Origin of the sequence: Cupriavidus alkaliphilus (assembly GCF_014191175.1) — a bacterium.
GTDB classification, from domain to species: Bacteria; Pseudomonadota; Gammaproteobacteria; order Burkholderiales; family Burkholderiaceae; genus Cupriavidus; species Cupriavidus alkaliphilus.
The window spans coordinates 564161-621831 of sequence record NZ_JACHWE010000002.1; the positions used below are offsets into that span (position 1 = coordinate 564161).

General features: G+C 69.3%; 46 protein-coding genes (2 of these 46 running past the window's edge). 12 read left to right on the forward strand and 34 right to left on the reverse strand.

Annotation, left to right across the window (positions count from 1 at the left end; genetic code table 11):
* On the reverse strand, nt 1-766 hold the 5' portion of the coding sequence (locus FHX60_RS09040; RefSeq protein WP_311728373.1) for a helix-turn-helix domain-containing protein. The gene continues 62 nt to the left of window position 1, outside the view; 766 of the gene's 828 nt are visible here — the first part of the coding sequence; it begins with the start codon at nt 764-766; its stop codon lies beyond the left edge, outside the window.
* A gap of 156 nt (nt 767-922) precedes the next feature.
* Complete coding sequence (oxlT, locus tag FHX60_RS09045; RefSeq protein WP_112776660.1) at nt 923-2245, reverse strand: oxalate/formate MFS antiporter; 1323 nt, start codon at nt 2243-2245, stop codon at nt 923-925.
* Between the two features lie 1044 nt (nt 2246-3289).
* Between oxlT and FHX60_RS09050 the strand changes: the two genes are divergently transcribed.
* Nucleotides 3290-4813 (forward strand): Fic family protein, encoded by a 1524-nt coding sequence (locus FHX60_RS09050; protein WP_183283129.1) that lies wholly within the window; start codon nt 3290-3292, stop codon nt 4811-4813.
* 34 nt (nt 4814-4847) lie between these two features.
* On the opposite strand, the gene FHX60_RS09055 is transcribed toward FHX60_RS09050, so the two are convergent.
* The 4 genes from FHX60_RS09055 to FHX60_RS09070 all read right to left on the reverse strand — a co-directional run bounded on the left by FHX60_RS09055 (nt 4848) and on the right by FHX60_RS09070 (nt 18367).
* Nucleotides 4848-15554 carry an LWXIA domain-containing protein gene (locus tag FHX60_RS09055; protein ID WP_183283130.1) on the reverse strand — a complete coding sequence of 3569 codons (10707 nt, stop codon included), beginning with the start codon at nt 15552-15554 and terminating at the stop codon, nt 4848-4850.
* Between the two features lie 182 nt (nt 15555-15736).
* Nucleotides 15737-16540, reverse strand: coding sequence for a putative hydro-lyase (locus FHX60_RS09060; protein WP_092315923.1), 804 nt, complete (start codon nt 16538-16540; stop codon nt 15737-15739).
* A gap of 119 nt (nt 16541-16659) precedes the next feature.
* A complete protein-coding gene (locus FHX60_RS09065) occupies nt 16660-17610 on the reverse strand; it encodes a LysR family transcriptional regulator (protein ID WP_183283131.1) in 951 nt (316 codons plus the stop codon).
* A gap of 151 nt (nt 17611-17761) precedes the next feature.
* A complete protein-coding gene (locus FHX60_RS09070) occupies nt 17762-18367 on the reverse strand; it encodes an SRPBCC family protein (RefSeq protein ID WP_183283132.1) in 606 nt (201 codons plus the stop codon).
* A gap of 514 nt (nt 18368-18881) precedes the next feature.
* Here FHX60_RS09070 and FHX60_RS09075 point away from each other — a divergent pair.
* Both FHX60_RS09075 and FHX60_RS09080 read left to right on the forward strand, forming a co-directional pair.
* On the forward strand, nt 18882-20195 hold the full coding sequence (locus FHX60_RS09075; RefSeq protein ID WP_183283133.1) for an MFS transporter: 1314 nt from the start codon (nt 18882-18884) through the stop codon (nt 20193-20195).
* Nucleotides 20196-20520: 325 nt separating this feature from the next.
* Entirely contained in the window at nt 20521-21507 is a 987-nt protein-coding gene (locus FHX60_RS09080) for a helix-turn-helix transcriptional regulator (protein WP_183283134.1), read from the forward strand.
* Nucleotides 21508-21624: 117 nt separating this feature from the next.
* Here FHX60_RS09080 and FHX60_RS09085 read toward each other — a convergent pair whose 3' ends face one another.
* From FHX60_RS09085 to sctV, 13 genes are all read right to left on the reverse strand, one after another.
* Complete coding sequence (locus FHX60_RS09085) at nt 21625-22659, reverse strand: EscU/YscU/HrcU family type III secretion system export apparatus switch protein (protein WP_092315913.1); 1035 nt, start codon at nt 22657-22659, stop codon at nt 21625-21627.
* Between the two features lie 25 nt (nt 22660-22684).
* A complete protein-coding gene (sctT, locus tag FHX60_RS09090; protein WP_112776654.1) occupies nt 22685-23491 on the reverse strand; it encodes a type III secretion system export apparatus subunit SctT in 807 nt (268 codons plus the stop codon).
* Nucleotide 23492: 1 nt separating this feature from the next.
* Nucleotides 23493-24005, reverse strand: coding sequence for a flagellar FliJ family protein (locus FHX60_RS09095; protein WP_092315909.1), 513 nt, complete (start codon nt 24003-24005; stop codon nt 23493-23495).
* Nucleotides 24002-25384 (reverse strand): FliI/YscN family ATPase, encoded by a 1383-nt coding sequence (locus tag FHX60_RS09100; protein WP_116296354.1) that lies wholly within the window; start codon nt 25382-25384, stop codon nt 24002-24004. The genes FHX60_RS09095 and FHX60_RS09100 overlap by 4 nt, the downstream gene beginning before the upstream one ends.
* A 17-nt stretch (nt 25385-25401) precedes the next feature.
* A complete protein-coding gene (gene sctL, locus FHX60_RS09105) occupies nt 25402-26010 on the reverse strand; it encodes a type III secretion system stator protein SctL (protein ID WP_112776652.1) in 609 nt (202 codons plus the stop codon).
* On the reverse strand, nt 25992-26843 hold the full coding sequence (locus FHX60_RS09110) for a type III secretion system protein SctK (RefSeq protein ID WP_260163803.1): 852 nt from the start codon (nt 26841-26843) through the stop codon (nt 25992-25994). The genes sctL and FHX60_RS09110 overlap by 19 nt, the downstream gene beginning before the upstream one ends.
* Nucleotides 26840-27637: a type III secretion system inner membrane ring lipoprotein SctJ gene (gene sctJ / locus FHX60_RS09115; RefSeq protein WP_112776650.1), complete on the reverse strand. Its 798-nt coding sequence runs from the start codon at nt 27635-27637 to the stop codon at nt 26840-26842. The genes FHX60_RS09110 and sctJ overlap by 4 nt, the downstream gene beginning before the upstream one ends.
* Nucleotides 27634-28101, reverse strand: a complete 468-nt coding sequence (locus FHX60_RS09120) for a hypothetical protein (RefSeq protein ID WP_092315899.1) — start codon at nt 28099-28101, stop codon at nt 27634-27636. The genes sctJ and FHX60_RS09120 overlap by 4 nt, the downstream gene beginning before the upstream one ends.
* Before the next feature lie 60 nt (nt 28102-28161).
* Entirely contained in the window at nt 28162-28362 is a 201-nt protein-coding gene (locus tag FHX60_RS09125; RefSeq protein WP_018007336.1) for a hypothetical protein, read from the reverse strand.
* Between the two features lie 105 nt (nt 28363-28467).
* Complete coding sequence (locus tag FHX60_RS09130) at nt 28468-29604, reverse strand: type III secretion system protein SctD (protein ID WP_183283136.1); 1137 nt, start codon at nt 29602-29604, stop codon at nt 28468-28470.
* Nucleotides 29604-31379, reverse strand: a complete 1776-nt coding sequence (sctC, locus tag FHX60_RS09135; protein ID WP_183283137.1) for a type III secretion system outer membrane ring subunit SctC — start codon at nt 31377-31379, stop codon at nt 29604-29606. Before sctC ends, FHX60_RS09130 begins: the two co-directional genes overlap by 1 nt.
* A 53-nt stretch (nt 31380-31432) precedes the next feature.
* Nucleotides 31433-31699, reverse strand: a complete 267-nt coding sequence (locus FHX60_RS09140; RefSeq protein WP_018007333.1) for an EscS/YscS/HrcS family type III secretion system export apparatus protein — start codon at nt 31697-31699, stop codon at nt 31433-31435.
* A 1-nt stretch (nt 31700) separates the two neighbouring features.
* Nucleotides 31701-33860, reverse strand: a complete 2160-nt coding sequence (gene sctV, locus FHX60_RS09145; RefSeq protein WP_183283138.1) for a type III secretion system export apparatus subunit SctV — start codon at nt 33858-33860, stop codon at nt 31701-31703.
* A 203-nt stretch (nt 33861-34063) separates the two neighbouring features.
* Here sctV and sctQ point away from each other — a divergent pair, with 203 nt between their 5' ends.
* Both sctQ and sctR read left to right on the forward strand, forming a co-directional pair.
* A complete protein-coding gene (sctQ, locus tag FHX60_RS09150) occupies nt 34064-35254 on the forward strand; it encodes a type III secretion system cytoplasmic ring protein SctQ (protein WP_183283139.1) in 1191 nt (396 codons plus the stop codon).
* A 43-nt stretch (nt 35255-35297) separates the two neighbouring features.
* Nucleotides 35298-35957, forward strand: coding sequence for a type III secretion system export apparatus subunit SctR (gene sctR, locus FHX60_RS09155; RefSeq protein ID WP_012356083.1), 660 nt, complete (start codon nt 35298-35300; stop codon nt 35955-35957).
* Between the two features lie 42 nt (nt 35958-35999).
* Here the strand turns inward: sctR and FHX60_RS09160 are convergent, their stop codons facing one another.
* Genes FHX60_RS09160 through bufA1 form a run of 4 tightly spaced genes read right to left on the reverse strand, consistent with a single transcriptional unit; the run spans nt 36000 to nt 38476 of the window.
* Entirely contained in the window at nt 36000-36473 is a 474-nt protein-coding gene (locus FHX60_RS09160) for a DoxX family protein (RefSeq protein ID WP_183283140.1), read from the reverse strand.
* Nucleotides 36470-37282: an HvfC/BufC N-terminal domain-containing protein gene (locus tag FHX60_RS09165; protein ID WP_183283141.1), complete on the reverse strand. Its 813-nt coding sequence runs from the start codon at nt 37280-37282 to the stop codon at nt 36470-36472. Before FHX60_RS09165 ends, FHX60_RS09160 begins: the two co-directional genes overlap by 4 nt.
* Nucleotides 37254-38144 carry an MNIO family bufferin maturase gene (gene bufB / locus FHX60_RS09170; protein WP_183283142.1) on the reverse strand — a complete coding sequence of 297 codons (891 nt, stop codon included), beginning with the start codon at nt 38142-38144 and terminating at the stop codon, nt 37254-37256. The genes FHX60_RS09165 and bufB overlap by 29 nt, the downstream gene beginning before the upstream one ends.
* Nucleotides 38145-38155: 11 nt before the next feature.
* Complete coding sequence (gene bufA1 / locus FHX60_RS09175; protein ID WP_183283143.1) at nt 38156-38476, reverse strand: BufA1 family periplasmic bufferin-type metallophore; 321 nt, start codon at nt 38474-38476, stop codon at nt 38156-38158.
* A 134-nt stretch (nt 38477-38610) separates the two neighbouring features.
* On the opposite strand from bufA1, the gene FHX60_RS09180 reads away from it, so the two are divergent.
* Nucleotides 38611-39288, forward strand: coding sequence for a sigma-70 family RNA polymerase sigma factor (locus tag FHX60_RS09180; RefSeq protein WP_260163804.1), 678 nt, complete (start codon nt 38611-38613; stop codon nt 39286-39288).
* Nucleotides 39285-39938 carry an NrsF family protein gene (locus tag FHX60_RS09185; protein ID WP_183283145.1) on the forward strand — a complete coding sequence of 218 codons (654 nt, stop codon included), beginning with the start codon at nt 39285-39287 and terminating at the stop codon, nt 39936-39938. The genes FHX60_RS09180 and FHX60_RS09185 overlap by 4 nt, the downstream gene beginning before the upstream one ends.
* A gap of 100 nt (nt 39939-40038) precedes the next feature.
* On the opposite strand, the gene FHX60_RS09190 is transcribed toward FHX60_RS09185, so the two are convergent.
* Both FHX60_RS09190 and FHX60_RS09195 read right to left on the reverse strand, forming a co-directional pair.
* Nucleotides 40039-40557 carry a GNAT family N-acetyltransferase gene (locus FHX60_RS09190; RefSeq protein WP_183283146.1) on the reverse strand — a complete coding sequence of 173 codons (519 nt, stop codon included), beginning with the start codon at nt 40555-40557 and terminating at the stop codon, nt 40039-40041.
* Nucleotides 40544-41188 (reverse strand): TetR/AcrR family transcriptional regulator, encoded by a 645-nt coding sequence (locus FHX60_RS09195; protein ID WP_183283147.1) that lies wholly within the window; start codon nt 41186-41188, stop codon nt 40544-40546. The genes FHX60_RS09190 and FHX60_RS09195 overlap by 14 nt, the downstream gene beginning before the upstream one ends.
* 68 nt (nt 41189-41256) lie before the next feature.
* Between FHX60_RS09195 and FHX60_RS09200 the strand changes: the two genes are divergently transcribed.
* Nucleotides 41257-42732 carry a phytoene desaturase family protein gene (locus FHX60_RS09200; protein WP_183283148.1) on the forward strand — a complete coding sequence of 492 codons (1476 nt, stop codon included), beginning with the start codon at nt 41257-41259 and terminating at the stop codon, nt 42730-42732.
* Nucleotides 42733-42842: 110 nt separating this feature from the next.
* On the opposite strand, the gene pgaD is transcribed toward FHX60_RS09200, so the two are convergent.
* From pgaD to FHX60_RS09235, 7 genes are all read right to left on the reverse strand, one after another.
* Nucleotides 42843-43280, reverse strand: a complete 438-nt coding sequence (gene pgaD / locus FHX60_RS09205) for a poly-beta-1,6-N-acetyl-D-glucosamine biosynthesis protein PgaD (RefSeq protein WP_092315873.1) — start codon at nt 43278-43280, stop codon at nt 42843-42845.
* On the reverse strand, nt 43277-44614 hold the full coding sequence (pgaC, locus tag FHX60_RS09210) for a poly-beta-1,6-N-acetyl-D-glucosamine synthase (RefSeq protein WP_183283149.1): 1338 nt from the start codon (nt 44612-44614) through the stop codon (nt 43277-43279). Before pgaC ends, pgaD begins: the two co-directional genes overlap by 4 nt.
* Nucleotides 44611-46629, reverse strand: coding sequence for a poly-beta-1,6-N-acetyl-D-glucosamine N-deacetylase PgaB (pgaB, locus tag FHX60_RS09215; protein ID WP_183283150.1), 2019 nt, complete (start codon nt 46627-46629; stop codon nt 44611-44613). Before pgaB ends, pgaC begins: the two co-directional genes overlap by 4 nt.
* A gap of 15 nt (nt 46630-46644) precedes the next feature.
* The gene (pgaA, locus tag FHX60_RS09220; RefSeq protein WP_260163805.1) at nt 46645-49176 is read right to left on the reverse strand and encodes a poly-beta-1,6 N-acetyl-D-glucosamine export porin PgaA; all 2532 of its coding nucleotides are present in this window, start codon (nt 49174-49176) and stop codon (nt 46645-46647) included.
* 170 nt (nt 49177-49346) lie between these two features.
* Nucleotides 49347-49643, reverse strand: coding sequence for a hypothetical protein (locus FHX60_RS09225; RefSeq protein WP_183283151.1), 297 nt, complete (start codon nt 49641-49643; stop codon nt 49347-49349).
* A 315-nt stretch (nt 49644-49958) separates the two neighbouring features.
* Nucleotides 49959-51269: a sensor histidine kinase gene (locus FHX60_RS09230; protein ID WP_183283152.1), complete on the reverse strand. Its 1311-nt coding sequence runs from the start codon at nt 51267-51269 to the stop codon at nt 49959-49961.
* Entirely contained in the window at nt 51266-52006 is a 741-nt protein-coding gene (locus FHX60_RS09235) for a response regulator (protein ID WP_092315863.1), read from the reverse strand. Before FHX60_RS09235 ends, FHX60_RS09230 begins: the two co-directional genes overlap by 4 nt.
* A 231-nt stretch (nt 52007-52237) precedes the next feature.
* Here FHX60_RS09235 and FHX60_RS09240 point away from each other — a divergent pair, with 231 nt between their 5' ends.
* From FHX60_RS09240 to FHX60_RS09250, 3 genes are all read left to right on the forward strand, one after another.
* Nucleotides 52238-52951 (forward strand): cytochrome c biogenesis CcdA family protein, encoded by a 714-nt coding sequence (locus tag FHX60_RS09240; protein ID WP_092315861.1) that lies wholly within the window; start codon nt 52238-52240, stop codon nt 52949-52951.
* A gap of 3 nt (nt 52952-52954) precedes the next feature.
* Nucleotides 52955-53485: a thioredoxin family protein gene (locus tag FHX60_RS09245; RefSeq protein WP_183283153.1), complete on the forward strand. Its 531-nt coding sequence runs from the start codon at nt 52955-52957 to the stop codon at nt 53483-53485.
* A gap of 272 nt (nt 53486-53757) precedes the next feature.
* Complete coding sequence (locus FHX60_RS09250; RefSeq protein WP_183283154.1) at nt 53758-55092, forward strand: nucleobase:cation symporter-2 family protein; 1335 nt, start codon at nt 53758-53760, stop codon at nt 55090-55092.
* 19 nt (nt 55093-55111) lie between these two features.
* Here FHX60_RS09250 and FHX60_RS09255 read toward each other — a convergent pair whose 3' ends face one another.
* On the reverse strand, nt 55112-55687 hold the full coding sequence (locus tag FHX60_RS09255) for a M23 family metallopeptidase (protein WP_112776630.1): 576 nt from the start codon (nt 55685-55687) through the stop codon (nt 55112-55114).
* 147 nt (nt 55688-55834) lie between these two features.
* Here FHX60_RS09255 and FHX60_RS09260 point away from each other — a divergent pair, with 147 nt between their 5' ends.
* Entirely contained in the window at nt 55835-56149 is a 315-nt protein-coding gene (locus tag FHX60_RS09260; protein ID WP_092315853.1) for a TFIIB-type zinc ribbon-containing protein, read from the forward strand.
* Between the two features lie 59 nt (nt 56150-56208).
* Here the strand turns inward: FHX60_RS09260 and ggt are convergent, their stop codons facing one another.
* Nucleotides 56209-57671, reverse strand: the 3' portion of a protein-coding gene (ggt, locus tag FHX60_RS09265) for a gamma-glutamyltransferase (RefSeq protein ID WP_183283432.1). The gene runs 154 nt beyond the window's last position; 1463 of the gene's 1617 nt are visible here — the last part of the coding sequence; its start codon lies off the right edge, out of view — the gene reads right to left on this strand; the stop codon is at nt 56209-56211.

Genomic DNA, 57671 nt, shown 5'->3' on the forward strand with positions numbered 1-57671 from the left:
GCCCGCTGCGCGCATACGCGCCCGGCGTCTGCGCCACGCGGCGGCGCCATGCGCGGATCTGGTGGGCCTGGTCGCTGTAGCCGTGCAGCGCATCGCCCGCGCCGCACTGCACCGCCTGGATGCTGTGCTGCAGGCGCTCCAGCTCCATCAGCTGCTTTGGGCCCAGCCCCAGCTGCTGCTCGAACCAGCGATTCAGCTGGCGCCGGCTGACCGCCATCAGGCTGGCGACTTCCTGTACCTGCCGGCCCTGGCGCAACAGCGCGTGCGCCGCGCGCATCGACGGCAGCGCCGCCGGTTCCCGCAGCGCGGACAGCCGCCGCAGCAGCCAGGCATCCAGCCGGGCAACGATCCGCGCCGGCATCCAGGCGGCGCTCAGGTCGGCGCTGAGCGCGTGGCTGGCCTGGTCGCCCAGGTAGTCCGCGAGGTTCAGCAACTGGTCCCTGCAGTCGGGCCCGATCCCGGGAAACAGCCGCGCCAGCCCGGCGCCGCTCAGCATGGCCATGACGAAATACGTATCGGACCACGACTGCCAGCGCCGGCAGGCCGACTGGAACCCCAGCAGCGACACCGCCGGCACGGTGGGGCCGCCCACCATCGCGTTCGGACGCCCGAAGTTGACCGACAGCACCGCGCCCGGGTACGGACAGGTGGTGATATCGCTGCCGGCGTAGGCACCTTCCAGGTCCTGCACGAACCAGTAGCCGTCGACATAGGGCGTCAGGGATGGGCAGGGAGCATGCACCTGGAACATGGTGGCGTCGCGCACGGGGCGGGATGGGTTGGCACAGGCGTACGTTTATCACAGGGCGCCCGGCCCGGGTGGGATCTTCCGGTCCAACAAAAAAAGCGGGCTTCCGAAGAAGCCCGCCCGTTCCGTGGCGAAACGCCCGGGTGCCTGGCGTATGCGCCGTGTCCGCTCCACTCAGGCCGGTACTTGCGTGCCGGCTGCCGCCGTCTCCTTGGAGTACAGGCTCCTGGCTGTCGCGACGTGGCTCTTCAGCACCGGCCGCAGCACCATGATCGCCAGGAAGGCCGCGGTCAGGTCCATCGCGGCCACCGTGTAGAGCACGGTGGACCAGGTGCCGGTCGCTTCCATCATCAGGTTGCCGATCGGCACGAACAGTGCGCCGATGCCCTTGGCGGTGTAGAGCACGCCGTAGATCTTGCCGATGTGCTTGGTGCCGAAGGCATCGCCGGCGAGCGCCGAGAACAGCGAGTAGACCTCGCCCCAGGCCAGGAATACCACCCCGGACAGGATCAGGAACGCGTACGGGTTGCTGCCGAAGTAGCCCAGCGCGATGATGCCCAGCCCTTCCAGCGTGAAGGCGATCACCATGGTCTTTTCGCGGCCGATGTTGTCCGAGATCCAGCCGAACAGCGGACGCGAGATCCCGTTCATGATCCGGTCAAGCATCAGCGCCAGCGGCAGCGCGGCCATCACGAAGAAGTGCAGGTCGACCTTGAATTCCTTGACGCCGAGATCCTTGGCGATCACGCCCAGCTGCGCCACGGCCATCATGCCGCCGGTGACGACCAGCACGAACATGACCAGCATCAGCCAGAACAGCTTGGTGCACAGCGCTTCCTTGAGCGTGTAGTCGCGCGTGGCCTGGACCAGCTTCTTCGACGCCTTCACTTCATGCGCCTTGGGCGAACGCAGGAACCAGGCCGCGACGAAGGCGAGCGAGCCCTGCAGCAGGCCGAAGAACAGGAAGGTGTGCTGGAAGCCCTGCGACTCGATCATCGCCGCGATCGGCAGGATGGTCGCCGCCGAACCCGCGCCATAGCCGCCGGCGGTCAGGCCCACGGCCAGCCCGCGGCGGTCCGGGAACCACTTGAGGGCGTTGTTGATGCAGGTGGCGTAGATCGAGCCCACGCCCAGACCGCCCACCGCCGCGCCGACGTAGAAGCCCATCAGCGTGGTCGCCTGCGAATTGATGCACCAGGCGGCGCCGATGAACACTGCGCCGAACGCCACCATCATGCGTGGCCCGAACTTGTCGATAAAGTAGCCTTCGATCGGCGCCAGCCAGGTCTGCACCAGCACGAACACGGTAAACGCGATCTGGATGCTGGCGCGGGACCAGCCGTAGGTGTCCTGGATCTCCGGGACGAACAGGGTCCATGCATACTGGATGTTGGCGGTGGCGATCATGCAGACCACCCCCACGATCAGCTGGATCCAGCGTGTGCCTTCCGGGACTTGGTGATTGACGCCCATCCCCATTGCCGATGGATTACTCATTGCGCGCTCCTTGATTAGATTGGCCATTAACTCGCGACAGGGCGGAGGAATATACGGTCGCGCTGCGCCTCAGCTTAGGGATGGCTGCTGGCATTTCATGTCTCCTAATGTCATTGGCATTTGTTTGCCTCTTATCACGACGCGACCTGAGGTCTCCGCCCTCACCTCTCTCTCAAACTTAGGAGCGGCGATGGGATACACAGTATGTGATATATCAACGAAGTCAAGCGAAAGCCGGGGCAGGGTTTTCACTGAATTAATGCCCGTCATGGCTGGACGCCGGATATTCACGACAAAATCGCATCAGAAGCTGTATGCAAAACCTGGCCGTGGTACCGGCTGATGGCCGCAATCCCTTTGCTGGCGCGGAAGCCCAGCGCAAGCTCCGGCATCGATGAGTATTTCTTCTGAATCGGCCGCGGCCACAACCGCGCATTATCATTACAACATTGTCATGATGATGGCCGCGCCATGATGACAAGTTTGTCATGATAATCCGCCGCCACCCGCGCAGATTCCGGCTAAATGCCCCCGATTAATCTCGCGCCGACATAAAAAAATGCCCGCAGGCGAACCTGGCGGGCTGAGGCATGGTGCGTGACATCGGCCGCAACATGTAGTTGCAGTTATAGGCGATAAATGGCATCGGTCAAATACCGCAAATGGATTTTACGCCGATTAATGGGCAAACTCAGAGAAAACCCTGAGCAAGTCTTTCGACCGCGCCGCCGATTATATGGAAAGCCGCCTCGATTATGACAAGCCTGTCATTTTCAACCGGCGTTTAAAAAACCCGGGGTGAGCGCGGCGCTGGCTGCCCGATGTAGACGAAAGCGTCATCGCCAGCGCCTGGAATAGACAAAACGGCAAGCGCAGTAGAGCGCCTGGTAAAAGCCGGCCCGCCGGCCGGCAGGTCCGCCCCGCTGCGCGCCGGCCTCATAGATGAATTGATAAAAATTCAGCGTAGAGTAGATGTTTTGGTAAGTCCGGTAGAAGCTATGGTAAGCTCCGCAGGCATCTGCCTTACGTTTCACCAAGCTCCGCATGGCTCATGCACCACTAGGCTACGACGCCCTGATCCGCCAGTTCCGCCTGCGCGTGCCGCCCTTGCGCTGCACCTCCGCGCTTGGCGACAAGACCGGCGTGCTCAGCACGCATACCGGCCCCGATGGCACCACGCGCACGGTCTACCCCCGCAACCGCTACCGCGGCGGCGACACCACGGTGGACCACCTCACCTTTGCGCTGAAGAAGGAACAGCTCGACCTGACCGTGCTGGCGGCGCTGTTCGAGCAGCCGCAGGCGGTGCAGGACGTGCGCGCCTGGCTGGCGGCCACGCCGACCTCGCGCTATGCCCGGCTGAGCGCCTTCTATGCCAAATGGCTGGCCGGGGCGCAGTTCGATTACAAGCTGCCGGCCGGTGCGCCGCGGGTGCTGGCGCTGGACGAGGCGGAATACGTGACCGGCCCGTCAACGCCGGACCTGCAGTTCGGGATCCAGAACAATCACCTCGGGCCGGCGGCATTCTGCCCGGTGGTGCGCCGTACCGAGAAGCTGGCGCGCTGGATCGCCGCCGACCTGCCCGGCCGTGTGGGCAGTGCCATCCGGCACCTGGAGCCGGAGTTGCTGGCGCGCGCGGTGGACTATCTCTACCTGGCCGAAACCCGCTCGACCTATTCGATCGAGCATGAGATTCCCGATAACCAGCGCGTCGCCAAATTCCGGCGGCTGCTGGAATATGCCGGCCAGCGCGCGCCGCTGACCGAATCCCAGCTGTGCGAATGGCAGAACGAGATCATCTCGGGCCTGCGCGCCGAATACAGCTTTCGCGACCAGCAGAACTGGCTGTCGCGCGGCGGGCGGCTGCGCAATATCGCCGACTATATTCCGCCGCCGCCCGCCCAGCTGGGGGCGATGATGGACGGCATTGCCGCGGTCGCGGGGCTGGTCGAATCCCACGCGGCAAACCCGATCGTGGTAGCGGCGTGCGTGTCGTTCGGCTTTGTCTTTGCGCACCCGTTCTATGACGGCAACGGCCGCCTGCATCGTTTCCTGATCCACCATCTGCTGCGCCAGGCCGGCGTCACGCCCGAGGGCGTGGTGCTGCCGGTGTCGGCGCGCATGCTCAAGCAGCTCGACGTCTACGCCGGCTTGCTGAAGGCCTATTCCGCGCCGCGTACCGCACTGCTCAACTACGCGCTGGATGCGGACAGCGACACCATCCTGATCAAGTCGCCGCAGCCCTACTGGCTCTATGCCTCGTTCGACGCCACCGCGCTGTGCGAATTCGTGTTCGAGTGCATCGAGCAATGCGTCGAGCAGGACCTGGCGCAGGAAATCCAGTACCTGCGCGCGTACGACGCCAGCGTGACCCGGCTCGAAAGCTGGCTGGACCTGCGCCAGTCGCGGCTGTCGAACCTGGTCGACCTGATCGTGCAGAACCACGGCGAGCTGTCGCGGCGCAAGCGCAAGCTGTTCGAGGACATCACCGACGCCGAGCTGGCGCGCATCGAAACGGTGGTGCGCGACGAGTTTGCCGAATACCTGGAGCGCCACGGCAGCAACTGAAGCGCGGCGCCCCTCTGCCCTATCGCGTCGCGGCCTATCGCGTCACGTCCAGCTCCCAGCCAGGCTCCAGGTGGTCGGGGTTGTCGGCCAGCCGATAGCGCGGATTCAGGTTGATCAGTTCGCGCAGCGCGAAGTTGGCCACTTGCTGGTCCGGTGTCATCGCCCGCGCCTGCGCCTCGGCCTTCTGGCCGTCGGACAGCAGCGTGTCGAGATGCGCGCCGGCAATGCCCCATAGCGTGGAACTGGCGACGTTGTCCGGGCTGTAGGGCTGCACCCGTACCGGTCCGGATGCGGGGCGCTCCCTCGGGGTCTGGCTGGGTGGTTCTTTCGGCGGCTGCTGCGGCGGCGTGGGTACCCCGGGATCGGCCGTCGGCGGGGTCGACGGACCACCGCCGGGGGTCGGCGTCGGCCGCGGCGCGCCCTTGTCCTCGTCCTTGAGCAACTCCACCAGGATCTTGGCGCCAAAGTTGACGATCACGCCGCCGCCCAGCAGCACCAGCCCCTTGGGCATGGCGCGGCCGAAGAAATCCCATTTCTGCGCCAGCCATGGCGTGACCGGCTTGTCCACGGCATCGGGATCGGCCGCCCTGGCCAGCCGGTTTTTCTCGGCGTTGATCAGCTTCTGCTCGTTGCGCGACTGCAGGTGCGCGCCGATGCCGAACACCGCCAGGCTGCCCGCCTCGATCGCGCCGACCACGCCGCCGGTATGCATCATGTCGGCCGCGGCCAGCGGCACCGCCCCCACCGAATACGCGTTCATCACGAACTTGCGCAGCCGCGCGCCCAGCAGCGCGGGCTGGGCCAGCCCGGTGTGATAACCCGCGCGGGCCGCGAAATTGACCGTGCTCAGCACCGAATTGGCGGCCAGGAACACCGCGCTGCTGTAGGTCAGCGGCTCGCCGATCTGGGTCACGCCGTGCTCGCCGAACCACAGCATGGTGTTGCCGTTGTTGATCGCCAGCGTGGTCAGCTGCAGCGCGTCGTTGACCTGCCCGGCACGCGTATCCGGAGTCAGCAGCGAGGCGCCGATGGTGCCGATCACCGCCTGCGCCTCGCGGATCTTGTCGGCGGCCTCGGGCAGGTCCTTCTTGTCGGCGTGGTGGGCGTAGGCATCGAGCTGGTCCAGCGCCCTGGCAAACTTCTGCTGGTTCTGGTCGTTGATGCCCCACACCGCGGTGCCGGGCTTCTCGGTCAGCGTGCGGCGCAGCCAGGCGATATCGGCGGGCGTGTGCGTGCCGGCGCGCCGGATCACCTTGCTGGCATGCACGGTGCGCCCCATCGCCACGCTGCCGCGGTAGATGAAGCAGCCGGCGCTGGTCAGCACCAGGTTGGCACCGGTCTGGGCCGAGATCGCCGCGGCGCCGGAGGCGGCGGCGAAGGTGCCGGCCGCCGACACCGCCAGCGCGGTGCGCACCTTCCACGGCCGCGGGCCATTGCTGCCCGGTGGCGGCGGGTTGCTGGCCGGGCCATGCGAGATGGTGGCGCGCACCACCCCGCCCTCGCCGCCCTCCCCACCCTCGCCGCCCCGGGTGCCGTCGTCACTCCGGGCGCGCGCTGCCTGCTGCATCCGGTCCAGCATGCGGTACACGGCGCTGCCTTGCGACGCGTCCGAGCCGGTCTCGACATGGGTCAGGTCGGCCACCTTGACCGCGCCGTCCGGGAACAGCGCGAACTCCACGTCGCCCAGGTGCAGGCCGCGCGTCTTCATGGTGTCGACCAGTGCGGCGATATCGCGCGCCGAGCGGTCGTTGAGCAGCGCGGCATGCTGCGGCCGCAACTGGCCGGCGCCGTCGAACAGGTCCTTGGTGCTGGCCGCGTAGCGCTCATAGCCGATGGCGGGGCGCCCGAACGCCTCGAACGACGCCGGCCCGAAGCTACGCACGGTATTGAGCCCGTGCGTGCCGGCGGCCTCGGCCATGGCGGCGCGCTCGCCGTGGACCATGTCGCCCAGCCAGGCCTCGTTGGCAATGCCGACCGCCAGGTCCTTGCCCAGCGCGAACACGGTCTTGGCGCCGCCGCTCCCGAGCCGCGGGCCAAGGTAGGTCTCGAGCCGCACCCGTTCGCGGGTGCCATCGGGCCGTCGCAGGAATACGTTGCCGTGATGGTCGATCTTGAAGCTGTGGCCGGCGTAGGGATCCGGCTGCGGCGACAGGCGGCGCCAGCGTCCGGGCTGCGCCAGGTCGATCTGGCTCTTGGCCGGGTCCTGCGCGTAGGCGCCGCGGCGCAAGGCGAACTCCGGCACCAGCACGTCGGTGCGCATCACGTCGGCCACCTGCTGCGCCAGCATGCGTCCCTGCGGGGCATGCGCGCCGTCCAGCGCCAGCACGATGGGCTGGCCGGGCTCCCAGTCATGCGCCAGCTGGAAGGCGAGCTCGTGGGCGCCGATGCCCTCGCCCCCCTCGCCGCGCAGCCCGCCCTCGGGGCGCACGGCGCCAACCACCACCAGATGATCCCGGGGCGCGTTGACGCGCACCGCCGGCTCGCCCAGCGCCAGTTCGGCCCAGCGGTCCGGCGTCTGCCGCCAGCTGGCCGGCACCGGATCGCCCGCGGCGCGCGCGCCATGCGGGCGCACCGGCTTGCCGCCACTGGTGACGGCCACCAGCGGCAGCGCCGGCATCGCGCCATGGAAGCGGCCGCCGTCCTGCACATGCACCGGCGCACCGGACGCGGCCATGGTGGCGGGATCGGCGGCCACGCGCAGGCGCGCGCCATAGGCCAGGTCGCTGCCCGGCGCGCGGAACGCGTCCACGTCCAGCCGGCCGTCGGCGCCGTAGACGCGCGCGTTCAGCCCGGTGGCCAGTTGCTGCACCAGCGACACCGCGCCGTCCTGCCCGTAGCAGCCGTACAGCACCACCGGCATGCCTTCCTGGTAATCCGGATGCGCGCGGATGCGGTCGATCACCGCCGGCGCATCGAGCAACGGCCGCGGCCCGTCGTCGCGGCCGCCGGCCCGCATCGCGATGCCGCCGAACAGGCCCTCGGCGCGCACGGTGAAATGCCCGGGAATCTGGGGCACCGACACCGCCACCGCCTCATCGCCAAAGGTCTTCTGCCCGGCCTGCTGCGCCAGGTCCAGGTCCGCGCGCCCGCGCGGAAACTGCTCCAGCTGGGCCAGCACGTCGATGCGGCGGCCGTCCTGCTGGCGCACCAGCGGCAGGCCCGCACGGAAATCGTCGGGCAGCGCGGCGCGGATCTCGCCGTGGTAATCCGGATTCAGCGCAAAGCCTTCCGCGTGCGGCTTGTGTCCGCGCAGCGACAGCGGCACGGTGCCGATCACGCTGCGCGCGTCGACCGCCCCGTGCCGCGCCGCCTCGCGCTGCGAGACCATGGCGATGCGGAAGTTGCCGCCCGCCTGCAGCGCCGGGCCGAGGTCGCGCATGGCCTGCTGCAGCGACAGGAACGACGCTTCCGGCAGGCCCGCGCGCAGCGGCACCGACAGCCCATCGCCATGGGTCACCACGTAGTGCACGCCGGCGAGGCGCCCGCCGGAGGCATGGATGCCGTCGACCGTGGCCTCGATCGCGGCGCGGCCAGGCGCGCCGTCGCGCACCGACCAGCTGCCGTCGCGGATCGCCGGCCGCGCCGCGGGCATGGCCGCCGGCTCGCTGCCGGCGTCGTCGGCGCGACTGGTGGAAGTGGCTTTGCGCGGCAGCTGCCCGCCGTGCGCGACCACCGCTTCGGCGGCGTCGGCCAGCGGCGTGCGCGCCGGCGCCGGCCCACCCGGCAGCGGTGCGCGCGCGGCACCCGGCCCGCGCGGCTCGCCGCCGGCGGCGGCGCGCCCGTACAACGTGATCACCGCCTGGTGCACCTCGGTCGAGAAGCCATCCACCGTTGCCACCCGCTCGCGCGAGACGCCGTCGACGGCGCCGGCATCGGCCGCGGCCTGCAGCACGCGGCCCAGTTCCTCCGGGCTCTGGAAGCGTTCCGGCATATTGCCCCGGCGCAACAACAGCGCCGAGACCGCGTACGCGCCCCAGTTCGACACGCTGGCGGTGACCACATGGTCCACCGGCACCACCGCGGCGATATCGCTGCCGTCGAGCGCGCGCGGGATCAGCCCGCCGACGCCGCCCATGCCGGCCTCGTTGCCGCCGTCGCCGACGCCCAGGGTCTCGATGCCATCGATGGCATTGGCTTCCAGCACGATCTGGTCCAGCGCCGGGTTGAAGCCGTCGATGCCGATGCCGCGCATATTGTGCTTGGTGCCGCGCGCGCTGCGCGACGGCAGCTCGATCGCCATCACCCGGTCGGGGCCGACCTCGCGCAACAGCGCACGGGCCGGTTCGGCGGCGCTGTCGATCGGTTCATCGAACACGCGGATATTGTCCAGCGGCTCGCCCATTTCGCGCAGGATGCCTTCCAGGATCGGCCGGTTGGCCGAATCCACCACATAGGTCACCTGCTTGCCGCGCAGGCGCAGCGCGCGGCCCAGTTCCGCGGTGCCCGGGGGCCCGTCGGTTTCGGGCATGTCCTTGGCCACCGAGAAGCCGGTCACCAGCATCACGTTGCTGGCGTCTTCCAGCGACGCCGCCGCGCGCTCGGCGCCGCCCGGCATGTAGAACTCGCGCAGGCCGCGGCCGATGTAGTTGAAGCTGATGCGGTCGACCGGCGACAGGTGGCGCCCGCCGTCGACCAGCGCCAGCGCCGGCGACACGTCGGCGGCCTCGCCGAAGGCGGTCTTGAACACGCGGATATCGGGGCGCCGTCCCATCGCGTGCGCCAGGCCGGACACCCGCGACGGCTGGCCGGTGGTGAAGACGATGGTCGGCAGGGTCTTGTCGTCGGGCACCGCCGACGGGTCCAGCGGCTGCTCCAGCAGTGCGCCGCGGTCGATCAGGCCCTGGTCCACCAGCATCTCCACGCCCTTGCGCGCCTGGTACTGCATCGGGTCGATCAGCCTGACGTCGCTGCGGCCGATGGCATCGAGCTGCTGGCGCACCAGCGTTTCCAGCGCGGGATAGTGGGTGCAGCAGAACCACAGCGAGGTCGCGTCGGCGGGGATCTGCTCGGCGTTGATGTACTTGGCCACCAGCCCCTTGAGCTGCTCCAGCTGCGGGCCGTCGGCCAGGTGCATCAGGTTGTTGACCGCATCGGCCCACTCGGTCGCGCCGATCTCCTTGACCGTGACGCTGCCGCCGCTGGCCTCGGCCACCGCTGTCAGGTAGGCATGCAGCTTCACCGTCCCGGGCGTGGCCACCACCACCGGCCGCGCGCCGCCCTCGGTGACGATCTTGGGCGCGGTCTGCATGATCAGGTTGACCACCTTGGCCTGGTGGGTGCCGGCCAGCGCCTCCGGAAACGCGGTGCAGGCGGTGTTGCAGGCGAACAGGTCGACCGCGCCCTTGGCCTTCTGCGCCGCGACCACGCCGGCGTGGACCAGGTTCACCAGGTCGCCGCGCTCGCGCCCGCCGTAGGTGCCGGCGGCATGGTCGGTAAAGGCCACCACCTGCACCGCCTTGCCGGTCATGGCAAAGGTGTGGCGCGCGATGTTCTGCGCAGCCAGCAGGCCGCCGTTGCTGGAATCGAAGGCGGTGATGACGATCGCATCGTCCTGCACGCGGATGCCGAAGTCGGCCGGGTCGATCCCTTCGGGCAGGAAGCGCCGCTGGATGCCCTCGAACAGCTGCGCCATGTCCAGGCCCGCGGGCAGGCGCTCGGCCGCCTTCTGCAGCAGCTCGTAGACGCCCTTCTGCACGGTCTTGTCGTAGCCGCGCACGCTGGTGGCACCGACTTCCAGCGTGACGCCGTCGCGCGCCTTGTGGCGCGCCATGGTGTCGAGCAGCGCGCCCACGGTTTCCACGCTGGGCATGCCGCTGTCGCGGCCCAGCGCGCGCTGCAGGCCGAAGCCGATCGCCTGCGCCGCCAGGTTGGAGTTCATGCCCGTCACCAGGTGGTCGGCGCCGACGTCGGACCAGCTGTCGGCCAGCTGCTCGGTCACCGCCATGTCGCGCAGCAAGCGGTCGCGCGCGGCGCGCATGCCGGCCTCGTTGCCGTGGTCGCCCACGGCAATGGTGACCATGTCGGCCATGTCGTTGGCGTCGATCAGCAACTGGTCGAGCATGGCATTGCCGCGCACCCGCTCGCCGTTCTGCAGCCGGTACTCGTTGTTGGTGTTGCGCCCGGCCACTTCCACCGCCACCACCGCCTGCGGCTTGTGCATCGCCAGCAGCGCGCGCGACTGGCGCCCGGCGCTGGCAAAGTCCCTGGCCGAGAAGGTCTCGACGCGCGCATTGGGCTGGTTCAAATCCTGGCGCAGCATCTGGCGCAGCGTGCGCGCATGGGCGCGGTCGGTGACATAGACCACGTCCTTGCCCAGCGAGGCCAGGTAGGCGCCGAGCGAGGCCGCCCCGACCGGGCCGTTGGTCTCGGCGCGGCCATGGGCGGTCAGCGGGCCGGTGACGATCATCACCGAGTCCAGGTCCGCCAGCGCGCGCGCGGCCATCTCGGCGCCGTAGGGCACGCCGATGTTCTCCATGCTGCCGTCGATCCACAGCACATTGTCCAGCGGCGAGATCGCGTTCTGCCGCAGCGACATGCGCGCGGGCGCTTCGGCCCCATCGGCATGCGCCACCGCCGCGGGGCCGTGGCTCACCGTGCGGCGCTGCACGCCGCCCTCGCCGTCGCCCGACGGGTGGCGCGGCGCGCGCGCCAGCGCCGGCGTGCCGGTGGCGGTGCGGCGGCGCGAGGCCGGCACGGGCGCGTCGGCGCGGGTGCTGCCGCTGCGCTCGCCCGACGGGTTGCGCGCGGCGGACTCCGTCGCGTAGCGCGCCATGGCCCGGTTCATGGCACGGTCCATCATGCCGTGGATCACACGTTCCTGCAGGATCGTGCCGCGCGTGACCGCCATGTCGAAGGCCGCGGCGCTGCCGCGCCTGACCGCTTGCCAGGGCGTGAGCCGGTGCGGCGGGGGCAGGCCATGCGACGGGGTGGTGCCGCCCTCGCTCGTCGGCCTGCCGCCGTTGCCGCGCTCGGAGGTCGCGGGCCTGGCCGCGCCGGTAGCGGGTTCGCCGTCGGCCTGCTTGCCCGAGCGGCCGGACTGGCCATCGGCGTCGGTGCGCGCGGGCGGCTGGCCCTCGGCGTCGCGGCCGGCCGGGCCGCGGCGCGTGGTGGGCCGCGTCGCGGCTGGCACGCCATAGCCGTCGCGGAACTCCCCCAGCGCTTCCGGTGTCGCACCACGCCCCGGATTGCCGGTGCCGGCCGCGTCGCCCGCGGCGGCGCCGCGCGCACGCATGGCCGCCTGGTAGCCGTCGCGCACGGATTCGCCAATGCGCTTCTGCGCGGCGAACGGCAGCATCTGCGTGGCGCCCATCAGCAGCATGGCGCCGTTCTGCAACTTCTCCGAAACGCTCATCTCGCTCCCATGCTCGGCGAACATGGCGGCCTGCTGCAGGGTCTGCACGCCACCGATGCCGAAGCCCACGCCATTGAGCACGCGGCTGGCGCTGCCGTAATGGCCGGCGCTGTGGGTCAGCATGCCGCCCGCCATCTGGCGCAGCGGGTTGGTGCTGCCGGCCAGCCGGGTGCCGGCGTTCATCGCCAGCGCGCCGGTCTTGGCCAGGCCCATGCCGCCCATGCCCGCCAGCGAGCCGGCCACGTTGAGCCACTGCGCCATCGCTTCCTGGCTGGCGAAGGGATTGACCGAGCGGCCATGGTCCGCAATGTTGTCCAGCGCGGCCCACGAGGTGCCGATGCCGTACCCCATGCTGCCCACCATGCCGACCCAGGCCGCTGCCACCAGCGGCGTCAGCGCGCCGCCCGAGGCCACCACCAGCACCCCGCCCGCGAGCGCGCCGACCGCGGCCGCGCCCAGGTTGATCCAGCCCCACCTCTTCTCGCTGTCGGTGACGATATGCGCGTCCATCGCAGCGTAGTCGACGTGGCCGTCGCGGCCCAGGTCCAGGTTCTCGGCAAAGTACACCATGCCCTTGTCGGAGAGCAGGTTGTTCTCCTGGAAATCGCGCTTCGCGTCCAGCTCTTCCTTGCCGTAGACGGCGCCCTGGTCGTCCACCCACAAGGTCTTGCCGTCCTTGCCCTCGAACTCGAACACCGCGGTCTGGTACGGCACCCCGCCGGGACCGGCCACGTACATCGGGATCGCCTTGACCGTGGTGCCGGCCTTGGCGTCGGCGGCGATCTGTTCGCGGATCGCGTTGGCGTCGCCCTGCGGCGCGCCCAGGGCGATGGCCTCGGACAGCCCCTTCTCGTCCGAGGCCTTCGCGCTGAGTTCTTCCTTGCGCATCGCCAGGCTGTCGAAGGTCTGGCGCAGGATCTCGTCCTTGTCGAGTTCGAAGCGCTGGTTGGCTTCCTTCGCCTCATCGGTGCCGGCGTAGTCCTCGCTGCCGCGTTGCACCGCGTTGCGCAGGTAGACGTCGGACATCACCGGCGCGTCCTTGCTCGACTTCAGCGACTGCTCGAACGCCGCCGACAGCCCGATGTGGCCCTTGGCGGCCGCGTCCTGGGCCCCGCCGTAGATGCGTCCCTGGCGCGACGAGCCGCCCTGGTTCATCATCATCAGCATGCTGACCTCGTTGTCGCGGTCGGTCAGCCAGCTGGCCGTGCCGGTCGCGGCCGGGGCCGTGCCAGGCTTCGCCTGCGGGTTGCGCGCGTGATACCCGGCATCGGCCGCATCGACCACCGCCGACAGGCCGTGGTAGAAGTCGTCCCAGTCGTTGTATCCGGGCGACTGGCTGTTGTTGCGCCCGGTCCAGTCGTTGCTGTACTCGGTCTTCACCGTATCGAGCAGCGTGCCGGCGTCTTCCTCGATCAGGTGCGGCGCCACTTCCTGCAGGTACACGCCCACCTTGTCGGCGTACATCTTTTCCTGGCCGATGATGGGCCGGCCCTCGTCATCGTGGGTCTTGTTCTTCAGGTCCTTGTCCATCGACGCTTCAATCTGCGCCTTGAACAGGTCGCCGCTGAAGCGGTCGTTGTGCACGTCGACGTAAAGCTGGCGTTCCTCGGGCGTCTGCGCGGCATCCGCGCCGGACTTGCGGATCTGCAGCGCGCCGGTGACGTCGCCGCTGTCCAGCTTCTGGTCGATGCCGCGGGTCATGGCGTCCACCCGCAGCGGCACCGAGCCCTCCATGAAGCCGAGCATCCGGTTCAGGCCGCTGGCGGCCTGGTCGCGCTCGGCCTGGCTGAGCTTGGGGTCCTCGCTGCGCGCCTTGAGCTGCTCGACGGTGTAGCCGAGCAGGCCTTTCTCGGCGATGCCCTTGTCGTAGGCGATCCGGGCCGGATCGGTCGCCGGCAGGTCGGGGGCCGGAACCAGGCTGTCCGCGCCCAGCGCCTTGTACATGACGTAGCCGGCCGGGTTGTGTTCCATCAGCGCGCGCTCGGCCTGCGGCAGGTCGCGCGGCGTGGTGGAGTTGGGATCGGTCTTGGCCTCGGGATCCAGCGTCAGCCCCTGCGCCTGCGCCATCGCCAGCGTGGTGGGGTCGTTCTGCGCCAGCTTGCGCTCGAAGTCGGTGGACGGCGTCAGGTGCTCCATCTCGCCGGCGATGCGTCCGCGCAGGTCGACCCGGTCGATCAGCTGGCCCATGCCGCCTTCGGTGCCGTAGCGCGCCTTCAGGTCCTGCACCGCCTGCTGGCGATAGCTGTCCGGCACCTTGACGCCCTTTCCGGACGCCAGCGCCTGCAGCTGCGCGTCGGCGTCGCTGACCTTGCCGTTGGCCAGGGTCAGGTCGTACGAGCGATCCGCCATCGAGATGGTGCGGTCGTGCGGATTGTTGCGCAGGTCCTTCAGGGCCTGATTGGCGTCCTGCTGGTAGGCGTTCGCCGCGACCGTGTCGATCTCTTTCTGCATGGCGGCGAGGAAGGTCTCCTCGGCCTTTACCCGTTCCTGCTGTGCCTGCTGATGCGCGTCGCGCGCGGCCACCAGTTCATCGTCGGCCTCGAGCTCGAAGCGCCGGATGCCGCCGGGAATCTTCAGGTAGGCGGCCTGTTCTTCGTCGACCCTGGCGGCGGCCTGCTGCTCTTTTTCCTGCGCCAGCACCACGTTGAAGCGTGCGCCCTGGGTGTCGCGCGCCTCCTGCGTGCTCTCGTTCTTCAGGAATTGCGTCTTGGTCTCGTCGATATTCAGCGCGACATTGGGATCGTCATAGCGCTTGCGGATCTCCTCGGCCTTGGCCTCGACCGCGGCCTTGACATCCCCGCCGGTGGCCGCGGCGTTGTTGGCGGCCACGCGCAGCTCGTTCTGCGCGCCGCCCATCACGTTGCCATACTTCAGGCCCAGCGGCTGCCACTGCTTGTCGGTCATGGCGCGGCCGTCGAGGTCGGCCACGACCTTGTCATAGGCGTCCTGCGCTTCTTGCTGCCAGCCATCGGTCAGCGCCCTGGCATCGCTTTCCTTCTTCTTGCGGGCTTCCTCGGCGGGGTCGGTCCTGGGCTTCTCGGGCGCCGGCGCATCGACCTGCATCGCGCGGGGTGCCTGCACGCCCGTGGTGCTGGTGGTGTAAAGCGCCGGCGTCACCGCGAGCGCCTGCGGCTTGTCCGGCTGGTCGGCGGGTTTCGCCTGCGGGTCTTGCTGCGTCTGCTGGGTTTGCTGCGACTGTTGCGCCTGCTGGGTGTTCTGGGTGTCCTGCTGGCGCTGGGTCTCGCGCGCCTCGGCTGCGCGCTGGGCACGCTCGGCGGCTTCGCGGGCGGCCCGTTCGGCGGCCTCGCGCGCGGCTTCGGCTGCGGCGCGGGCCGCGGCCTCGGCGGCCGCGCGCGCGGCGGCCCGGATGGCATCCATGAAATCCAGCATGACGCAAGTCTCCTGGCGACGCCGGCGCCTGCCGGCAGGTCAGACGGTTGCCGATGCCCTGGCACGCGGCCGGGTCACGGGCAGGCCGCGGGCATCATGCGCGCCGATTCTGCGCGCGTCGGCGGCGCAGGCCAACTATGGGAATTCGTAGGCCCGCGGCTGCCGGGGGAGCTGCCGGCAAACTACAGCCGGTTGTTGTCGAGGTCGGTCACCAGCATGCAGCCCGGCGCGTGGGTGATGCAGATCTCGGGCCGCGCCTCGCGGATCACCGCCTGCGGCGTGACGCCGCAGGCCCAGAACACCGGGATTTCATCGGCGTCGAGCGGCACCGCGTCGCCGTAGTCGGGCGACTCGATATCCTCGATGCCGATCAGCCGCGGGTCGCCGATATGCACGGGCGCGCCATGCACGTCGGGATAGCGCGCGGTGATCTCGGTGGCCAGGATCGCGTCGGCGGCCCTGAGCGGGCGCATCGACACCACCAGCTTGCCCGACAGCCGGCCCGCCGGGCGGGTCTCGATCGCGGTGCGGTACATGGCGACGTTGCGGCCCAGGTTGATGTGCTTGAGCGGCACATTGGCCGCCAGCAGCGCCTGCTCGAACGAGAACGAGCAGCCGATGGCAAAGGCGACGAAGTCATCGCGCCACAACTCGGTGATGCCGGTGGTCTCGTGGTAGGCGTTGCCGTCGCGGTAGACCCGGTACATCGGCACGTCGGTACGGATGTCGACGTCGCGCCCGAGGTTGCGGAACACCGGGTCGCCCGGGTCGGTCACGTCGATCAGCGGGCAGGCCTTGCGGTTGAGCGCGCAGAACTGCAGGAAGTCATAGGCCCAGTCGCGCGTCAGGATCACGATATTGGCCTGCACGTGGCCGCGCGCCAGGCCGCTGGTGTGGCCGCGGTAGCGGCCCGCGCGGATCAGCTGGCGCAGTGCGGCGGGGTCTTCGGGCAGGAGCGAGGCGGCGTGCTGGAGCGGCTGGTTCATGGTCGGCAGGCGGGCGCCGGGCGGCGCGCAAAGTCGGGTTGACCTGCCGATTCTGGGCGCGCGCCGGCGCTGGCGTCCAACAAATCTTTCGGATCGAGCGCGATAAAGGAATCCGATGACTACGAGCCCGCGTGGGGCGTCGCGGCGGGCGCCTGCACCGGCACCGCCATGTCCTCGCCGACCTCGGCGCAGAACTCCGCCACCACACCGGTGGCCAGCCCCACGATCGACTCGTTGACCTCCAGCCCCGCGCCGATGCGCCACGAGGCGACGATATCGAGCGCGGGCGGATGGTTCTCCACGTCGACCACCGACAGCGTGCCCTCGGCCAGCTCCTTGCGCACCAGTGCCGGCGGCACCGCGCCGATGCCGAAGCCGTCGCCGATCAGCCGCGTCATCGCCGCCACCGAGTTCACGCAGTTGATGCGCGGCGAGGCCACGCCGTTCAGGTGGAACAGGCTCAGGATGTCCTGGTGCGGGCGCGAGTTCTTGACGAAGGTGATGACGCGCTCGGCGGCCAGTTCATCGAGCGAGGCATAGGGCCGGTCGCAGGCGGAACCGGTGGCGACGATCCAGCGGATCGGGTAGCGCGCCAGTTCGACATTGCGCACCGTTTCCAGCCGCAGCAGGTCGGTCTGGAAGATCACGTCGAGATAGCCCTTCTGCAGCTGGTCGCACAGGTTCAGCGCGGCATCGGCGGTCAGCTCAATCTCCAGCGCCGGGTAGGCCTGCATCGCGCGCTTGACCACGGTGGAGAGCCAGGTATGGATGACGGAGTCCATCGCGCCGATGCGCACCCGCCCTGCAATGGCGCGCGAACGGTCCAGCGACTGCCGCATATGGTGCATGGTGTTTACCATCTTCTCGGCATACTCCAGCACCCGCTGGCCCTCCGGCGTCAGCGTGACACCGCGCGAATCGCGCAGGAACAGCTTGACCCCCAGGTCCTCTTCCAGCACGGCGATGCGGCTGGAGATCGAGGCCTGCGTGCTGAACAGTTTCTCCGCGGTCAGCCGGAAGCTGCGCAGGCGGGCCACCCAGACAAAGGTTTCGAGAAAGCGCAGGTTCATGGGCGATGGATAGGGGACGGTCGCTGCGGCGGCGCATCAAGACAGGCGCCGAGCCACCGAATCTACGCGATGACACGGTGGCAAACAAGCGTTTGACAGCGGCGCTCGGTAGCGTGCCATGCTGCCGCGCAGCATGGCCGGCGCGCCGCGCTCACGCCCCCAGCGGCGACGGCTGCGACGGCGTCGGCGGCTGGCGCGGCGGGATCAGTGCAGGGCCGCGCGCGGCGTCCTCTTCGGCCTCATGCTGCGCCGCTTCCGCCTGCGCCTTCATGCGCTGCAGCGCGGCCAGCATGTCGTCGCCCAGCGCCGCCGGATACTCCGCGCGCGCGCCGTCGGGCACGGCCGACGGGTCCAGCCACATCTGCCAGGTCACGCGCGTGGTGCCCACGCCCTGCCCCGGCGCGGCCTGCAGCCGACCGCGCGTATGGCTGGAGAGCTTGCGGTAGCTGTAGGAGTACGGCCCCTTGTCGGTCAGCACGTCGACCGCCGGCAGGCCGCCGGCCTTGTGGGCCATGCGGCGTACCGTGCCCGGGCTGCCACTGCCCAGCACCACGCGGCAGTCCTTGTAGACGGTGTCCCACTCCGGCACCGCGCAGTAGCCGCCGGCCAGCTGCCAGACGCGCGCCGGATCGGCCAGCACCTCGACCGAGCGCTCCACGGGGATCAGCTGCGCGTGCGCCGGCGCCTGCCACGCCAGCAGCAGCGCGGGCACGGCGAGCCGGAGCGTGGACAGGGTCAGTCTGGCAAGAGTCGACATAGGCAAGGCGGCACGCGCGCGGTCGGGGCAATGGGTGCAAGCCTAGCCGAGCGCGGCGGCGCGTGCCATTACCGAAGGCTCGTAGCGGGCGCGCGTGCGGTCCCGGTCTACGGGTTTCCGTAGGGCCGTGGCCAACCCGCATGCGCTGGCGCGCCGTATGCTTATGCCCTCGCGGGTCCGGGCCCGCGCGCGCCGCCGGGGCATCGGGGAAAACCCGCGGCCCGTGGCGATGGCGCCACGGGCCGGAACGGCGCCAGCCGCGCATTTACGGGCTTTCAGCACAGGAATCAATTTTTCTTATCGGCCGCCGCCCGAAAAACTAGTTGGACGCGGGCTGCCGTGCCTTTCAAGAATGCAGTCAGCGGGCGCACCGCAGGACGCGCTGCAACCGCGCACCGCCGCGCCATCGATACGCGCCAGCGGGTAGCCGGCAACGCATGCCGGGACCACAAGGCAAGCGCCGCGCACCACGCGCGCTGCCACGGCCGAGCCAGACATCGCACGAGAGGAATGCATGGAAACGCAGATTGGCAGTATCCAGAGCCCCCAGCCATCATCGCCCGCCAACGCCGAGGCAGCACCGTCGCGCGGCTTTTTCTCCTGGTACCGCGACATCACCGCCAATGAGCGCCGCACCTTCTGGAGCTGCAAGGTCGGCTATGCGCTCGACGCCATGGACACGCAGTTCCTGAGCTTCGTCATCCCCACGCTGATCGCCACCTGGGGCATCAGCCGCGCCGACGCGGGCTTTATCGGCACTGCCACGCTGCTGACTTCCGCCGCGGGCGGCTGGGTCGCCGGCATCCTGTCCGACCGCATCGGCCGGGTGCGCACGTTGCAGCTGACCATCCTGTGGTTTGCCTTCTTCACCTTCCTGTGCGGGCTGGCGCAGACCTATGAACAGCTGCTGGTGGCGCGCGCGCTGATGGGCTTCGGCTTCGGCGGCGAATGGACCGCCGGCGCAGTGCTGATCGGCGAAGCCATCCGCGCGCAGGACCGCGGCAAGGCCGTGGGCATGGTCCAGGCCGGCTGGGCCGTGGGCTGGGGGCTGGCGGCGCTGCTCTATGCGCTGGTGTTCTCGCTGCTGCCCGCCGAGACCGCATGGCGCGTGCTGTTCCTGATCGGGCTGCTGCCGGCGGTGTTCGTGATCGTGCTGCGCCGCCTGGTCAAGGAACCCGAGGTCTATACCGAGCACAAGGCACGCGAGGCGCAGGCCAGCGAAAAGACCTCGTTCGCAGCGATCTTCTCGCCGCGCCTGCTCAGCATCACGCTGCGCGCGGCGCTGCTGACCACCGGCGCGCAGGGGGGCTACTACGCCATCACCACCTGGCTGCCGACCTTCCTCAAGACCGAGCGCGGCCTGACCGTGCTGGGCACCGGCGGCTACCTGGCGATGGTGATCGTCGGCTCCTATATCGGCTATGTCACCAGCGCCTACCTGACCGACCGCATCGGCCGCAAGCGCAACTTCATCCTGTTCGCGCTGGGCTCGATGACGATCGCGCTGGCCTACACGCACATCCCCGTCAACGACACCGTGATGCTGCTGCTGGGCTTCCCGCTGGGCTTCTTTGCCTCGGGCATCTTCGCCGGCATGGGCGCGTTCCTGACCGAACTGTTCCCGACCAGCGTGCGCGGCTCGGGCCAGGGCTTCTGCTACAACGTGGGCCGTGCCATCGGCGCGTTCTTCCCGTTCCTGATCGGCCATGTCAGCCAGCAGATGTCGCTGGGCCACGCCATCGGCATCTTCGCCGCGGCCGCGTATGGCGTGCTGATCCTGGCCGCGCTGACGTTGCCGGAAACGCGCGGCAAGGCACTGGAAGCGTAGGGCGCAAAATGACACCGCCGCGGCCGTGCGCCGCGGCTCGCGTACAGCACAATAAAAATCACGGCAGCCCCACGCGGGGCCTGCCCAGTTTTCTTCCGACGGGAATCGGGTCAGCAGTATGTCGGGCTTGCCAGCTCGACGGCAATGCAGCGCAGCCGCGATACGCGCTGGCGATGGCCAGGCTCCGTGCAGTATCGGCGGACCGCCACGACCGGCATGACGCGCCGCGCCCCGCAGTGCCGCCGCGCAGGCCAGCCCCATTTGCGCGCGTGGACCGGCTCACAAGGCCGTGGTCGCACGCCAAGACTCGTTGTCGGAGGCCTACATGATCAAAGATGTGGAAGTCGTGCCGTACCGTGACGCGGGGGCGTCCGGGCATGGCACCGCAGCAACCACCGCACGCCCCACGGCCCGCCCGGCCACCGCGCCTGGCGCCGCCCCGGCACTGGTGGCCAACAACGGCATCAAGGTATTCGGCGAGCGCCACCTGGTGCCGGTCAGGCAGCGCGTGCGCCACGGCGCCACCCCCGGCCTGGTGACAGCGCTGCAGGCCGAGCCGACCCACGAAGGCCGCAGCGCCGTGATGCAGTCCGCCATCCGCGCCATCGGCTTCGACTGGCTGGGCTACGCCACCGCGGCCCATGTCGGCGGGCAGCTGCAGCCACGCACCTTCTTTGAAAGCTATTCCCCCCCGGGCTGGCGCGAGCGCTATTTCCGCGAGCGCTACTACGAGATCGATCCGCGCACCCCGCAACCCGGCACCTTCTGCCTGCCCACCGTGTGGGATGCCGACGACCTGGCGCAGACGCCGCTGGGCAACGTGCCGCCGCTGCGCCGGCGCCGCTTCCTGGAAGACCTGCGCGACGCCGGCGTGCGCAGCGGCATCTTCCTCAACCTGCCGATGCCGGGCAACAGCGAGTTCGTGCTGATCAGCTTTATGTCAGGCATCGAGAGCCGGCGCTGGATCGGCGACTCCGTGGTGGGCCAGGCCCTGGCAACGGGGCTGGCGCTGCACGAGTTCCTGACCTGCCACGTCGAAATCCCCGCATTTGCCGGGCGCCATCGCGAAGGCCTGTCGGACGTGCAGCGCGATATCCTTGCCTGCCTGGCGCAGGGGCTGTCGGACAAGGAGATCGCGCGGCGCATGGACATGTCGATCTTCAACGTCGACTACCACATGCGCCGGCTGCGCAGCCATTTCGGCGTGCGCAACCGGGTGCAGCTGGCCAGCGCGGCAACGCTGCTGCGGCCGCCGGGCGCGCCACTGTCGGTGGACAGGGAAAAGGATGCCGAAGGCGTGATCGCGGCGTAGTTTTCTGTCGTTGGCGTTGGCGTTGGCTCGACCGCCTGTGTACGCCCTCTCCCGCTTGCGGGAGAGGGTTGGGGAGAGGGGAGAAAACCTGCAGCGCTCAGTGTCCCCCACCCAGTCTCACTCTCCCTTCGCCCACCGCATCAGCTCCGCCACCCGCTCGAACAACGTCCGATCGATATACCGGTCCAGCGGCACGTTCAGGTACAGGCGCTGCGCCAGGTCCGAATCAAAGGCCGACGGCACCAGGTAGTCCGCCGCGGCCTGGCGGATGCGTGCCGCCACCTGGCCGCTGCCCTTGGCCACCACGCGCGGCAGCGTGCCGGGGCCGTCGTAGCGCAGCGCCACCGCGTACTGGGTGGAATACACCACCGCGGTCGACACCCGCACCCGCTCGCTGACGCCGAAGAACGCGGCCTCGAAGAACGCGGCGCGGCGGCGCCCGGCCATAATCGGATCGCCCTGGGTCTCCTTGTACTCGCGGCGGTACTCGTCGACGCTCATGCGCTGGCGCTTCATGAACTGGTGGCGCTCGTGCACGTAGTCCACCACGGCCATCACGAGGTAGATCACCGCGGCCCAGCAGCACATGCGCAGGATGATGTAGGCGACCAGCAGCAGGATTTCCGCGGGGCGGGCATAGCCGGTGCGCACGCCATCCTCGATCGCGCCCAGCGCCAGCACGTAGACCAGCCCCGCCAGCAGCAGGATCTTGACCAGGATCTTGGCCAGGTTCACCAGGTTGCGCACCGCGAACATGCGCTTCAGGCCCTCGGCCGGGTTCAGCCGCGCCAGGTCTGGCTTGATCTGCTCGAACGCCACCAGTGGCCCCACCTGCAGGAACGCGCCGACGATGCCGCACACCAGCGCCAGGCCGACGATCGGCAGCACGCCCATCAGCAGGAAGCGCGCCGCGGCCTCGCCCAGCACCAGCATCTGCTGGTCGGCCAGGTGCTGCGGCACGCTGCCCATGGCGCTGTGCCACAGGGCCTGGAACAGCCGCACGAAATAGCGGCCCAGCAGCCACAGCCCCGCCAGCACGCCGAGGAACACCACCGCCGAGGTGACGTCGCTGCTGCGCGGCACTTCGCCGCGCTTGCGCGCCTCGTCCAGCTTGCGGCGGGTCGCCTCGAGGTTCTTTTCGCTGTCGCTCATCTGGGGTCGATATGCCGCGTCGCTGCTAGGATGGCGCGCCCCGGCGCAGCATCTCGATCAGGATATTGTCCGGGCGCAGGAAGCCCTGCAGCGTATCGACCATCACCGCCAGCATCAGCACCAGCATCAGGAAGGCCACCGAGATCTTGACCGGCTGCGCGAACTGGAACACGTCGAACTGCGGCACGAAGCGCGCGATCAGCGCAAAGCCCAGCTCGACGATCACCAGCAGCAGCAGGATCGGCGCGGCCAGCTTGACCACCCACGAAAACAGCGTGCCGGCGTAGAGGTTGGCAAAGCCCATCGACGCCAGCGACATCTCCGGCCCGAACGACATCACCGGCCAGAACGCGAACGACTCCACGATCACGCCGGTCATGGCGATAAAGCCGCCGAACGCCGCGAACAGCGCGATGCCGAAGTGCGACAGCAGGTTCTCCATGGGCCCGTCCTCCTGCTGCGTCACCGGGTCGAAGAAGGTCGCATTGCCCGAGCCGGTCTGGAAGTCGATCAGCTCGCCGATCATCTGCAGCGCGACGAAGAACAGCCCGAACGCCATCCCCAGCAGCAGCCCGATAAAGGCCTCCTTGAAGATCAGCACCAGCCACAGGCCACCGGCGACCGCGTCCAGGTCGATGCGCGCGCCCGGCGACACGAACAGCGCGATCGCCAGCACGATGCCGTTGCGCGCCACCCCGGGAATGGCCTGCTGCGACAGGAACGGCAGCACCGTAAACGCCGTCAGCAGCCGCGGCATCACCATCACGATCGGCATGATGACCTCGCGCCCCCACTGGAACAGCAAGGCGGGATCGAGCAGATCGCCCTGCATCTCAGGCCTGCCGCGCGTCGTGCCGGCCAGCGTGCCAGCTGCGCGCAGCGGCTTCGTCGATGGCCTCGTCCTCGCGCCGCCCGGCGCCGGCGCGCAGCGCGCGGCGCTCGCGCAGCGCCAGCTCGCGCGCGCCGTCCAGCCGCGCCTGCGCGCGCAGCAGCGCGTGGCGGGCCGCGTCGAAGGCGGCACGCCGCTGCGCCACGTCGTCGAGCACCGCGGCCAGGTTGGCATTGGCCCGGGCGATGCGGGCATCGAAGGCGCTCTGCCAGCCCTGCGCATCGAGCAACCCCGACACCGACACCCCACCCTGCGACGCGCCCTGCCGCAGGCGTTCGATGAACGCCGCGCGCTCGGCCAGCGCGGCCTGCACCGCCTGCTGCGCGGCCTCGGCCTGCTGCAGCCCCGCCAGCACCTGCGCGCGGTGCTGCTGCAGCGCGCGCAGCGCGTCTTCCTGGCGGCGCTGGCGCACCGCCTCGAGCTGGCCCAGGCGCGGGTCGGCGCCGCCGCCCGTCATCGCGCGGCTCCGGCAAGCGGCGCGGGCTCGCGCACGCGCAGCGCCTGCGCCAGCTTGTCGACGGCGCCGGCAAAGGTATCGAGCCGCGCCGCCGGCTGCGCCAGGTAGGCGCGGATATCCGGCATCGCCGCCACGGCGGCGTCGGCGACGGGGTCGGCGCCGGGCCGGTATTCGCCGATCTGCAGCAGCAGCTCCAGCTCCTGGTACCGGGCCAGCAGCTGGCGCAGCCGCGCCGCGTCGCGCGCGTGCGCGCCGGCCACCACCTGCGGCATCACCCGGCTGACCGACTGCAGCACGTCCACCGGCGGATACTGGCCGGCGCTGGCCAGCTTGCGCGACAGCACGATATGGCCATCGAGGATGGAGCGCACCTCTTCGGCGATGGGGTCGCTGTCGTCCTCGCCTTCGGTCAGCACCGTATACGCCGCGGTGATCGAGCCCTGCACGCCGGTGCCGGCTCGCTCCAGCAGCTGCGGCAGCATCGAGAACACCGACGGCGGATAGCTGCGCCGGGTCGGCGGCTCGCCGCTGGCCAGGCCGATCTCGCGCTGCGCGCGCGCCAGCCGCGTCAGCGAATCGACCAGCAGCAGCACGCGCTTGCCCTGGTCGCGGAAATGCTCGGCAATCGCGGTGGCGGTATAGGCGCAGCGCACGCGCTCCATCGGCGAGCGGTCCGAGGTCGACACCACCAGCACCGTGCGCGCCATGCCGTCGGGGCCCAGGTTGTACTCGATAAACTCGCGCACCTCGCGGCCGCGCTCGCCCACCAGCGCGACCACGTTGACATCGCTGGACGCGCCTCGCGCCAGCATCCCGAGCAAGGTGCTCTTGCCCACGCCGGGCGGCGCGAAGATGCCTACGCGCTGGCCCTCGCCCAGCGTCAGCAGGCCATCGATGGCGCGCACACCGGTGGCCAGCGGCTCGCGGATCAGCCGGCGCGTGAGCGGGTCGGGGGGCTCGTTGTCCACCGGCACGCGCGCCACGCCATCGAGCGCGCCCTTGCCGTCGATGGGCTCGCCCAGCGCGTCAAGCACGCGCCCAAGCAGCGCGGCGCCGGCCGGGCACTGGTGGCCATGGGCGGAGGGGATTACCTCGGTCAGCGCCGAGACGCCGGTGGTGCGCCCCAGCGGCGTGAGCAGCGCGGTCTGCTGCACGAAGCCGACCACCTCGGCCAGCAGCGGCGGCTCGCCGGGCGTGACCAGCTGGCACAGCTCGCCCACATGGGCCTGGATGCCGGTGGCGTTGATCAGCATCCCCACCGCCTTGCTGACGCGCCCGCGCATCGCCACCGGCGTGAAATGCTCGAACGCGCGTTCCAGGTCAGCGGCGGCATGCTGCAGCGCGGCTTCGATATCGGTGGCGGGGAGTTCGGTGGACATGGGTATCGACGTAGGGATCAGCCCGCCCGCAGCCGGCGCGCAAAGGCTTCAAGCTGGGCCTGCAGGCCCACTTCCATGGAGCCCGAGGGAGTCTGGATTCGGCATGCATCGGGTTCCAGCCCCGGTTCGACCACCACGTTGGCGCGGCGCGGCCACTCCTGGGTCTCGGCCAGACGGTCGAGCAGGCTGCGCACCGCCTGCTCGCGGCCCAGCGGGATCTGGATGGTGATGAAGGGCTCGGCCCGCACCAGCGCCTCGACGCGCTGCAGCGCCACCTCCAGGATGATGTCGGGGTCGAGCTCACCGGCAATCTGCTGCACCGCCTTCATCACGATCTCGGCCATGGTGCGGCGCATTGCGCCCAGCTGGCGCTCGGCCTCGGCGGCGGTGCTGACCTGCGCCGCGGCGTGGTCGGCGTGCGCGCGCGCCCAGCCTTCGCGGTAGCCGTGCTGGCGGCGCTCCTCGGCCTCGCGCTGCGCTTCGCTGCGGATGTGCATGGCCTCGCTGCGCGCGGACTCGATCACCGCGGCGGCGTCGAGCAAGGCGGCATACTCGGCCTCCTTGAGCACCTTGCGCTCGGACAGCAGCTGCAGGTTTTCGCTGGTGATCAGAAAAGCCAGTGCCATGCCGGGAACCGTTCAGGGATCAGGTTGAGCCGCAACAGTTCGCGCAGCTGCGCGGACTGCGCCGGGGTCAGCGGTGCCGGCGACAGGGCCGCCAGCCGCCGCGGAAACTTGCGCCGCAGCGCCTGCAGCAGCGCCTCGTGCGGCGCGTGTGGCGCCTCGGCGGCCAAGAGCCCGCACAGCAGCCGATAGCCGCGCTCGGCCATCAGCCGGCCGGCGCCGGCAGGATGCGCGCGCAGCGGCGCCAGGTTCATCGGCAGCGCCGGCAGCGCCGGCACGCGCTTCAGGATAAAGGCCACCGCGTGGCGGTCGAGCCGGCGCGCGGCACGGCGCATCGCGCGCGGCGCGCTGCCGAGCAGCGGCGCCGCCAGGGCACCGGGCAGCGGCCCGATGCTGTCGGCCAGCTGCGCCGGCAGCATGCGGCGCTCGCTGGCAAAGCCCGCTTGGTGCACCGCCAGGCCCAGCCACCAGGCCAGCAGGCGCAGGTCGCTGCGCGGCATCAGCACCAGCCGCGCCAGCGAGGGCGGCGCCTCGAGCAGATGGTGGATCACGCCATCACGGGCGGCGTCCGCGCCCGCCAGGCCCAGCGGCTGCGCCAGCACGTCGGCGGCGGCGGGCCCGAAGCGGTCCGCGCGGCGCCACGCCAGCGGCCAGTCGGCCGGCAGCCAGCTGGGGTGCAGGTGCGCCAGCGGCCGCTGCGCCAGGTCCGCCACCGCGCGCGCCAGCGCCGGGTCCGGCAATGCCGGCGGCGCCGGCGCGAGTGCGGCGGCCAGCGCGCCGGGCAGGTAGGCGCCAGGCACGGCCCCGGGGGCGGCAACGGTGGCTAGCGGCGTCAATTCGCGCTCCGCGGCGCGCCGCGCCGCTGCGGCCAGCGCAGCACGCCGCGCTGCCATGCCACCACGGCCGCCACCGCCAGTGCAATCGCCACCGCCGCGCCCACCGCGAGCGCGGCGAAGCGTCCGACTGCAAAGCCTGCCGCCGGCCCGGGTGCGCCCGCCTGCGGCGCGAACGGGCGCGCCTCGACCAGCGACAGCGACACGTTGTCGTGGGTCACGCCTTCGATGCTGTGCGCCACCATGTCCTTGACGGTGGGCACCAGCAGGCGCAGGTCGGTATCGGCGCGGTGCTTGATGAACACCGCCGCCGACGACGGCCGGATCTTGTCCGAGAGCGGATCGGTGGCGGGGATCACCACATGCACGCGCGCGGTGACCACGCCGTCGATATTGCGCAGCGTCTCCGACAGCTCCTGCGACAGCGCGAAGATGTAGCGCATGCGCTCTTCGGTGGGGGTCGCCACCAGCCCCTGCTTCTGGAACACCTGCCCCAGCGAGGCAAAGCGTTCGCCCGGCAGGCCTTCGCTACGCAGGATCTCCAGCGCGGCAGGCAGTTGCGATTCCTCGACGCGCACGCGCCACTGGCCCTCGCCCGTGCCGCCGCTGGTGTCGGCGCGCGCCTTTTCCGCGTCGATGCCCTCGGCGGTCAGCGCGGCCAGCACCTGGTTGGCCTCGGGTTCGTTCAGCGACGCGTACAGGTCGACCTTGCATGCGGCCAGCGCCAACGCCATCAGCGCCGGCGCCAGGCGGGCCGCGCGCGCAAGGCGCCGGCACAGCGGAGGCGTGGACATCATTGCTGGTTCTTCAGCAGGCTGTTGAACAGGTTGGTGCCGGCGCTGCCGATGCTGGAGGTCACGTGGATCGACGAGAACAGCTCCAGCGACTGCGTCTGCAGCAGCATGGCCTGGTAGACCACCTCGCTGGTGCTGCCCTCGTAGATCGACGCAAACATGCCGTCGCGCAGTTCCTGCAGGCGTGCGGCCTGGCGCGCCGATTCCTCGCCGGCCGAGACATAGCTGGCGCGGATGGCGTTGCCGAGCGTGGTCGAAGTCGGGTCTGCCGCCTGGGTCACGTGCGCGGTGCGCGAGCCGTCGGCGGCGCGGCCCTGCTGGACCATCTGCGCAAATTGCCGGGCATCGGCCGGGTCGGGCTGCGCGGCGGGGGCCGCGGCCGGCGACTGGTGCGCGGCGACGGTGGCGCTGTCGGGCGCGGCGCCGGCGGCGGGGGCGGCGGCAATGGCGGCGGTAGGGTCCATCATGGCTCTCCTTGCAAAGCGTTGGGGCGCCCCGGCATGCCGGGGCGCACGGCAGGCCTGCCGTCAGTTGGTGCGCGAGGTCTGCTTGACGTCCTGCATCGCGCCCTGGACCAGGTTGGCCTTCTGCGTGTTGTGGGCCATCTCGCTGCTGACCACCGCGTTCTGGCGCGTCAGCGTGTCCTGCAGGCCCAGGATGTTCACCGAGAACTCCTGCGCTTTCTGCTGGATTTCCTGCATCTTGGCATTGAGGTCGACTTCAGCCATGACAATCTCCTTCAGGTAGGTTGGCGTCATACACCTGCCCTCCGGGGGCAAGCGGCATCTGCGCCCGCGGGCGCAAATCCTGTGGCACGGCGCGCGGTTGTGCCGTCATCGCCGTGCCTGCGGCGGCACCGGGCTGTCCTTCAGCACCACGCCGTCCGCGTCGATCCGTTCGATCTCGGCGCCGTTCTTCAGCACCGCCCCTTCGAAATAGCGCGCGCCGTTGGCCAGCTGCACCGAGCGCGTGCCGTTGCCGTCCTCGGTAATGCTGACCACGCGCGCGGGAAACACGCCCTGCCAGTTCTCCATGTGGCCGTCGCGCACCTGCCGGCGCCGGCTCTCGGCGCTCTCGCGGTAATCGATCTTGTCGGACACCAGCACCCCCGGGTGCAGGTCCTCGATCACGCGCCGCACCTTGTCGCGCCCGTGCACCGGATCCGCGGTGCCGCTCAGCAGCACCCGGCCCTGGCCCTGGTAGGCGATGCCCACGCCGGGCTCGTCGAGATAGCGCTGGATATGCTCGATCAGGTCGTCGGCCGAGCGCACCTGCTGCTGCACGCCGCGGCCGAACGGCGCCAGCGCCTGCACGATGCGCTGCCGGTCCACGCGCGAATTGACGAAGCCCTTGACCGTGACCGTGCCGTTGGGCAGCGACACCACCTCCAGCTCCGGATAAGCGGCCACGGTCTTGCGCACCGCCGCGGGGTCCGCCTGCTGGGTGCGCGGCGCCAGCCCGGCGTTGGCATAGGTGGCGGCGAGCCAGCCGGCGCCGACCAGCCCCACCACGCCGGCCACGCCCAGTGCCGCCAGCAGCGCGCGCCCGGGCCGGCGCCCGCCCTGCTGCTGCGCGTCGGCATCGCGCGCGGCGCGCCGCCCGGATTCGGCCCAGGCAAAGAGCGTGTCGGTGGCCTCCGACATGCCCGGCTGCGCGCGCAGCAGTTCCACGTCGAGCGCGCCGATGGTGAGGATGTCGCCGCCCGCCAGTGCGAACGCGCGCTGCGTGGTGGCGCGGCCATTGACGTTGACCGCGGCCTCGCCGACGCGCTCGGCCGACACCGCCAGCTCGCCCACGTTCAGCACCAGGTGGCGCGGCTGCACCTCGGCGCCGGGCACGCTGATGTCCACGTCCGCCGCGGTGCCGAGTACATTGGCGCCGCGCCGCAGCGTGACCTGGCGGCCGTAGACGTCGCCGCCGAGAAAGCGCAGGGTCCAGCCCGAAGCTTGAGAATCGCGCAGGTCGGCCATCAGCTCATCCCCGGGATCACCAGGCGCGGCGTCAGCAGGTAGAAGCGCTCCATGTTGTTCTGGCGCTTCTCCTGGTACTTGAACAGGTTGCCGATGATCGGCACATCCTGCAGCAGCGGCACGCCGGACGAGGCGTTTACCTTTTCTTCGGTGGTGTAGCCGGCGATCAGCAGGCTCTTGCCCTCTTCCACCATCGCCTGCGTGGTGATGGAGCGGCGCCGCACCACCGGAATGCGGTCGACGGTCTCGCCCGACAGGTTGCCGTCGGCGATGTCGATGGTCAGCATCACCGCGCGGCTCTGCTGCTCGTCGACCACCAGCGGGGTCACGCGCACCGCTGTGCCGGCGGTGACGTTGAACAGGCCCGCATCCTGGAAACCGTCGACGCGCACATAGAATTCCTGCAGGTTCTCCAGCGCGGCCTCGGTGTTGTCCAGCGTCAGCACCTTGGGCCGCGCGACGAAGTTGGCCTGCCCGCGCTCGGCCAGCGCCTTTACGCGCGTGAGCAGGTAGCGGGTCACGTCGCTGCCGATGGCGCCGGTGAACTGCAGGCCGCTGCCGATGGTCGCGGCGGTGGTGCCGGCCTCGTTGGCGAGATTGCCGAAGCTCAGGCCGGCGTTGCCGTTGCCGCCGCCGAGTTGCAGGTCGATATGGCGCGTATGCAGGCGCCAGTCCACACCCAGGCTGTCCAGGTCGGCCTGGCTGATGTCCATGATGGTGACCTCGATCTCCACCAGCCGCGGCTTGACGTCGAGCGATTCGATCAGGCGCCGGTACTGCGCCATCTTGTCCGGGGTGTCGCGCACGATCACCGCATTGAGGCGGGTATCGGCCTGGAACTGCGGCAACTGGCCGCTGCCCCAGTTGTTCTGCATGCCCAGACCCAGGCCGACGCCACCGCCGCCCATGGCATCGAGCATCTGCGACGGGTCGGCGCTGGGGATGCCCATGCCGCCCCCGCCGCCCTCGCCCATGCGCAGCTGGGCCTGGCGCGTGGCGCCGCGGCTGGTGCCCAGGCTGGGGCCGGTGCCGGTGGCCAGGGTGCGGTTGCGTCCGTACAGGTTGCGCAGCACCGTGACCACGCCGGGGACGGTCATCTCCTTGCCGGCGCGGTTGATGCGGAAATCCGAGGCCCACGAGTACTTGAGCGGGAACAGCTGGATCTCGGCGCGTTCGTCGGCGATGGAGCGGTCGTCCACCGCGCGCACCGCGGCGCGCACGGTCTCGACATAGCGCTTGGGGCCCGACACCATCAGCGTGCCTTCCGCGTCGTTGATGGTGATGGGATAGCGCGAATCGGGCACCTGCATGCGCTCGAGCGAATCGCGCAGGCGCGCGCCCGAGCCGCGCGCGATCGGCAGCACCTCGCTGCGCGCCTCGCTGGCGACGTCGATATACAGCAGCGAACCGTCGTAGTAGTAGGTCAGGCCGAACATCGAGCACACGCTCTTGAGCACGTGCTGCGCGGATTCATTGAACTTGCCGCTGATGGTCCCTTCCACCTTGGGATCGATCACCGCGGTGGTGCCCTGCGAGGCCGTCAGCTCGCGCAGGAAGTCGGCCAGCCGCTTGTCGCTGGCCGAGGCCTGGAACGGCTTGTTGGGCCAGCGCAGGTCCGCCGCGCGCGCAGCCTGGGTGCCGCACAGCAGCGCGCCCGCCAGGCACAGCAGCGCCGCCGCGGTGCGCCATGGCCGCCGTGGCGGGCATGGGCGCCATGCCGGCGGGCGCGTGGCGCGGCCAGTCGATCCGTGTTCCCCGTGGTGCCCCAGCATCATGTCAGTTTGCTTGTCCGTTGGTCCTGCGTGATTGCCTGCGCATCGATTTCTCCTTACAGGAAGGTCAGCATGGTCTGCAGCGCGCGTTGCGCGAAGCGCATCACCTCGCCGCCCAGCCAGCCCCCCAGCAGAACCAGCGACACCAGCACCGCGATCAGCCGCGCCGAGGTGCCGATGCTCTGGTCCTGGATCTGCGTCACTGCCTGCAGCACCGCCACCACCAGCGCCACCAGCGTGCCGATCAGCACCACCGGCAGCGTGACCCACAGCACCACCAGCAGCGCCTGGCGCGTGATGTCGAGGATGGTGTCGGCGCCCATCTCACTCTCCGGCCGGGTTCTGGATCCAGCCCACCGGCACCAGCGTCACGTCTTCATCGACCTCCTGGTACGACAGCACCGGGATGCGCGGCGCGACCGGCTCGATCAGCCGCTTGATATAGCGGCGCACGTCGACGCTGACCACCACCACCACGCGCGCGGCGCCCGCTCCACCACCCGCGCCCGCCGCGCCTGCCTTCTCCGCGGCCTTCTCCAGCAGCACGCGCAGCTGCTCGCGGATATCGCGCGTGACGTCATGGCTGAGCAGCAGCAGGTTGCCGCGCGCTGCCTTCTCGATCGCGCCCTGCACGCGGGCTTCCAGCGCGGGCTCGAACAGCACCGCGTCCAGCGAGCGGTTGGCGCCGACATGGCGGCTGGTGATCAGGCGACCCAGGTCCACGCGCACCAGCTCGGTCAGCGCGATCGCATCGGTTTCCTTGGGTGCCCAGGTGACCAGGCTTTCGAAAATGGTGCGCAGGTTGCGGATCGGCACGCCCTCCTGCAGCAGCCGTCGCAGCACGTCGGTAATGCGCTGCAGCGGCACCACGCGCGCCAGCTCCATCACCAGGTCCGGCGCCTCGGCCTGGATCACGTGGATCATCGACTGCACGTCCTGGATGCCCAGCAGCGGCGCCGCATGCTGCTTGATCACCGCGCCCACGTGCACCGCCAGCACCTCCTCGCACGACAGCGTGCGCACGCCGTCGGCGGCGCCAGGCTCGGCCGGCACCCACACCACTTCCTGGAACGGGCCGAACGGCGCGCCGGTCTCGGCCACGCCCTGGTCCACGCGCGCCCGGGCACCGGGCTCCAGCAGCCGCTTGCCGGGGCGCAGCACGCCGCCGGAAGCCACCACGTCCTGCACGCGGATGGCATACGCATCGCGCTCGGCCAGCGCGCGGTGCTGGATGCGCAGGCGCGGGAACACCATGCCCAGCTCGGCCTCGACCTCTCCCTTGGCGGTGGTCATGCGTTGCTCGAACAGCCGCAGGTCGATGCGCCCGCGCAGCGCTTCGTCCAGCTCCAGCGCCAGCGCCGGCGCCACCGCGGCCTGGGTCCCGGCCGCCGCCGCGCCCTCGTCCGCATCGGCCATCTCGATCCAGGTGACGGTGCCGGTGCTGCGCTGCGCGCGGCGCAGCAGCAGGTAGCCGCCGCCGGCCACCACCAGCGCCATCAGCCCGAAGGTCCACTTGGGAAAGCCCGGCACCACCGCGAACACCGCGATGGCAAGCCCCGATACCACCAGCGCCTTGGGCTGGGCCAGGATCTGCTTGCCGATGACCTCACCCAGGTTGGGCGAGCGGCTGCGCTCTTCATCGGACGAGACCCGGGTGATCACCACCCCGGCCGCGATCGAGACCAGCAGCGACGGGATCTGCGACACCATGCCGTCGCCGATGGTAAGGATGGCATAGCGCTGCAGGGCCTCGCCGATGCTCATGTCTTTCATCAGCGTGCCGATGGTGATGCCCGCCAGGATATTGACCAGCGCGATCACCACGCCGGCGATGGCGTCGCCCTTGACGAACTTCATCGCGCCGTCCATGGCGCCGTGCAGCTGGCATTCCTGCTCCAGCGCACGGCGGCGCTCCTGCGCCTGGCCGGCGGTGATGGTGCCGGCGCGCACGTCGGCGTCGATGCTCATCTGCTTGCCCGGCATCGCGTCCAGCGCAAAGCGCGCGCCCACCTCGGCGACGCGCTCCGAGCCCTTGGCGATGACTATGAACTGCACGATGGCGATGATCAGGAACACCACGCCGCCCACCACCACGTTATTGCCGACGATCAGCTTGCCGAAGGTATCGATGATGTGGCCCGCGTCGGCATGCAGCAGGATCAGCTTGGTCGAGGCGATGTTCAGCGACAGCCGGAACAGCGTGGTGAACAGCAGCAGCGACGGGAACGTCGACAGCGACAGCGCCGACGGGATATAGGTAGCGACGATCAGCAGGGTCAGGCTCATGCCCAGGTTGATCGTCAGCAGCAGGTCCAGCAGGAAGGTCGGCAGCGGCAGCACGAACAGCGCGATCACGGCAAACAGCAGCAGCGTCAGCGCCAGGTCTGACTGGCGCGACGCCGCCGCCGCCATCTGCTGCAGCCCCGGCGCGCCCGGGCCAAGGCCGCGCGGGAACGCTGGGAGGTTTGCCGGGAGTTTCGCCATCGTCCTTGCCGGTGGGATCAGTGGGCGCAGTGTATGGCCGCCTCCGCACAGCCACCAGTACCGAGGATTCGTAGCGCGCGCCGCACATCCGGCGCGCGCGGCCGGCGCCCGGCGGTTTTGGGCGCGGGCCTACAAGGCCTCGTAGTGGACGTGGCTGCACCCCGCTGCTTATCGTTGCGTCTCGAGCAACCGAGCCGCCCAACATGTCTTCCGTCCTGCCTCGTCCTGGCCGCGACCCGTCCGCGCAGGCGCCCGCCGCGGCGCCGCGCGGCAGCGCCATGCGCGTGCTGGTGCACGGCGCCGCCGCGGCGGCACGGCTGGCCACGGCGGGCCTCGATGCCACGCCGGCGCTGCCGCATATGGAGCCCGATACCGCGCGGCTGTCCGGCTGGCTGGCCTGCCGCGCGGCCGCCGTGCCGGTGCGGGCGGGAGGCCACGACTGGCAACTGCGTTTTGTCCCCGCCGACCCGGAGATCGTGGCGCGGCCCGGAGCCGGCTATGCCTTCACCCTCGGCAGCGGCCAGGGCGTGCTGCGCTGGGATGTGCCCAGCGAACGCCTGCTGCTGGGGGTCCCTGGCGCGGCCGAAGCGCTGCCCGCATTGCTGCGCCACGCGCTGATGGCGGACGCGCTGGCCGAAGCAGTGGCGGCACTGGGCCATGTCGTGCCCGACGCCTTCAACTGGCAGCCCGAAGGGGCCCGTGCGCAGCCATTGGCCGCGGCCCATGCCTTTGGCTTCGAGTTGCGGCGCGACGCACCGCCGGCGCGGCTGCGCGGCACGCTGCAGCTGGACCAGCCCGAACGGCTCGCGGCGCTGCCCGCGGGGGTGCCCGCGCAGGCGCCGGCGTGGATGGAGCGTCTGCCGGTGCCGGTCGCGGTGCGCATCGGCACCACGCGGCTGGCGCTGGGCGAGATGCACGGCATCGAGCCCGGCGACATCGTCGGCATCGACGACTGGCATTCGCAAGGCAGCGCGCTGGTGGTGCGCTGTACCACCGGGCGCCACGGCCCGGACTGGACCGCGCTGGCCGAGGGCCGGCGCCTGGTGGTGCAGGCCGGCGCCGGCAGTACGGATGTTTCAAACGGAGCGCATATGGAAGAGCATGACCCCGCACGGCAGGCCCAGCCCATTCCCCATCCGGACGCGGCGCAGCCGCCGCTGTCGCGGCTGGACCAGCTGGAGGTGACGCTGCGCTTTGAAGTCGGCGACGTCGCGGTGCCGCTGGCCGAGCTGCGCGCGGTGGCCCCGGGCTATGTGTTCGAGCTGCCGCAGCCGCTCAAGCAGAGCGAGGTGCGCATCGTCGCCAACGGCAACCGCATCGGCACCGGCACCCTGATCGCGGTCGGCAACCGGCTGGGCGTGCGCATCACCACCTTCGCCGGCGGCGACGCATGAATCGCGGCAGGCCGCCCTCTCCCGTTCCGCCCCGGTGCATGCGATGAACAGCGGACTCTACAATCCGGTCCTGATCCTGACCATCATCCTGACGTTCGGCATTGCGCCTTTCGTCGCGCTGATGGTGACCAGCTATACCAAGCTGGTGATCGTGTTCGGCCTGCTGCGCGCCGCGCTGGGGCTGCAGCAGGTTCCGCCGAACATGGTCCTGAACGGGATAGCCATCATCCTGACCGCCTACATCATGGCGCCGATCGGCTCCGACGCCTTCGACGCCATCAAGCGTCGCGCCGACGCCAACGCCGCCTTCAACGTCAACGACGTGGTCACCGTCTACGACGCCGTCAGCGGCCCGCTCAAGGAATTCCTGGTCAAGCACACCGAGGAGCGCAACCGCACCTTCTTCGTCCAGTCCGCCAAGCGCATCTGGCCCGAGGGCCGCGCCGACGACCTCAAGTCCGACGACATGATGGTGCTGATCCCCAGCTTCACGCTGTCGGAGCTGACGCGGGCGTTCCAGATCGGCTTCGTGGTCTACCTGGTATTCGTGGTGGTAGACCTGATCGTTGCCGCCATCCTGCTGGCGCTGGGCATGTCGATGGTGGCGCCGACCACGATCTCGGTGCCGTTCAAGCTGCTGCTGTTCGTGATGCTGGAGGGGTGGACGCAGCTGATCCAGGGGCTGGTGCTGTCGTACCGCTGAGGGTGGTTCGATGACGGCATGCCCGCCGTGCCGTCCACCGCGTCAGCGCGCCGCTGCGTTGAAATGCCGGCGGATCAGCCAGTCGAGCGACAGCGCCCCGGCGCCCCGGGCCAGCAGCACCAGCAGCATCGCCGCCCACTGGATATGCGTGGGCCATGCCTGCGGATAGACCAGCAACTGGATCGACGCGATCATGCCAAGCAGTATCAGCGCCACCGGGCGGGTTGCCAGGCCGAGTATCAGCAGCACGGGTGCGGTCAGTTCAACGGATACCGCCAGGGAGGCGCCCAGCTCCGGCGACAGCAGCGGCAGCCGATATTCCTCCCGGAACAGCTCCACCGCCGTTGCCCAGTTGGCCAGCTTGGCCATGGCCGAATTCCAGAACACGGTGGCAACCGCGAGCCGCAAGGGAATCGCCAGGACTGTGTACGGTATGCGATCGAGCCGATCCACCAAGCGCTGCACGCGCGCGGCAAGGGTGACGGAGGCGCGGGGGGAGGACGCGGCGTGTGTCATGGCGAATGCTCCGGGATGGGCACATCAGCGGCCCGGGCCGGGCCGAAGCCGATAAAGCAGCCGGCCGACAACAGCCACGCCAGCCACGCGTGCGCGTCCGCCGCAGGCACGGGGTCGAGCGCGGCGTGCAGTGGCTGCCCGGCCAGCAAGGCCGCCGTGAATTGCCATTGCCACGCGCCGAGCCGGGCGACGTCGATGCCGTCCGGCGTGCGGCGCACCAGCAGCCGGACCGCGCCCGCAGCCGGGTCGATGCGCGCCAGCGCGTTGTCGTCGCGGTTCAGCACCGCGCGCCAGATGGCATCGACGGGAAACGCGGCATGTACCAGCCGCACCGCGGGATGCGGCAGGAAGTGCATGGCGCCGGCTGCGGAAAGGTCGGATTCAGCCAGGCGGCGCAGATCGAGCGGCGTGGCGTCCGGCGCGTGCAAGACCGTACTCACGGCCCATTCCAGCCGGGCGACGTCAGGCAGGTAGTCGATTGCGGCCGCCTCCGGCAGGCGCGCCAGGCATGCCGCGAACGCCTCGCCGTACGCATCCAGCCATGCGCTGTGCGGGGCAGACTGGCCGATGAACAGCCGGGCCGCGCCCTCAAAGAACTCGGTGCCTACCAGCGCCTGGATGGCTGGATAAGTCAGGCGCAGCGCGCCTACCAGCGTGTTGGTGGCGGTGTTCCGGTAGATGCCCAGGCGCGCCTGCGGCGCCAGCCCGTCCGCGACCACGTGCGCCAAGGCTCCGCCGGTGGCAGCATTACCCAGTTCCTGGGCGAACGCGCGCTGCAGCTCAAGCAGTGAGGGTTGGTCGGATGGCATGCTGCGTTTTCTCTAGTGCCGCCTGAGCGATATGCGCTTCGCCCATCAGCACATCGAGCGGCGGCACGTCCGTATCCCATTCGATCAGCGTCGGCACCGGGCCGAAGCGCCCAAGCGCCGCCGCGTAGAGCGCCCACACCGCCGGTGCCACGCGCGAGCCGTGATCGTCGATGCGCAGGACCTGCCCGTTGCCGAGTTCCCGCACGCTGTGGCCCGCCAGATGGATTTCGCCGATGGCGGCCGGAACCAGCGCATGCAGGTATGTCAGGGCGTCCCATCCATGATTGCAGGAGCTGACATAGATATTGTTGACGTCGCAAAGGATGCCGCAGCCGGTGCGCCGCCCCACTTCGGCGAGAAATTCCCACTCGGGAATGGTCGAGTGGCGATACTGCAGATAGGTCGACGGATTCTCGATCAGGATGCGGCGTCGCAGTGCATCCTGGACCTGGTCGACATGCCGGCATACCACGGCAAGCGCCTCCTCGGTCATCGGCAATGGCAACAGGTCGGCAAGATATGTGCCGCCGGTAGCGCTCCAGGACAGATGCTCCGACACCAGCCCGGGCTCGAACCGTTCAACCACCTTGCGCACCCGCGCCAGATGCACCGGGTCGAGCCCGTCTGCACTGCCCAGCGACAGGCCAACGCCGTGCAGCGACAGCGCGTAGTCCCGGCGAATGGCGTCGAGGCAGCCCGGCATGCGGCCACCGCCCATGTAGTTCTCCGTATGCACCTCGAACCAGGCCACTGCCGGGCGTTCCTCCACCACCGCCTGATGGTGCCGGAAGCGCAATCCGATCCCGACGCGCGGCGGGATCGGGCCCAGCCCGCGTGGCTGGGCGGTGGCCGCAGCAGCCATGGCGCCGGGCCTCAGGAGGCCTTCAGCTTGCCGCCCTGGATCTTGCTGCAATCGCCGGCGGGCAGCAACACGAAGGATTTGGCATCGCGTGCCTGCGTGGCTTGCCCCGCGCAGGAATGCGCACCTTCCGCGCAGTCGTTCCTGGCCACGGCATTGATGCCATAGCACTTCTCCAGCTTGTTCTTTTCCATCCTCGCCATGTTGTCCTTCACGACCTGGGGCGTCGCGCCCGCGTCCTTCGTGGCTTGCGCTTGCGCGGGCGCGGTGACCATGGCAAGCGCCAGCCCCAGGGCAGACGACAAGGTGGATGCGGCCAATGCATGCTTGTTCATCTCGCATTCTCCTGACGGTTGCGGCCCGGATCCGGAGCCGTGTCAGGAGATTCGGCCCCGCGCGACGAAAGGTTACGCCTCGCCGGAAAAATTAACCGGGCGACAAGCGGGCCGCCATGAAGCAGAATTCAGGCATGTCTTCCCAAGCCGACCGCTCGCATCGCCAGGGCCACCATGCCGGCGGCAAGCCGGGCCTGGCGCACGCCACGGACGATGCGGCGGTTCCTGGCCCGTTGTCCGGGCCGGCGTGCCGCCCGGACGGCACGCCGGACTGGTCGGCCATGATGGCCCGCGCACAGGCAGGCGACCGCGCGGCGTATCGCTGCCTGCTCGAAGGCATCACCCCGTACATCCGCGCGCTGGCCATGCGGCAGGTCCGCAATCATGGAGATATCGAGGACATCGTGCAGGATGTGCTGCTCACGATTCACGCCGTGCGCCACACCTACGACCCGGCACGCCCGTTCGGTCCATGGCTGGTGGCCATTGCCCGCCGGCGCATTATCGACAGCCTGCGCCGGCGGGCACGTACCAGTGCGCGCGAAACGCCGCTCGGCACGGAAGCGGAAACCGTTTCCGACCTCGGCGCGAACCTTCAGGAAATGGCATTGGACGCGCGTGCGCTGCACGACGCGGTCGACTGTCTGCCTGCCGGACAGCGCGAGGCGCTGCGCATGCTGAAACTAGAGGAAATGTCATTGAAAGAGGCCGCCGCCGCCAGCGGCATGTCGGTCGGCGCGCTGAAGGTGGCCACCCATCGCGCCCTGAAGACGCTGCGCAAACTGTTCGAATCCGAAGGTAGCAAGCCGTGAGAGACACCGATGACCTGATCGAGTCGCTGGTGGCCGACGCCAATCCGGTTCGCCGCTTGCACCGGCCCTGGGTGCGGGTGGTGTGCTGGGCGTTCCTGGCTGCGCTGTTGCTGGCGCTGGTCATGCTCGTGAATGGCGTGCGGCCAGACCTTGCGCTGAAGTTCCGGCAGCCGGTGTTCGCGCTCAGCATTGCAGCCGCCATCGTCACCGGCATCCTGGCCGCGGCGGCCGCATTCATCGCCAGCGTGCCGGGTCGCTCGCGCCGCTGGCTGTGGTTGCCGCTACCATCGCTGGCCGTCTGGATGGGGACCATCGGTTACGGCTGTCTCACCAACTGGGTGGAGATCGGGCCGGCAGGCGTATCGCCCGGCGAGACCGCGCGCTGCTTCGCAACGCTGGTGATGATCAGCACGCCGCTGGCCATTGCCCTGGCGGCGATGTTGCGCCATGTCGCACGCCTCTCGCCTGCGCCGGTGGCGATGTGCGCGGGCCTTGCCGTTGCCGCCTTCGCGGCTGCGAGCCTGCTACTCGTTCATCCGCTGGAGGCCAGCGCGATGGTCTTGTTGTGGAATCTGGGTGTCGCGCTGCTGTTTGTCGGTGCCGGCGGCCTGTCTGGACATCGGACGGTCGCGCGAATGGCGCAACCCTGACTGCCCCGCAAACGTCATTTGGGCTTCCCGAACATGACATGGGTTCTGACTCAGGCACCATCAAGACGGTGTGATCGTGTCCTCATCCCTGCTTCCGGAGCTAGCCCTTCACGTCAAACGACTCGTGATACTTGACCACACCCGAGGGCACGTGCGGGCCGAACGCAATGGCTTGAAAGTATTCCGCCGGAACTCCGGGTAGCACGAGCGACGACTGTGTTGAGAATCCAAAGCGGGAATAGTAGGCCGGTTCCCCGAGGACTACGCAACCTTGCGCGCCGGACTGTCTCAGGCGATCCAGGGCCGCACGGATGAGTTGCGAGCCCACCCCCATGCCTTGATGCGCAGGCATGACAGATACCGGACCAAGTCCGTACCATTGCGCATTGCCGTCCGAGATGTCGACGCGGGAAATGGCGACATGGCCGACAACCTTGCCGGACAGTTCCGCGACAAGCGAGATCTGCAACTGTCCCGCCGCCCTCAGGGCCGCGATGATCAGTTGTTCCGTGCCACTGGAGTGGGGAGCGACGGCGAAGGCCGCCTGTGTCACCTGGGTAATGGCGTGTGCGTCGTCCGGACGCTCGCTCCTGATCAGGATCGCATCAAACTTGGTCATTCGGTTTCCTAAGATGGCTACGCGCAATGCCATCAGTATGGGCCGCTCCCTGCATGAAGAAGTCCAGGGCTGTGCAAAGCTCGTCTTCCAGGCGCACGTCGGCGCCGCTCAGCCAGGTCATGACGGCACCCAGGTACAGGAAATGCAGATAGTGCGCCAGGCGCCCGGCCGCCGTATCGGACCGGATCTCTCCAGCCTGCTGTGCCTGCTCGATCAGTAGCACGTACAAGGGAAGCATGTCCGAACTGGCCTGCTGCTCCATTCCATCACGCACTTGCTGGAAGCGGAAGCGGATATACGGCGCCGCATACTGGCGATGGTGTTCCCACCAGCTGGCCGAGCCATGCCACAGCGTTGCCACGCGTGCGACGAAGGATTCCCGACTCAGAACGTAGTCCTCCACCACCGCTTGCAGATCCTGCTCGAGCTCGTTGTGCATCCAGTGCACCAGTACTGCCTCTTTGACGGGGAAGTGGTTGTAGAGCGTTCCTCTTGCAACATCCGCCTCTGCTGCGATCTGTTCCATCGTGACCCCTTCATATCCGTCGCGTTCAAATAACGTGTGCGCGGCAGCAGCGATGCGGTCGCGCGTCTGCTTTCTTTTGCGGGCAATCCGGTCGTCTTCGCTCATTGCAGTTGCGGCTGAATTGGACAATGTCTAATATTGTACAGTGTACAATATTGCAGGGGAAGTCGTTGATGCGCGCAAGGAAAGAATTTCCCACGGTAGTCATCGGAGCGGGGCTGTCAGGATTGGCCGCTGCGCTTTCGCTATCCCGTCGCGGCATCCCGGTGATGGTCGTGGAGGCGCAGAAGAGCGCGGGCGGATGCTGCTCGACCGAGGTGTCCGACGGATATACCTTCAACAATGGCGCGGTATACGTGGCCGTGCCTTCATTGCTTCATGCTGCCTTCGGACGCCTGGGCCTCAGCTTCGATGACGAAGTCGAACTCGTCCGCATAGCAAAGCCCCACGCTACTTATCTGGCCAATGGCACCGCCGTGCACCTTTCAACAGCGGAGCACTCGTATATGGAAGGGGCCAGCCACCACCGTCGGACGCAGGCGCTGCGAGACGGGCTGGCCCGGCTACGGGACGACTGGCGCCCGATCTACGGAACCTTGGTCCGCGACGTGCTTCCAGCAGAACCCTCGCTGTTACGTACCGTCGGCAAACTCTGGAGACATCTGCCGCGAATGGGCGGGCATGTAAATGGCTTGATCGCGTCGTATTTTCCGGATGGGGACCTGCAAGCTGCCGTCGCGTCCACGTTGCTCTACACAGGCCTTGCACCCGACCGGCTCCCCGCGACACAGATCATTGGCTTGCTGGCCTTGCTGGAGGAAGGATTCCACCTGCCGCGCGGCGGCATGGGAGCCATCAGTGCTGCGCTGCTGCGGCACCTGCGGAGTCAATCCGTCGCAGTGCGCTTTGGTACCGGGGTCAGGGAAATCGCCGTCACGGACGGCCGGGTGGATGGCGTTGTGCTGACCGACGGGGAACGCATCCCGACCTCGCACGTCGTCGCCACGTGTTCGGGATTGGGTGTGGTGAAGGATCTGCTGCGTGCCACCGACATCCCGCGAAGCTTGGCCGTCAAGGCGGACAAGGCGCCGTTGTCACACAGAGCGATCTCCATCCAGATCGGATATTCCGGTGCTGCGGCAGCAGACGCGTTCATCGTCAACCATGTACCGGCGATGGAAAAACAAGGCGCGATGCACGTCCTGACATCCGATGTCCCGCAATGGATCTCGTACACACAGCCTACTCAAGTTCTCCCCGAACTGGCGCCTGGGGGCAGGCATATCATTGAGTTTTACGCGCCCGCTGGCGATATTCGCTCAGTATCTGAATGGAATCAGGCATGGAGCGATTCGGCACTGGAGAGATACCTGGACGCGTTGCAGAAGCGAGTCCCCGGCATCGCCATCGAAACGACCCGCGTGCTCGATCCGCAGGACTTTGCCCGGCAACGACAATTGTATGAAGGTGCGCTGTATGGAATTGCCCCGGGTGCTCCACCCCACCGATTCCTCCCGCATCGGACACCGGTCAGCGGGCTATACCTGGGCGGACAAACGACGTTCCCGGGCTATGGCGTGCCCTCGGCAATTCTGTCTGGCATACAGTCCGCGGAGTCGCTGTTTGCAGACTTGTCTCGGTCAGGCTGACTTCATTCTCCAGGGAGCGCCGGGTGGCGTCAGCCAGGAAGCAGCACAGGACTACGATGCCTTGGGGCCGGGCGGCCGCAACCGCCCGGCAGCCAACCGCTCCGATTCCCTCACGCCGCCACCGCCCTCACGTCCGCCACCTCCCCCTCATGCGTATGGTCCACCACCGCCACCTTGGCCAGCTGCAGCGCCCGCACGCGCTGCCCGGGCAGGCCGAAGCTGCGCGCCAGTTCGTCGGTACGCAGCGCGGGCAGCGGCTTGCGGCGGTCCAGGCCGGCAAAGCGGTACTGGTTGTAGAGCGCCCATGACAGCAGCACGATGCCGTTGAACAACCCCACCAGCACGTAGACCGTGAGCGTGCCCATGGTAGGCAGCAGCGCGGCCCAGAACGGCACGCCGGGGCCGGCGGAGGCTTCGTGCAGGATGGCGCGGATGCCGCTCGCGCCGAGGTAGAAGAAGCCGGCCCAGGCCAGCGCCGTGAGCAGCGCGTCGAACAGCCAGCGCAGGCGCGAGCCGCGGGTGCGGATGATCATGCTTTCGGGTTTCATGACGACCTCATGGTGTGGATGCCCCGGTCGGGGCTGGTCCAGCGCGCGCGCTGGCGCCGGGTCTTGAGCATGACCTTGGGGAAGGCCAGCAGCGTGGTCAGCATCCCGACCATCCAGTACGCCAGCGGATACCAGATGATCCAGTACAGCGTGCGCGCCAGGCGCGGCTCGTAGCGGCGGTCGATCAGCACGCTCAGCCCGAACTGCAGCAGGCACACGGCGGCCAGCACCATGCCGGTAAAGCCCGGCGGCATCAGCTTCTGGATGCGGATATTGGCCGGCAGCTCGATGAAATGCCCCAGCGCCCACAGCAGGATCGACATGGCGAAGGCAAAGGCCCAGCCCGCCGACAGGCAGTACTCCGCCATCAGCGGCCACAGCCGGCGATGGCGCCAGATCCAGATCGAGCGCACGTTCTTCATGAACACCTCGGCCCCGCCCTGGGCCCAGCGCAGCCGCTGCTTGAGCAGGCCGCGCACGGTCTCGGGCATCAGGATCCAGCACAGCGCGCGCGGTTCGTAGAAGATCGACCAGTGGTCGCGCTGCAGCTTCCAGCTGATGTCGATGTCCTCGGTGATCATGTCCAGGCTCCAGTAGCCCACGCGGTCCAGCGCGCGGCGCCGGAACGCGGCGACCACGCCCGAGACGGTGAAGACCTGGCCGTAGACGCGCTGGGTGCGCTTGATCAGGCCGATGATCGACGAGAACTCGCCGACCTGGATCCGCCCCACCAGCGTCGAGCGGGTACGGATGCGCGGGTTGCCGGTGACCGCGCCCACGCGCGGGTTGGCCACCATCGGCGCGACCAGGTAGGCGGCGGCGTCGGGGTCCAGCGCGGCATCGCCGTCGATGCACACCAGGTATTCGCCGCGCGCGGCCAGCGCGCCCATGCGCAGCGCCATGGCCTTGCCCTGGTTATGCGCCAGGTGCACCACGCGCAGGCGCGGGTGCTGCGCCGCCAGCGCGTCGAGCAAGGCGCCGGTGCCGTCGCGCGAGCCGTCGTTGATGGCGATCACCTCGAAGTGCGGATAGCGCTGCGCCAGCGCTGCCAGCAGGGTGTCCTCGCCGTTCTTTTCCTCGTTGTAGCACGGCACCAGGATCGAGATGAATGGCTGGCCGGGCACCTCGGGCGCCTCGCGTTCGGCGCCCCAGCGCCATTTGCGCTCCCAGTGCCACCAGAAGTACAAACCGCCGGCGATCCACAGGCCGGACATAAACAGCGGATAGAAGAACACAAAGGCCAGCAGCAGGTCACCGGTGGCAAGGGCGGCCAGCGCGAACGGCAGCGCCAGCGCAAGGCACAGGATGACCAGGGCAAACAGTCGTTCGATCATGGTGCGGGGTACCAGGCGTTGGACAGCGCCGGCCGGATTACCTCGAGCCGGGGCTGGTTGTTGTGGAAGTCGTCCGGGTAGTAGCCGAAATTGCGCGCGCCGCGGCGCTGCAGCCGCTGCATCCAGCCGGCCAGCACCGCGCTGTCGACCGGACGGGCCGCGGGGGCGCGCCAGTCGCGCGCCTGCAGCTCGAACACGGTGCGCCGGAGCGCGCCGGGGCGCTGGGCGATGGTATCGACCATGCGGTCGAGCCACGCGTGCTCCTGCCCGGCCGGCACCTGCTCCATGTACGGCATCGCCATCGGCGCGGTCCAGTCGTAGGCGGCGAGGAAGTCGTCCAGGTTCTGCGCGAACCACGCCTCGCTCTGCGGCTGCAGCACCGGCAGCGCGAAGATGTTGCGCGCGGTCTTGATGGCGGGCCCGCGCACCTCGCGCACGCGCGCGGTCAGCGCGTGGGTAAAGTCCACCAGCGCCCTGCTCTTCATGCGGGTCCAGCGCTGCATCTGTTCGGGGCTGGCGCGCAGGTCGGCGATCGAACCGGGCAGGCCCGCGGCGCGATACGCGGCCAGTGCCGGCGCGCTGGCATCCTCGAAATCGCCCAGCAAGGCGTCGTCGTGGAACAGGATGCCGTCGAAGAAGGCGTGGCGCGCCAGGTCTTCATACAGGTCGCCGATGCGGGCCCGGGCTACCGGATCGAACGGCGACAGGCGCCGGTACTGCTTCGGGTCGACCGCCGCCGTGCCGGTGGCCGGATCCCAGCGCGCCACGCGCGCCAGCGACGGCTCGAGGTCGAAGCTCAGCACCGGCATCCACGCGTACACCTTCACGTTGGCGCGGTTGTCGAGCTGCCACGCGACCCGGTTGAACAGGTCGGCGCGCACCGGCAGCCAGCGGTTGGGGAAGTACACCGACTTGACCAGTCCGTCGCCGTCATCGTCGGAGAACGCCTGCAGGAACACGGTGTCGATTTTCAGGTCGGCGATGCGCTGCACCAGCAGGCCCAGGTTGCGTTCGACCTGGGCGGGATCGGGGTCATAGACATAGTCCAGGTCCACGTGCGCCACGCGCATGCCGTTGGGCTCTTCCGTCGCCACCACCGAGCGGGCGAAGTCGCGCAGGCCGGGATCGTCGCTGAGCAGCAGGCGCGCGCCCGACATCAGGCGGTCCACCGTGGCCAGGCCGTCTTCCAGCGTCAGCGCCATCTGGTAGCCGTTCTCGGCGACGATGCGCAGCGCCGCGCCGCCCTCGGCGCCGTACGGCCAGATCCACACGCGCACCGGCTTGCCGGTGACGGCGCGCACCTTGGCGGTGATGCGGGCCACGTCGGCACGCAACCTCTCTTGCTGCGCGGAATCGCTTTCATAGCGGCCGGTGCCGGCATCGAAGGCGCGCACCGCCGCGGCCGGCTCGGTGTTGCCCTGCGGGTTGGCGCGCACCCCGTAGTGCAAGGCATCGGTATGCGCGCCGATTTCCACCAGGCCCGACGCGGCGATCTCGCGCACCTGCTGCCAGTTGAGCAGGCGCTCGCGCGCCGTCGGCGTGCCGCCGAAATCCACCGGCTGTCCCGGCGGGGTATCGAGCCAGCCGCCCACCGGCGCCAGCACGGCCGGCCAGCGGTAGGCCTTCAGGATCGGCAGCACGCGGGTGTAGAAGCTGCGGTAGCCGTCGTCGAAGGTCAGCAGCACCGCGCGCTCGGGCAATGGCGGGCCGCCGCGGCGCGCCGCCAGCACCTGGTCGACCGAGACCGCGCGGTAGCCGTTCTCGCGCAGCCACGCCAGCTGGCCGACCAGGTGGTCGGTGCGCACGCTCAGGTAGGCCTGGTCAGGGTCCTTGTCTTCGACATCGTGATAGGCCAGTACCACCACATGGTTGCGCGGCCACGGCTGCTCGGCAGCCGCGGCGGGGCGCTGGGCCGGTGGCGTGAACACCGGGATGTCCTTGGCACAGGCGGCCAGCAGGCATGCGGCCAGCACCAGCCAGAGCAGGCGGCAGGCGCGCCGCAGGGTTGCGTTCATGGCTTGCATTCCTGTTCAGAAGCGGTAGGTCAGGTCAAAGACGATGCGCAGTTCGCGCTCGCGCTGGCCGTCATAGGGGCGGCTGGTGCCGGTCACGGTGGCGCCGACTTCGAACACGTCGTTGGTGCGCCAGCGCTGGCCGTAGCCCAGCAGCAGGATCGCGCCGGTGCCGAAGCCGCGCTGGCTGTAGGCACCGGTGCCGGCCAGGAACTGCTGCTCCCAGACGGTCTCGTAGCGCCGGTACAGCGTGTGCGTCAGGCGCACCGACGGCAGCACGGTCAGGTCCGAGCGCGGGTTGTAGTACGGCGTGTCGGCGCGGCTGTTGCGCGACGCCCACAGGTCGACCAGCAGGTCGGCCTTCAGGTGCGGCGCGGTATAGAAGCGCTGCACGCCGGACACGCCCGCTTCGAGCCGGTCATTGCCGTCGCTGAAGCGCGACGGCGCCACGGTCAGCATCCATTCGCTGGCTTCGCTGCGGCGCCAGCGCGCGTAGGCCTGCACGGTGTCGGCATAGATGCCGTGCTTGAGCGCCTGCAGCGGCGTGCCGGTCGAGCGCAGCGCCGCCGAGGCGCCCACGCGCCAGCGGTCGTCGATGTCGTAGTCGGCGGCGATGCGGCCGCCCTGGCGTGCGCCCTGGCCATAGCCATGCAGCGACAGCTCGCCCTCGACGGTCAGGTCGCGCACGCGCCATTGCGCGCCGGCGCGCGCCCAGCGGTAATCGACGCGGCCCTCGTCGAAGCGGCCGGTGGCATAGCCGATGCCGCCGAAGGCGCGCCAGTCATAGTTGATCGGCGGCGTGTACAGCGCCGCTTCGATGCCGAAGTTGCCGTTGCCGACCACGGCGCTGTCATTGGCCAGCCCGCGGTAGCCTTCGATGCGCAGCTCGGCCTTGTTGTGGACCTGCCACTCGCGGTCGAGGCGCCGCGCGGTGAGGTCTTCGGGGAAGCGCGCCAGGGTGTCGTCGCGCAACAGCTCGGCCTGGCGCCATTCCTGCAGATCGAGCGCCGCGTGCCCCTGCTGCACCTCCACCGCGAGGCTGCGCGGGGTCTGGGTCTCGGCCAGCTTCAGCTCGCCCTCGGCCGCGCGCGGCCAGCCGCGGGCGCGGTAGACGTCAGCCAGCGCGGCGCGCAGGCCGGAATGGCCGGGCGCCTTGCGCACGAGTTCTTCCAGCTTCTGCTGTGCCGACCCGGTGGCGTCGGCCTGCAGTTCGGCGCGGCTGGCGGTCTGCTCGGCCTGCAGCCACAGGTCGTTGGGCTGGCGCATGGGCTGGCCGCGCACCCAGCGCCAGCGCGGCTGCTCGGCGCTGGCCTGCGCCACGGCCTGCGCGGCGGGATCGAAGGCCTCGGCCTCGGCGTGCGCGTAGTAGAGGCCGGTCTGGGCCTTGAGCCGGGCCTCGGCATCCAGGCCCTGCGGGAAGGCGTCGCGAACCTGGCGGAACAGCGGCGCGGCCTGCTCAGGCTGGCGCAGGTACAGGTAGGCGGCGGCGACATCGCCCAGGGCATAGGCCGGCACCTCGACGCCCTCGGCGCGCAGTGCCTCGTACTCGCTCGCCACCTCCTGCATCCGGACCCGCGCATGCAGCGCGGCGAGGCGGTCGATGCGCGCGCGGCGCAGTTGCGGCGCGGCTGGCGGCCCCAGCGCCTGCAGTGCGGGCAGCAACGCGTCATAGCGTGCCAGCGCGCGATCGGCAATGGCAAAGCGCTCGGCCTCGGTGCGCGTCGGCAGGTCGGCCAGGCGCACCAGCTCGGCCACGGCATCGAGCTCCAGCTCCAGCCGCGCGCGCTGGTCGAACAGTTCAGCATGCTCGCCGGCGACGCGCAGCGCCGCCTCCGGCAGGCCAGCGCGCTGCAGCGCGCCGACATATTCGCGTACGACCTCAGCGCGCTGCGGCGCGCGCAGGTACGCCTGGTCGACCTCGAACAAGGCCGCGTACGGCTCGCCGGCGCGCGCCTGCGCATAGGCCAGCGCCAGGCGGCTGTCGACAGCGGCGGGCTCGCGCTGCACCAGCGCCTGCCCCAGCGCCACCGCCTCGGCGGCCTGGCCGCGGTCGGCCAGCACCTTCACCTCGCCCAGCGCGAACACCGCTTGTGCAGGGAAGCGTTGCCGGCCCTCGCGATAGCGTGCCAGCGCCTCGTCCCAGCGTCGCTCGTCGCGCAAGGCGCCGGCCACGGCCGCCAGCACCTCCGGCGGCAGCGCCCGGGTCTCGTCCAGGTGGCCATGGGCTTCGAGCACTTCGCCCGGTCGTCCCGCCCAGCTGGCGATGACGATGCGGTCCCACGCCGCCCGCTGGTCCGCCGGGGCGCGCGCCACGCGCTCGCGCAGCATCGCCAGCGCGGGCCCATAGTCGCCGGCACGGGCGCGCCGGATCAATGCGTCATAGTCGGAATCTGCATGTGCGAGTGCCGGCAGCCAGCACATTGCCGCCAGCCCCGCAGCGAGGCCGGTGGTCAGTCCGGTGGTGAGTCCGGTACCCGGCCTTGCCGGTGCGCGCCGGCGCCCCCCCTGCCGCCGCAGCGTCCCGTCGCGGGCACGCTCACGGCGCTTCATCAGTGAATCCATGGGATCCGCAGCCTGTCTCTGTTTTGCCCAAGCTTGCGCCACGCGCCGATGGCGCAGGCGCACGTGTGCTTGAGGTCCGTTATCGGCTTATCGCAATGCGGCACGAGGACACGGAACCCGACCGGGCCTGGCCGGGAGCGAAAACCGGCAGAACAGGCCTACGGGATCCGGCGCGGCACCGAGGAACTGCGCCGGATGGCCATTCGCAGCGGGAATGGCGTCGTGCAACCGCAGGGGCCGATAAATCGGGCTGCGTTGCCGCAATGCGAAGGCGATTGTAGGGAGGGTTCCGCGATGAGATTGTTAATTTTCGCAAACGGATGGGCGACCGGATAAATGAATTCAATCACTAATTGGTCGATGTCGCGCCCGAGGTATCTGGAGGCGATCGCAGAATACGTAGCCTGCCCCGGCATGCGATCCAGCCAATATCCCAGCACAGGCAAGGCTTTCAAGGAAATCCATGCGCCGCCTTTTTGGGCTATGAAAATTCAACAGATTCCCACTGATTTACTCCAATAAATCTATCCAGCCATACCCATCACGCTAGTGATAATTGATTATGATTTTTATGACATAACCCAAATAGGCCAGGCGGCATTTATCCCCCGATCAGGGGATAGGATGGGATTTTTGGTTAACGGATTCGGGGGATTGGGCCGCCACGAGGACGGTGTGTGGAAAATCCGGGGGACTGACTTCGCGGGGGCGCCGACTCTCTCCCCCGCCCCTCTCCCGCCGGCAGGAGAGGGGCGAAAAAAAACTCGCTATCAGGCGGGCAGGCGCAGCGTGGCCTGCAGGCCGCCGCCTTCGCGATTGGCCAGTTGCAGCGTGCCGCCCAGGGCCTGCGTCAGCTGCTGCGCGATCGCCAGCCCCAGGCCGGTGCCGCCGGTGCCGCGGTTGCGCGAGGTTTCGAGACGGTAGTACGGCTGCATCACGCGCTCCAGTTCCGCCTCCGGAATACCCGGTCCGCGGTCCTGCACGGCGATCTGCAGCCAGCCATCGTCCTGCCGCGCCACCGCCAGCGTGACCTCGGCGCCGAACTTCAGCGCGTTGTCGATCAGGTTGGTCAGGATGCGCCGCAGCGCCTGCGGACGCGTCAGCAGCGGCGCGCCGGCATAGCCTTCGACGGCAATGGTATGGCCGGCGTCGAGGTAATCGCCGGCCAGGCTGTCGAGCAGTGCATCGGGATCGATGCGGGCCGGGGTCTCGGTGCCGCCCTGTAGGGTGCGCGCATAGGCCACGCCTTCGCGCACCAGGTGCTCCATCTCGCGCAGGTCGTGGTAGAGCTTCTCCTGGGTGGGGGATGCCTCCATCAGGTCCACGCGCAGGCGCATGCGCGTGATCGGCGTCTGCAGGTCGTGCGAGATCGCCGCCAGGATCTGCATGCGCTCATCCAGGTAGCCGGCGATGCGTGCCTGCATGGCGTTGAAGGCGGCGGCGGCATGGGCTACCTCGGTCGGCCCGGTTTCGGGCACGCGCTGCGCCTTCAGGTCCGGCCCCAGGTTCTCGGCGGCGCTGGCCAGCTGGCTGAGCGGACGCGTGACCACGCGCACCGCCAGCCAGGCACAGGCCACCAGCAGCGCCAGCTGCGCCGCCAGCATCGCCAGCAGCCACGGCGAGACCAGCGAACGCTTGGGCTGCACGTCGATCGTCAGCGGGCTGCCGTCATGCAGCTGCAGGTGTACCTGGAAACCGCCGCCCGGCTGGCTGCTGGCCGAGACCGGATAGCGGCCCTGCAGCGCCTCGGCAATGGTGTCGACGGCCCGGCGCGCCAGCGGGGCGCGCGGCGGCTCGCCCGGCGTGCCGGCATCGAGGCGGTAGCTGTAGTTCTCGCGCCGCACCCGCTCCAGCCAGGCCGAGCGCTGGTCGGGCGGCAGCATGTCGAGCATCGCCACCGAGCTGGCCACGTCGCGCTCCAGGTTGCCCAGCATCAGCCGGTCGGCCGCGCTCTTGCGCTCCATCATCACCAGGCTGTACGACAGGCTCTGCGCCAGCACCAGCCCGACCAGCAAAATCACCATCAGCCGTGCGAACAGCGTGCGCGGCCATGCCAGCCCCTTGCGCGTGCCCCCGCTCATGAGCGCTCCTCGCGGATTTCGACGGTGGCGCTGAAGACATAGCCGCCGTTGCGCACGGTCTTGATGTAGCGCGGCTCGCGCGCGTCGTCGCGCAGGCGCTGGCGCAGGCGGCTTACCAGCAGGTCGATCGAGCGCTCGAACAGCTCGGCGTCGCGGCCCTGGGTCAGGTTCAGCAACTGGTCGCGCGTAAGCACGCGCTGCGGGTGGTCGACGAAGACACGCAGCAGGCGGTATTCCGCGCCGCTGAGCGCGACGATCACGTCCTGCTCGTCGATCAGGTGGCGGGCGTCGGTGTCCAGCCGCCAGGGCCCGAACGCCAGCACGCTGGCGGCTTCGGTGACCTGCAGGTTGGGCGGCAGCATGCGCGTGCGCCGCAGCACCGAGCGGATCCGCGCCAGCAGTTCGCGCGCGGCAAAGGGCTTGACCAGGTAGTCGTCAGCGCCCATCTCCAGCCCCAGGATGCGGTCGGCCTCCTCGTTGCGCGCGGTCAGCATCAGCACCGGCAGGTTGCGCCGCTCGCCCGCGCGCAGGTCGCGGCACAGCGCCAGCCCGTCTTCGCCGGGCAGCATCAGGTCCAGCACCACCAGGTCGACCGAGCCCTTGTCCAGCGCCGCGCGCATCTCGCGCCCGTTGGCGGCCAGGGACACGCGCATGCCGCTGCGCTCGAGGTAGGCGGCAACCAGTTCGCGGATTTCGCGGTCGTCGTCGACGATAAGGATATGGTCCTGCGGGGTCATGGCGGGTCCCGGAATCAAAGAAAGAAAAAAAGGGGGGCGGCCGGCGCCGGCAAGGATGGCCGTCGCGTGGCCCGGTGCCGCCATTATGCGGCGCTGGCGGCGCTCTTTGTATCGCTGTGTATCCGGCTCGGGTCCGGACAAGAAACATTGCACAGCGGGCCGGATGCGGAAACAACGCCGATACGCCGGGACGGTGCAATGCAGTCATCGCCAATCCCGGAGTCCACCGCCATGATCGATGCCTACCTTGCCTTTGCCGCCGGCGTGCTGACGATTGCGTCGCCGTGCGTGCTGCCCGTGCTGCCCATGCTGCTGGGTGCTTCGCTGGGCGAAACCAGCCGCCTGCGCCCGCTGGCGATCGCACTGGGTTTCGTCTCCGCCTTTTCCGCCCTGGGCATTGTCTTCGGCGCGCTCACCAGCGCCTTCAGCGACGCCCCGGGCGTGATCCGCAACGTGGCCATCGCCATCCTTTTCGCCGCCGGGCTGGCGCGGCTGTGGCCGGCCGGCTTCGCCCGCCTCACGGCACCGTTGGCCGCGCCGTTCGCCGCGCTCACCGACCGCGCCGCCGGCGCTGGCAGCCGCGCCGGCAACGGCCTGGCCGGCGGCTTTGTGCTGGGCATGACGCTGGGCGCGGTATGGACGCCCTGCGCGGGCCCGGTGCTGGCCTCGATCCTGGCGCTGGTGGCCAAGGCGCAGGACCTGCACCGCGCCGCCGGCCTGCTGGCCCTGTTTGCCGCCGGCGCCGCCGTGCCGATGCTGGGCATCGCCTACGGCGGCCAGTTCGCCACCACCCATGTACGCCGGCTGGCACGCCATACGCCACGGCTGCAGCAAGCCTTCGGCGTACTGGTGGTGGCCACTGCCATCGCCATGTACTTCCAGTACGACACCCTTGCCGTCGCCTGGCTGACCTCGCTTTTCCCCGCAACCCAACCTGGAGCCTGAACCATGCCCCGCATCCTTCGCACCCTGTTTGCCGCAGCCGCCTTTGCCGCCGCCCCCCTGGCGATCCAGCCCGCCGCCGCCGCGCCCGCCAATTACGGCGCGGCGCCCGAGTTCACCGGTATCGGCAAGTGGCTGAACTCCGAACCGCTGACCCTTGCCGGCCTGCGCGGCAAGGTGGTGCTGGTCGACTTCTGGACCTACAGCTGCATCAACTGCATCAACACCCTGCCCCATGTGCGCAAGTGGTACGACAAATACCGCGACCAGGGCCTGGTCGTGGTTGGCGTGCACACGCCGGAGTATGCGTTCGAGCGCTCCACCAGCAACGTCCAGGCCGCGCTCAAGCGCTTCGACATCCGCTACCCGGTAGCGCAGGACAACGCCTATGCCACCTGGAATGCCTGGCGCAACCAGTACTGGCCGGCGCTGTACCTGGTCGATGCCAACGGCAACGTGGTCTACAAACACTTCGGCGAAGGCCAGTACGCCGAAACCGAAGCGGCGATCCAGAAGGCGCTGGCACAGCGCCGCTAAGCCTGAAAGCCGCCATGCGGGCGGCTTCCACGGCCTCCGCCTTGTCTTCCGGCGCATGGGAGTTGATACAAATTGTATGCAATCTTTGTATCAAGGTTCGCTGATCCCTGTTATTCTTGCACGCCTGTTGAGGCGGGATGCAGGTCCTGCCCGCCTCGCTCGCGGAGTTGCCGCACCTGGCCCGCGAGCGTGCACGAGGGCGCCGGGTTCCCCGCCCGGCGCCAGAAGAACAAGACAGCCCGGAACATCCGGGCAGACGACAGGAGACTCGAATGGCGCCCTTGCTATTCCAGGTGGAAGACCGCCCCCCACGGCTGACGACGTTCTTGCTGGCGCTCCAGCATCTGCTGGCCGCGCTGGGCGGCATCATCGCGGTGCCGCTGGTGATCGGCGGCGCGCTGCGCCTGCCCTCCGACCAGGTAGTGGCGCTGGTCAATGCGGCCCTGCTGGGCTCGGGCATCGTCACCATCATCCAGTGCAAGGGCGTGGGCCCGGTCGGCATCCGCATGCCGTGCGTGATGGGCACCAGCTTTGCCTTCGTCGGCGCGGCCATCAGCGTGGGCGTCGAGCACGGCGTGGCCGGCATCCTCGGGTCGGCGCTGGCGGGCTCGCTGGTGATGATCCTGGGCAGCTTCTTCATGCCGGCGATCCGCAAGCTGTTCCCGCATACCGTCACCAGCGTGGTCGTGACCATGATCGGCCTGTCGCTGATCCCGGTGGCGATCGACTGGGCCGCCGGCGGCCAGGGCAGCAGCCGCTACGGCGCCCCCGGCAACCTGGCGATTGCCGTCGCCGTGCTGGCGCTGGTGGTGGCGGTGGTGCAGTGGGACAAGGGCATGCTGTCGGCCTCGGCCATCGTGGTCGGCATTGCCGGCGGCTACCTGCTGTGCCTGGCGCTGGGGCTGGTCGACTTCACCCAGTTCCACCAGGCACCGGTGTTCGCCGTGCCGCAGCCGCTGCACTTCGGCATGTCGTTCCCGGTCTCCGGCATCGTCGCCATGTCGATCGCCTTCCTGGTCACCATCGTCGAGTCGACCGGCACCTTCATGGCGCTGGGCTCGGCCACGCAACGTCCGGTGTCCGGCAAATGCCTGTCGCGCGGCATCCTGTGCGACGGCTTTGGCTCGGCCTTCGCGGCGCTGGTGTGCAGCCCGCCGCTGTCCACCTTTGCGCAGAACGTCGGCGTGGTGTCGCTGACCGGCGTGGCCAGCCGCCATGTGGTGGCGCTGACCGGCGTGATGCTGCTGCTGGCCGGGCTGTTTCCGGTGCTGGGCGCGCTGGTGGTGACGATTCCGCAGCCGGTGCTCGGCGGTGCTGGCCTGATGATGTTCGCGATGATCGTCTCGGGCGGGATCCAGATGCTCAGCACGGTCCGCTTCACGCAGCGCAATACCCTGATCGTGGCGGTGTCGATCGGCTGCGGCCTGGCCGTGACCTTCCGTCCGGAACTGCTGGCCAAGCTGCCCGCCTTTGTCCACGAGGTGTTCGGCTCCGGCATTACGGTGGGCTCGCTGTCGGCGGTGATCCTGAACCTGCTGCTGCCCGGCGGGAAGGAAGAAGCCGCGGCCGAGGAAGACGGACACGGCACGGTCGGCGAGGCCGCCTGAACCGCAATCCCCGCCGGCGCTAGCGCGCGCCGACGGGCCCAGTCGGCCTGAGCAGCGGATAAGGATTGATCGCCCCGCGCGCGGTATAGATGCCGTAGTGCAGGTGCGGCGGCGTGCCCCGCGCATTGCCGGTCGTCCCCACATACCCCAGCACGGTGCCGGCGGCGATGATGTCGCCGGCGCGCACGCCGGCATACCGGTCCAGGTGGGCGTAGTAGTGCATCTGCCGCCCCGGCCCCATCACCCACACCACGTTTCCACCCAGTCGGTTGGTGCCGACGCGCGTGACGATGCCTTCGGTGGCCGACACCACTTCGCGGCCGCGCGGCGCGAAGATGTCGATGCCCTCATGCTTGCGCCCGCCGGAGCGCGCGCCGTGCCAGGTATCGCGCAGCGCCCGGGACGCCACGCCGGCGACCGGGACCGGCAGCGCCGCCGGCGCGGGCCGGGCGGACAGGCGGGCCGCGTAGATGGCGCGCTCCAGCGGCGGCTGCAGCCAGGGCCAGGCCAGCCAGGCCAGGCCGATCCACAGCGCCAGCCATGCCAGCCGGCGGACCCACGCAAGCACAGGGGGAAGGAGATGCGAGGCAGCCATATGCCTTCGACGGCAGCCTGGCATGCAAATTCCCCGCGCAAAACCCCTTCATGGGCCGCACGCGCCACTTCCGGCCGCCGTGCAGACCGAACCATCGCCGCCGCGGCCGGTCATAACTGGACCGTTTTCATTGCAACAGGAGAACCCATGGACTGTCCGGTGTGCCCGCAAACCCAACTCGTGATGTCCGAACGCCAGGGCATCGAGATCGATTACTGCCCCAAGTGCCGCGGCGTCTGGCTGGACCGGGGCGAACTCGACAAGATCCTGGAGCGCTCGGCGGCAGCCCCGGCGCAACAAGCCCCCATGCAGCAAGCGCCGCAGCAGCAGGCACCGGTGCACAATGCACCGCCGCAGCAGGGCTACCAGCGCGGCTACGGCGACCGTGACCGGGACCGCTACTACGAGCGCGAGCAGAAGCACTATCGGAAGAAGAGCATCTGGCACGAGCTGTTCGACTAAGCCGGCCAGAGATTGAAAGAAAGGGCGACCACGGTCGCCCTTTTCTCGTTTGCGGCCCGCTACAGTCCAGCCGCCAGGCCGTCGCCACGTGGATCGGCCGCGCCGTACATCACGCCGGTGACCGGGTCAATCAGGATCGCGCCGGCATGGCCCATGGCGTCGGTAAAAGCCTGCACCCGCTTCACCGGATGCCCGCGCCGCGCCAGTTCGGCGGTCACCGCCTCCGGCACGCGGCCCTCGATCTTGAGGTCGTTCGACGACACGCCCCAGTTGCGCCCGTAGAGCAGGCGCGGCGCATTGACCGCGTCCTGCGGCGACATGCCGAAATCGACGATGCGCGTCACCAGCGCGGCCTGGGTCTGCGGCTGCCCCTCGCCGCCCATGGTGCCGTAGACCAGGAACGGCTTGCCGTCCTTCAGCAGCAGCGCTGGGTTCAGCGTATGGAAGGTGCGCTTGCCCGGCGCCAGGTGATTCACATGCGCGGGGTCGAGCGAGAAGAACGCACCGCGGTTCTGCAGCAGCACGCCGGTGCCCCTGGGCACGATGCCGGAGCCGAAGTCGTGATAGACGCTCTGGATCATCGACACCACATTGCCGTCCTTGTCGGCGGTGCCGAACCACACCGTATCGCCGTGCGGATCCATCGGCTTCACGTCCGCGCCGGCGCGCAGCATGCTGATGCGCGCCGATTGCGCCTGCCCGTGCCGCGTCGACAGCAGCCGTTGCAGCGGGATCTGCACGAAGTCCGGATCGGCGAGATAGCGGTCGCGATCGGCAAACGCCTGCTTGGTCGCCTCCACCAGCACGTGGTAGTAATCCGCCGTGCCCTCCCCCAACGCGCGCACGTCGCGCTTGTCCAGGATGTTCAGTATCTCCAGCGAGGCGAAGCCTTGCGTGTTGGGCGGAACGTTGATGGCCTGGTAGCCGCGGTAGTTCACCGAGATCGGCTGGACCCAGTCGGCGCGGTGGCGCGCAAAGTCCGCCTGGGTCAGCACGCCGCCGTGCGCCTGCAGGTCGGCCACGATCTTGCGCGCAATCTCGCCCTGGTAGAACGCGGCGGCGCCACCTGACGCAATCTGCCGCAGCGTGCCGGCCAGATCCGGCTGGCGCAGCGTTTCGCCCATCCGGTAGGCCGATCCGTCCGGCTTCAGGAAGGTCTGGCGAAAGCCGTCGAAGCGCTGCAAGGCCCGGAATTCGGTGTCGGCCGGGTCGAGATTGATGCGGCTCCACGACGCCAGCGACGCCGACACCGGGAATCCGCCCTCGGCATGCCGGATGGCATCGGCCATCAACTCCGGCCAGGGCAGGCTGCGGCCCATGCCCTGGCGCGCGTACTGATATGCCGCTTCCCAGCCAGCGACGGTACCGGGCACCGTGATCGCCGACAGGTAGCCGCGCGCGGGAACCCGGTCGAGCCCCTTGTCCCGGTAAAGCGCGATGGTCGCGCGTTCGCCGGCGCGCCCGCTGGCATTGAGCGCGCGCACCTCGCGCGTGCGGGCGTTGTAGATCAGCCAGAAGGCGT

Coding starts and splice junctions, on each gene's coding strand:
- FHX60_RS09140 (WP_018007333.1), bottom strand. CDS start 31,699: ATGGGCGCCGACACCATCCTCGACATCACGCGCCAGGCGCTGCTGGTG.
- pgaC (WP_183283149.1), bottom strand. CDS start 44,614: ATGATCGAACGACTGTTTGCCCTGGTCATCCTGTGCCTTGCGCTGGCG.
- FHX60_RS09195 (WP_183283147.1), bottom strand. CDS start 41,188: ATGAGCGAAGACGACCGGATTGCCCGCAAAAGAAAGCAGACGCGCGAC.
- FHX60_RS09250 (WP_183283154.1), top strand. CDS start 53,758: ATGGCGCCCTTGCTATTCCAGGTGGAAGACCGCCCCCCACGGCTGACG.
- FHX60_RS09095 (WP_092315909.1), bottom strand. CDS start 24,005: ATGACGGGCGGCGGCGCCGACCCGCGCCTGGGCCAGCTCGAGGCGGTG.
- FHX60_RS09060 (WP_092315923.1), bottom strand. CDS start 16,540: ATGAACCAGCCGCTCCAGCACGCCGCCTCGCTCCTGCCCGAAGACCCC.
- FHX60_RS09200 (WP_183283148.1), top strand. CDS start 41,257: ATGCGCGCAAGGAAAGAATTTCCCACGGTAGTCATCGGAGCGGGGCTG.
- FHX60_RS09160 (WP_183283140.1), bottom strand. CDS start 36,473: ATGACACACGCCGCGTCCTCCCCCCGCGCCTCCGTCACCCTTGCCGCG.
- bufB (WP_183283142.1), bottom strand. CDS start 38,144: ATGGCTGCTGCGGCCACCGCCCAGCCACGCGGGCTGGGCCCGATCCCG.
- sctQ (WP_183283139.1), top strand. CDS start 34,064: ATGTCTTCCGTCCTGCCTCGTCCTGGCCGCGACCCGTCCGCGCAGGCG.
- FHX60_RS09065 (WP_183283131.1), bottom strand. CDS start 17,610: ATGAACCTGCGCTTTCTCGAAACCTTTGTCTGGGTGGCCCGCCTGCGC.
- FHX60_RS09080 (WP_183283134.1), top strand. CDS start 20,521: ATGATCAAAGATGTGGAAGTCGTGCCGTACCGTGACGCGGGGGCGTCC.
- FHX60_RS09055 (WP_183283130.1), bottom strand. CDS start 15,554: ATGCTGGATTTCATGGATGCCATCCGGGCCGCCGCGCGCGCGGCCGCC.
- sctL (WP_112776652.1), bottom strand. CDS start 26,010: ATGGCACTGGCTTTTCTGATCACCAGCGAAAACCTGCAGCTGCTGTCC.
- FHX60_RS09190 (WP_183283146.1), bottom strand. CDS start 40,557: ATGACCAAGTTTGATGCGATCCTGATCAGGAGCGAGCGTCCGGACGAC.
- FHX60_RS09235 (WP_092315863.1), bottom strand. CDS start 52,006: ATGACCCCGCAGGACCATATCCTTATCGTCGACGACGACCGCGAAATC.
- FHX60_RS09240 (WP_092315861.1), top strand. CDS start 52,238: ATGATCGATGCCTACCTTGCCTTTGCCGCCGGCGTGCTGACGATTGCG.
- FHX60_RS09070 (WP_183283132.1), bottom strand. CDS start 18,367: ATGTCGACTCTTGCCAGACTGACCCTGTCCACGCTCCGGCTCGCCGTG.
- oxlT (WP_112776660.1), bottom strand. CDS start 2,245: ATGAGTAATCCATCGGCAATGGGGATGGGCGTCAATCACCAAGTCCCG.
- pgaB (WP_183283150.1), bottom strand. CDS start 46,629: ATGAACGCAACCCTGCGGCGCGCCTGCCGCCTGCTCTGGCTGGTGCTG.
- FHX60_RS09245 (WP_183283153.1), top strand. CDS start 52,955: ATGCCCCGCATCCTTCGCACCCTGTTTGCCGCAGCCGCCTTTGCCGCC.
- FHX60_RS09125 (WP_018007336.1), bottom strand. CDS start 28,362: ATGGCTGAAGTCGACCTCAATGCCAAGATGCAGGAAATCCAGCAGAAA.
- FHX60_RS09100 (WP_116296354.1), bottom strand. CDS start 25,384: ATGTCCACCGAACTCCCCGCCACCGATATCGAAGCCGCGCTGCAGCAT.
- sctT (WP_112776654.1), bottom strand. CDS start 23,491: ATGCAGGGCGATCTGCTCGATCCCGCCTTGCTGTTCCAGTGGGGGCGC.
- FHX60_RS09130 (WP_183283136.1), bottom strand. CDS start 29,604: ATGGCCGACCTGCGCGATTCTCAAGCTTCGGGCTGGACCCTGCGCTTT.
- FHX60_RS09050 (WP_183283129.1), top strand. CDS start 3,290: ATGGCTCATGCACCACTAGGCTACGACGCCCTGATCCGCCAGTTCCGC.
- FHX60_RS09255 (WP_112776630.1), bottom strand. CDS start 55,687: ATGGCTGCCTCGCATCTCCTTCCCCCTGTGCTTGCGTGGGTCCGCCGG.
- FHX60_RS09230 (WP_183283152.1), bottom strand. CDS start 51,269: ATGAGCGGGGGCACGCGCAAGGGGCTGGCATGGCCGCGCACGCTGTTC.
- sctV (WP_183283138.1), bottom strand. CDS start 33,860: ATGGCGAAACTCCCGGCAAACCTCCCAGCGTTCCCGCGCGGCCTTGGC.
- sctC (WP_183283137.1), bottom strand. CDS start 31,379: ATGATGCTGGGGCACCACGGGGAACACGGATCGACTGGCCGCGCCACG.
- FHX60_RS09180 (WP_260163804.1), top strand. CDS start 38,611: ATGTCTTCCCAAGCCGACCGCTCGCATCGCCAGGGCCACCATGCCGGC.
- pgaA (WP_260163805.1), bottom strand. CDS start 49,176: ATGAAGCGCCGTGAGCGTGCCCGCGACGGGACGCTGCGGCGGCAGGGG.
- FHX60_RS09120 (WP_092315899.1), bottom strand. CDS start 28,101: ATGATGGACCCTACCGCCGCCATTGCCGCCGCCCCCGCCGCCGGCGCC.
- sctR (WP_012356083.1), top strand. CDS start 35,298: ATGAACAGCGGACTCTACAATCCGGTCCTGATCCTGACCATCATCCTG.
- bufA1 (WP_183283143.1), bottom strand. CDS start 38,476: ATGAACAAGCATGCATTGGCCGCATCCACCTTGTCGTCTGCCCTGGGG.
- sctJ (WP_112776650.1), bottom strand. CDS start 27,637: ATGATGTCCACGCCTCCGCTGTGCCGGCGCCTTGCGCGCGCGGCCCGC.
- FHX60_RS09085 (WP_092315913.1), bottom strand. CDS start 22,659: ATGAGCGACAGCGAAAAGAACCTCGAGGCGACCCGCCGCAAGCTGGAC.
- FHX60_RS09075 (WP_183283133.1), top strand. CDS start 18,882: ATGGAAACGCAGATTGGCAGTATCCAGAGCCCCCAGCCATCATCGCCC.
- FHX60_RS09165 (WP_183283141.1), bottom strand. CDS start 37,282: ATGCCATCCGACCAACCCTCACTGCTTGAGCTGCAGCGCGCGTTCGCC.
- FHX60_RS09260 (WP_092315853.1), top strand. CDS start 55,835: ATGGACTGTCCGGTGTGCCCGCAAACCCAACTCGTGATGTCCGAACGC.
- pgaD (WP_092315873.1), bottom strand. CDS start 43,280: ATGAAACCCGAAAGCATGATCATCCGCACCCGCGGCTCGCGCCTGCGC.